The following is a 57,671-nucleotide window of genomic DNA, read 5'->3' on the forward strand; positions in this document are numbered from 1 at the left end:
GGCACATAGGCCCCGCCCGCCGTACATGAACCCATGACCACGGCTATTTGCGGGATGCCCGCGGCACTCATGTTGGCCTGATTGAAAAAGATTCGCCCAAAATGCTCACGGTCCGGGAATACTTCATCCTGACGCGGCAAGTTGGCTCCGCCCGAATCCACCAGGTAGATGCAGGGCAGGCGGTTTTGTTCAGCTATGGTCTGCGCCCGCAGGTGCTTTTTGACAGTTAAGGGATAGTAAGACCCACCTTTGACGGTGGCGTCATTGGCCACAATCATGCATTCGACGCCTTCGACCCGACCTATGCCTGCGATTATTCCGGCGGCGGGTACGTCTTCGTCGTACACCTGGTAAGCGGCCAACTGACTAAGTTCCAGAAAAGGCGAGCCGCTATCGAGCACACGATTGATGCGTTCACGGGCAAGCAATTTACCGCGTGAGGTGTGACGCTCCTGCGCTTTACTTCCGCCACCTTGCTGCACGTGGTCGAGCAGGGTGTGCAAATGCCCGACCTGTTCAAGCATGGCGCTGCGGTTATTGAGGAACTCAGCTGAACGCACGTTGATCAGCGTCTGCAAAATGGACATGCGCGCACTCCTTAGCGAGTTTCGTTAAACAGTTCGCGGCCAATTAGCATGCGTCGAATTTCGCTGGTGCCCGCGCCGATCTCATACAGCTTGGCGTCACGCAGCAGGCGCCCGGCTGGGAATTCATTGATATAGCCGTTACCGCCCAGAATCTGGATGGCATCAAGGGCCATTTGGGTGGCGCGTTCAGCGCTGTACAAAATCACTCCGGCAGCGTCCTTGCGGGTGGTTTCGCCACGCTCGCAGGCGGCAGCGACGGCATACAAGTAGGCCCGGCTGGCATTGAGCTGAGTGTACATATCGGCGACTTTGCCCTGGATCAATTGAAATTCGCCGATGCTTTGACCGAACTGTTTGCGGTCGTGAATATAGGGCACGACCAGGTCCATGCACGCCTGCATGATCCCGGTGGGGCCACCTGAAAGCACTACGCGCTCGTAATCCAGGCCGCTCATCAACACCTTCACGCCGGCGTTCAACGTGCCCAGCAGGTTCTCTTGGGGCACCTCAACGTCGTCAAAAAACAGTTCGCTGGTGTTGGAGCCGCGCATGCCGAGCTTGTCGAAATGCTTGCTGCGGGTGAAGCCTTTCCAGTCGCGCTCGACAATAAACGCACTGATGCCGTGTGCGTTTTTTTCACTGTCAGTCTTGGCGTAAATCACATAGGTAGAGGCATCGGGGCCATTGGTGATCCAGGTTTTGCTGCCGTTCAGTACAAAGTGGTCGCCGCGATTGTCTGCACGCAGCTTCATGGAGACCACGTCAGAACCCGCGTTGGGCTCGCTCATGGCCAATGCGCCAACGTGCTCGCCGCTGATCAGCTTAGGCAGGTACTTGAGCTTTTGCGCGTGTGTGCCGTTTCGGTTGATTTGATTAACACAGAGGTTGGAATGGGCTCCGTAGGAAAGAGCCACAGATGCTGAGCCGCGGCTGATTTCTTCCATCGCGACCACATGGGCCAAATAGCTGAGACCGGTACCTCCGTACTCTTCCGGGACCGTGATACCCAGCAGGCCCATCTCCCCGAATTTACGCCACATGTCGGCCGGAAAAAGATTGTCCTTGTCGATTTGCGCCGCCCGTGGCGTCAGTTCTGCGGCGACGAAGGCTTGCACCTGATCGCGCAGCATGTCGATGGTTTCGCCCAAGGCGAAGTTCAAAGTCGGGTAGCTCATAGGGGCACCTTGATCATTATTCTTGTGGGAAAAAGCTGTTTGCGATGCGGCACATAACCTTTACGTTAACGTAAGCCTCGCCCCCCAGTGATGTCAACGACCTTGACGCATACGTCAACTCTATTTCATGGAACCTGCTGTGCCCGCAAAGGGCGTGTGTGCAGCCCAAGTACTCTCGTAGTGAGGCTTTTGGGAGGTCCGCAATGAGAGGGAAGTGAGTAGTGAGTGCTGTAGTAAATTTCTGTTTCTACTGTCTTACTTGAGAGTACTGGTACTGACGTTTTAAGGATATTTTTTGACCTGACATATATTCATTAAACCCAAAGCAGGCCTTCAGTCAGGACTTATAAGATGTCAGATAATCAGTTTAACCAACAGTCAGTCGTGCATGTATCAGATGACCCCAAAGCGGATTACGCAATCAGGTTGCCCAATGGATTTGTTAATCGATGCATTGAAAATATTTTTCCGCACATTGAATCTGAATTCGGTGGCGCTCTCGTTGATGATGAACTTGGCATTACAGTCAATTGGCAGTTGACTGAGCCGCCTGTATTAATCAGTCCCTATTATGTTCCTGAGATGATATGTGATTTGAATATCACTGTCGAAGCGGTGAATAAGAAAACAGCGTTTATCTCCGTTTTTCTCAATGATGGTTTGGATTTTGTTGAAACCTCAAACGGGTATGCGCTGAAGTTGTCGGGTTGGCCCTATATGGAACTTACCCCTGAGGATCCTTTTGCGCAGGCTGTACTCGAAAATAAGATGGGGGAAATTGTAAGTGCGTTAAACAAAATTTTTGCTGTTGTCCTGATTCCTAGAAATGTACCTGATTTTTTTCCTGAAATGGCACCGTTGAGAATATTGTCCTTTCCGTTTGAGACAGCCCAGTCAACCGGTAGTGTTCTTCGAACAGGGTATGGCGCAGAAAAATTTGTCGAGCAAAAATTAAAAGACATCGAGCCTCGTGTCAAAGGGCGGCTGGAACAGGTAGCGTCTGAGCGAGGTGCTTATGATGATGTTTTTCGCGTGCAGATAAGCCACCGTATTTTGGAGGATGTCATCACCGAAAAGTTTTGGGACCCGATGCCCAAAGAGTTTACTGAAGAGGGTGGGCTTGTTCGCCTGCTGAGTTTTAACCTGGAAATGAAGGATGATTACCTGGCATTAGTCGTTGATCTGGGCGGTCGTGTAAGAGTCGATGTACCGGGTCTGCCTGATCCTGAATGGTCGATTGATTTCTTAGCCCCTCTTGATGTGCACCTTAGGGTGCACGTCGCTGCCGATAACACAATCAGGATCAAGTATGAAGACACGTATTTCCCCTCGTTTAACCTTGTAGAAAACAATGCGTGGGCGGCTATATATGAGTATATGCTGCCGGGCTTGGAAAACATGATCAGGAATAAAATCGGTTCGGCATTGGAGAGTCATATCACCGCTCTGGTCGGTGATATCGATGAGTTGCTCTTTGAGTTGTCAGACGAAACGTTCGACATTGGCGATAAGACAGTAACGGTCTCTCCACAGATTACCGATATCCGTTCTTATGGGACTGTGGAGGCCTATTATTTAAATTTTGCCGGGGTAATGAATAGCTCGGTAAAAGTACGCTAAGCGTGCATTAAGCTGGGTGGCTGCGGTTACATGATCATGAGCTCGCGTCCTCATGATCATGAATTTCACTGAACACGAAGGGGAGCCGAAGCTCCCCTTTAATGTGTCGATGCCTGCACTGTTTTTATTATTGAAGGGCGGCCTGTTGTTGTTTTTGGAACTCACCCTTTGCTGCGTTTTGTGCGACCCCATACGGGTCAAGAGCAAACGTATTTTTTTGAGCGCTGATCCACTTTTATCACGGGCTATCAAACCTGTGATCCAACCTGAACGGGTGCTACCTGGAGGGTAGTTTTATTGTTCTCTGCCCGGTTGCGAGGTGGCTCTTAAGCTCCCCGGAAAAGTAAACCTTCTCCAAAAAAATCTGTTAGCTGCGTCTCTGCCGTGTTGTTTTTGTTATGTCAGAGTCGTTTCGTATTGTTTTTATTAGGTTGCTGCATTTTTTTATTCTTGTTATGCCAAAGAGATAGCAGGAGGCGTGCCAACTTTTGAAAGCCTATACAAATCAATAGGTTGAATAAATTCTGAAAAAAAACCGGCCTTTGTGTGGGCCGATTTGTTTCCGTGTTACTCGCGTGTAAGCGCATGCGGTAACACTGCGCCACACTTTTCAGCCACGTCGCGCTTTGGCCACGCGCGATCCCGTTGCACGGCCCAAAACCTTGCAGATGTGTTCCCCGGCCAACAGCAGCTTGTTCATGTCCACGCCGGTGTCGATACCCATGCCGTTGAGCATGTACAGCACATCTTCGGTGGCCACGTTACCGCTGGCGCCTTTTGCGTAAGGGCAACCGCCCAGCCCCGCAATCGAACTGTCAAAGACGCTGATACCTTCCTGCAAGCTGGCATAAATGTTGACGAGCGCCTGGCCGTAGGTGTCATGGAAGTGACCGGCAAGTTTTTCATGTGGGACGTATGCGGTTACCGCTTCGAACATCGCCCTTGTAGCTGTTGGGGTTCCGGTGCCGAGGGTGTCTCCCAGGGAAACTTCGTAACAGCCCATGGCGTAGAGTTCTTTGGCAACAGCCGCCACCTGTTGCGCGCTGACCTGGCCTTCATAGGGGCAACCCAGCACGCAGGACACGTAGCCGCGCACGCTTACACCTTGCTGGCGGGCAGCCTCGATGATGGGCTCAAAGCGCGCCAGGCTTTCACTGATGGAGCAATTGATATTGCGCTGTGAAAAGGCCTCGGAGGCGGCAGCAAATACGGCTACTTCTTTCACGCCTGCGGTCACAGCATCCTCAAATCCGCGCATATTAGGCGCCAATGCACCGTAGACCACCCCCGGTTTGCGATGAATGCGCGCGAATACATCAGCCGAGCCCGCCATCTGCGGCACCCACTTGGGCGAGACAAAGCTGCCGACTTCGATATAACTCAAGCCCGCCTCCGTCAGTGCATCAACCAGTTGCACCTTGTCCGCCACGCTAACGGGCTGGGCTTCATTTTGCAGGCCGTCGCGTGGGCCAACTTCGACCAGACGCACATGGCTGGGTAGGTTCATGGGGTCACCGTATAGACAGAGAGAGATAGAGGTCAGCTTGCCTCTTGGCTTTTAAGGGTCTGTTCCAATGCCTGGAGGCAGCGCTCTTCGGCGGTGTCCAGTTCAAGCTGCATCTGCTGTATGTCCAGCAGCTGTTGCTCCAGTTGTTCACGGCGCTCGGCAATTTTGGCCAGCATGCTGTTCAGTTGTTTTTGATTGCCCTGGGCCGGGTCGTAAAGCTCGATGAGTTCGCGGCATTCGGCCAGTGAAAAACCGATGCGTTTACCGCGCAATATGAGCTTCAGACTGACTTTGTCGCGGGCTGAATAGACCCGTTCCTGGCCGCGTCGCTCGGGGGCAAGCAAGCCTTGCTCTTCATAAAAACGGATGGCCCGGGTGGTGATGTCCAGCTCGCGGGCCAGGTCGGAAATGCTGTACGTCTGGCTGCTCATGGGCGCGCTCTTGATTCATCTTGAGCTTAAGCTACTGGCTGCTTGACGTTTACGTCAAGCACGCTGGCACTGGCGTATTTATTTTCCAGCGCAATTTGCTGTTGGCATACCTCAATCAATTGTTCACGCATCCAGCGATTGGCCGGGTCTTGTTCAGTGCTTTCATGCCAGTACAAATGTGTTTCGACATTGGCCAGCTCAGTGAGCGGCAAGGCCACATAATGCAAGGCGTGACGCCGTGCAAAGCGCTCGGGGACGGTCATCACCATGTCGGTTTGCTGAAGGACATTGGTTGCCATCAGGTAGTGCTGCGAGCGCAAAGTGATTTTGCGTTGCCGACCGATTTTGCCGAGTGCCAGATCGACCTGGCCCAGACCGTTACGTCGCGTCGAGATGTGGATATGGGTCAATGCCAAGTACTCATCAAGGCTGATTTTGGGTTTGCTGGCCAAGGGATGCCCTTGGCGCATGGCGCACACAAAACGATCTTCCATCAACTTCACGTGACGCACTTGCGGGTCGGTATTGAGCGGTGCATCTACGGCAAAGTCCAGTCGCCCTGCAGCCAGATCGCTGGTGGTTTCGCGCCGGTGGGCGAGAAAGCTCTCAACCACGATGGCGGGCGCCTGGCGGCGCAAGCGCTGAAACAAGGGCGGCAAAATCACCGCTTCAGAGAGGTCAGTCATGCTGATCCGAAACGTTTTGCTGGCTTGCAATGGATTAAAAATCCGACTTTCTTGCACCGATACACGTAGCAGGGCCAATGCGCTGCGCACCGGGCTGATGATGTTCTGGGCCATAGGCGTAGGCACCATCCCTTGGGCGGTGCGCACAAACAACGGGTCGTTGAAGCTTTCGCGTAAGCGGGCCAGCGCGTTGGACACCGCAGGTTGGGTAATTCCCAGTATTTGGCCCGCGCGCGTCAAGTTGGCTTCGGTGTAAATCGCGTCAAAGACGACAAACAGATTCAGATCGACCTTGTTCAGATTCATGGCACTTTGCTCTTTTTATCGGGTAAGACGAGGTGGCAAAACTATATTGCTTATGAATGGTAATACACGCTGTAAATAGACAACGCAAATGAAGCACGGCTGATCTAGCATCGGGAATGACTTATTCCAGTTATCCCGGCAGCAGGTAACCCTCAATGGATTTCGCTTATTCCCCGAAAGTTCAAGCGTTGCGCGAGCGAGTGACTGCGTTCATGGACACCTATGTCTACCCGGCCGAAACCCTTTTCGAGCAGCAAGTGGCCGAGGGAGATCGCTGGCAACCGACGGCGATCATGGAGGAACTCAAAGGCAAGGCTAAAGCTGAAGGGTTATGGAACTTGTTTCTGCCCGAGTCGCAAGCAGGGGCGGGACTGAGTAATCTTGAATACGCGCCACTGGCCGAAATCATGGGGCGCTCGATGCTCGGCTCGGAGCCCTTTAATTGCTCGGCCCCTGATACCGGCAATATGGAAGTGCTGGTGCGTTACGCCACTGAATCGCAAAAGCAGCAGTGGCTTGAGCCTTTGCTGCGCGGGGAAATTCGTTCGGCATTTGCGATGACTGAGCCCGATGTCGCTTCATCCGATGCAACCAATATGGCCGCGCGGGCGGTGCGCGAGGGCGACCAGTGGGTGATTGACGGACGTAAATGGTGGACCTCGGGCGCCTGTGACCCGCGCTGCAAAATTTTGATTTTTATGGGCCTGAGCAATCCTGAAAACCCGCGTCATCAACAGCACTCAATGATTCTGGTGCCCGTTGACACTCCGGGCGTAAAAGTCGTGCGCCCATTGCCGGTGTTTGGTTATGACGATGCGCCCCATGGTCATGCTGAAGTTCTATTCGATAATGTCCGGGTGCCTTACGAAAACGTACTGCTGGGTGAGGGGCGAGGTTTTGAGATTGCTCAGGGTCGTCTCGGCCCGGGGCGCATCCATCACTGCATGCGCTCGATCGGCATGGCTGAGCGTGCGTTGCAATTAATGTGTAAACGTTCGCTGGCGCGCAGTGCGTTCGGCAAACCACTGGCACGCTTGGGGGGCAATATCGACACGATTGCCGACTCGCGAATGGAAATCGACATGGCACGGCTGTTGACGCTCAAGGCGGCGTACATGATGGACACGGTGGGGAACAAAGTCGCCCGAAGTGAAATTGCGCAGATCAAAGTGGTTGCGCCAAACGTGGCTTTGAAGGTAATTGACAGAGCCATTCAGATGCATGGCGGAGCGGGGGTCTCGGGTGATTTTCCGCTGGCTTATATGTATGCCATGCAGCGCACGTTACGACTGGCCGATGGCCCGGACGAAGTCCACAGAGCCGCAGTGGGCAAGCTGGAGCTGGATAAGTACGCCTAGTCGTCAAGCGGGCTTAATACACCCACACCTCAACTCTACGGTTCTTGAGGCGGCCTTCATCCTCGGCGTTGTCAGCCACCGGCATCTGCGCGCCGTAGCCACGAATTTCACGTAATACGACGCCGCTTTTGACCAGCTCACGGCGTACGGTCATTGCCCGCAGCTTCGACAATAATTGCGCGCGCCCGGTGTCATTTTTGGCATCGCCAAAACCCACCAGGGTGATGTGTTGAGTGAGTTTGCCGTGCGTTCTCAAATAGTCGACCACACGCACTAAATCCTGGCGGGCCTTGTTGTCGAGTGTCGCGCTGCCTTCTTCAAATCGAAAATTGACAGACAGGCGCTGAGCTTCTTTGGTCAGTGCCTGATAGTCCTCGGGCATATGTTCCCCGGCCACTACGCGATTGGCTTGCACGCTCTGCGCAATAAAACCGTTCTTCGCGACAATTGCTTGCCCTTGAGGGCTTTGGGTGAAGTTGATCAGTGACTGGGCCAGCGAATTCGGAGAGTTGGGCGGCAGATAGAAAAACAGGCGCCGTGACAGCGGGTAATCTTCGCTGGCGATCAGGCTGTCGAGCGGTAACATCGGCTGCGAAGGGCCATCGGCAATCGCTACGGCTTTGGCCGCACGGATGTAGGGCAGGCCAATGAAACCGATCGCTTGCGGGTCCTGACTGACCGCATCGGATAACTGCTCACTGGACTCGAAGCGCTGCGCCGTTGGGCTTAACGTCAGGTTTGCGCGGTTAAGCACCACCTCTTTAAACGTGTCCCATGTACCGGACTGATCATCGCGGGCATAGAGATGAATGGTCCCGCCGACGCCGCCCAGTGCTTCCCAGGTGCTGACCCGGCCGCTGAAGATGTCGGCCAGTTGTTCGGTCGTGAGTTGCTTCAGCGGGTTGCCGGGATGAAGAATGATTGCCAGGCCGTCGATGGCGATGACGTGTTCGGATGCCGGGCTTTTCAGGTCTCCCAGCGCTTCAAGCTCGACCAGTTCAGCGTCTTTGATGGGGCGTGAGGAAGCAACCATGTCCGCCTGCCCAGTATTGAGTGCCGCGAAGCCGGTGCCTGAGCCGTGGGCTGAAACATCCACGCGAACCTGCTGACCCAAAGCGTTGGTGCCGACAATGCTGTGCTCGTTAGGGGGCGAGGCGGGTACGCTGTGAATGTTGCGCAGGCCCTGTTCGGCCAGCATGGCGCTCACCAGTGCCGGGCCGAGATTGGCGCCAATGGTGTTGGAGCCTTGAATGCGCAAGTCGCTCGCAAAGGCCATGCCGGTTATTGAACACACCACCATCCACACGATTAAACGCAGCATGAGCGGGCACCTTCCTGGAGCCAGAAATGAGCCAGCAATTTAAGTCAGGTGTGTTACCGGCGCATGACGGTGGAGGTTAATGCCCCTGCAACTCAGCTCAATTCAAGCCAGACAGGTGCATGGTCGGACGGCTTTTCCATGGCGCGCAGGTCGTAGTCGACACCGGCGTCTTTGATCCGGTGTACCAGCCCTTTGGAGGCCAGAATCACGTCGATGCGCAGGCCACGTTTAGGCTCGTCTTCAAAGCCCCGGCTGCGATAATCGAACCAGCTGAAACGGTCTGTGACGTCCGGGTTCAGGTAGCGAAAACTGTCCACCAGGCCCCAGCCCTTGAGGCGCTCCATCCACTCGCGCTCTTCAGGCAAAAAGCTGCATTTGCCAGTTTTCAGCCAACGCTTGGCGTTGTCCGGCCCGATTCCGATATCGCAGTCTTGCGGGGAAATATTAATGTCGCCCATCACCACCAGCGGTTGTTCATTACTGAACTGGCTTTCGAGCAGCTGTTGCAGGTCACTGTAAAAGCGCTGTTTGGCCGGGAATTTGGTGGGGTGGTCGCGGCTTTCGCCTTGTGGGAAGTAACCATTCATGATGGTGACCGGCTGGCCATTTTCGTCGGCGAAAGTGCCCCAGATAAAACGGCGTTGGGCGTCTTCGTCGTCAGTGGCAAAACCTTTGTGCAGTTCAAGAGGTTCTTTTCGCGACAGCAGGGCTACACCGTAATGGCCTTTTTGACCATGGTAATAGACGTGATAGCCCAGCGCCTGAATGTCGGCGAGGGGGAATTGATCGTCGTGGACTTTGGTTTCTTGCAGGCCGATGACGTCGGGCTGGTGTTTTTCGATCAGCGCTGCCAGCTGATGTGGCCGAGCACGCAGGCCGTTAATGTTGAATGAAACGATTTTCATGGGCAGGCAGTCCTGAATAAAACTGCGATGTTAGCGGTCAGCGTGCAGTGGGGCAAATGCACTGCTAACGTTGGAAACTCGAAGCCCCGATTGAACTGTTGTGCGTCTCGGGGGCTCGTACTCATTAAGAAGTGTCGCTATCCAAGCGTCACCGAGGGGACCGTCATGACTCAAGCGTCTAACGCCACATGCCAGATTCAGTTGCTGGACAGCGGCTATTCAAAGGAAGCACGTGCGCTGCTGTATCAGGCGTATCGTCAGGAGCCGACGTTTCAGTATCTGTTCGAAGCGAGTCGCCCGGGCTATGAACGACGGATGCGGGCTACCATTCGGGCATTGGTCAAACAGCATTTCTTTCAGGATTTACCGGCCTTGGGGCTTTTGGTCGATGATCGCTTGGTGGGTATTGCCTTGATTGCACCCCCCCTGAGGCGTCTGGGCATCACTGAAAGTTGGGCATGGCAACTGCGCATGTTGCTCACGGCCGGTCTGCGTGGCACGCGCCGTTATCTGAACTACCATAACGCCGTGCTGGCGTGCATTCCCGGTGATGCCGTGCATATGTTACCGCTGCTCGGAATTCACCCGCAGTTTCAGGGTTTGCACTATGGCGAGCAATTACTGGAAGCCGTTCATAACTGGTGCGCTGCCGATGAACATTCCGAAGGTGTAGTGCTCGACACCGGCAATGAACACTATCTGGAATTTTATAAGCGTCAGGGTTATGTCCAGATTGGAGAGGTGGCCATAGGCCCGGTTGTGGAGCATGTATTTTTCCATGCCAACCCTCAGGTGTTACACACTGCAACAGCATAAGTCCGCGTTTGTGCTTCGTGGCGCGCTCTAAGTCCAGCCTTGTACGTGATAGCATCCGCGCCTATGAAGTTTCCAGGAAGATTCACCAGTGCGTTTGTCCTGTTAATCAGCAGTTGCGCGGCATTTGCCCAAAGCGAACTGGTGGTCAAGGTCAAACCGGCAAACAACGCCCTCAAGGCCAATGTGGAAGGCTATATCGGCAGCCTCGGCGATCGCGACGAGGAGGCCTTGTTGCGCTTCAAGCGTGGCGCCATAGAGCAGGCCCTGAAAGCCTCCCAGGCCTTGGGTTATTATCAACCCACCATTGATGCCGAGGTCAAAGTCGGCAACCCGCCGCGTCTTGAGTTGAATATTGATCCCGGTGAACCGGTGCATCTGCGCAACGTCAATGTGCGGGTCGAAGGTCCGGCTTCATCGCTCAAGGCGTTTCAGATCCCGGCCAGTGATGATCTGAAACCGGGTGCCGTGCTCAATCAGGGCAACTACGAAGACGCTAAGCGCATGATCCTTAACCGTGCTCTGCGCTACGGTTTTTTCGAGGGTAAATTCCTCAAACACGAATTGCTGGTCGACCCCAAAGGCGGGTTTGCCGATATCAATCTTGTGTATGACAGCGGCCCCCGTTACACACTTGGCAAGGTCACATTTGCGGGCAATGCGCCCTTCGATCAGACCTTGCTCGATCGGCTAGTGCCTTTCAAACCCGATACACCCTATGACTCCCAGCTGATTGCCGAGCTCAATCAAAACCTGCAAAGCAGTGGTTATTTTGAAACAGTGCAAGTGGGTGCCGCGCCGAGTACGGCCGTCGGTACTGTGATCCCGGTAAACGTCGATTTGTATACCCGTAAACCGCGCACCATGACCTTGGGTCTGGGCTATTCGACCGATATGGGGCCGCGAGGCAAAGCCAGCTGGACGCGACACTGGGACAACCCCCGTGGCGACAGTTACGGTTTTGAGTCCGAAATTTCGCAGCCCAAGCAGAACGTCGGGGCTTGGTATGACATCCCGCTTGACCCGCCCCTGACCGATAAATTGCGTTTTGCAGCGGGCTATCAATACGAAGAAATCGCCAATACCGACACGCTGAGCAAGTTGCTCACCCTCGGCCCTGAATGGCACAGCAAACTGGACAACGGCTGGACGCGGGTCGTTTTTCTGCGCTGGCAACATGAGCAGTACCGCCTGGGGGATGACTCTGGGTTGAGCACTTTGCTAATGCCAGGGGTGAGTTTTTCGGTGGTGCGCAGTGATAACCGTATTGACCCGAGCCACGGATACAGCGTGACTTCTAGTATAGAAGTGGCAAAAGAAGGGCTGATGTCGGACACCAACTTGTTACACGGTGACGTGCAATTCAAGGCATTGACCACCCTGTGGGAAAAACACCGTTTTCTGGGGCGGGTTCAATTCGGCGGCAGCGCCACCAACGGCTATAAGCAAGTACCGCCATCCTTGCGGTTTTTTGCGGGCGGTGATCAAAGCGTGCGGGGCTATGCCTATCAGAGTCTGTCACCTAAGAACTCAGATGGGGATCGCATCGGCGGACGCTATATGTTGACGGGCAGCCTCGAGTATCAATACCAGTTCGCGGAGAAATGGCGCTGGGCCACGTTCGTTGATCAAGGCAATGCATTCAATAATCTGGAACTGCCCAGCTTGAAGACGGGCGTTGGCGTGGGCATTCGTTATATCTCGCCGATAGGCCCGATACGGCTCGATCTGGCTCATGCGCTGGACGATGACGGTGGTATTCAACTGCACTTCTCGATGGGGCCTGAACTGTGATTCGTGGTTTGAAAATAGCCGGCTTTGTCGTCTTGGTGCTGGTGTTGCTGGTCGTTGTCACCCTCGGCGTTATTTTGGGTACGCAAACGGGTAGCCGTTGGGTGTTGGCTCAAGTGCCGGGTTTGCAGGTGGATAACTTCAACGGCCGCCTGGGTGCACAGTGGAGCGCCGATCACCTGTTGTGGGAGCAAGGCACCAGCCGCGTAGAACTCACCCGGCCGATTTTCGCATGGTCGCCTGGTTGCCTGACCCGTATGACCTTATGCATCGACCAGCTACAGGCGGATCAAGTCAGCCTGCAATTTCCCCCGAGCGAAGACAGCAGCAGCGGCCCGATCAGCTTGCCAGAGTTGAAGTTACCCCTGGCCATTGAAGTCGGCGTGATCAAAGTCGGCAACGTGCTGTTTAATGGTATCGAGCAGCTTAAAGGCTTGCAGATGGCGGCGCAGTGGACGGCCAAAGGCTTGCAGATCGATTCCGTAAAGGTAGAGCGTGAAGACCTGAGCGTGAACCTGTCGGGGTTGTTGCAACCCAATGGTGACTGGCCGTTGACGTTGAATGGGACGATCAATCTGCCATCTCCAGACAAACAACCCTGGGCGCTGGCGCTGAACGTCGAGGGTCATTTACGCACAACCTTGAACCTGACGGCTGACAGCAGTGGTTATCTCAACGCCCACCTGAAGGGCGATGTTCAGCCCTTGGCGGAAAACTTGCCCGCGCAGTTGAGCATTACCTCCGAGGCATTTAAGGCCAGCCCGGATCTGCCTGATACCTTGCAACTCAACCAATTGCTGCTCACCGCCAAAGGTGATCTCAAGACCGGCTATGCCTTGAAGGGCACGGCCAGCTTACCTGCTGAAAACAACCCGGTGAGTTTGTTGCTTGAAGGTCGAGTAGACAGCAAAGGCGCACAGGTTTCAGCGCTTGACCTGACCTCCAGTGCTCAGCAGCGTTTAAAGCTAGCCGGGAAGGTGGATTGGCAAAAAGGGCTGAGCGCCGAAGCCATGGTCGACTGGCTCGATTTTCCTTGGCATGACCTGTACCCCGTGATCGCCAAACCGGACGTTGACCTGCGCACATTCAATGGTGAAGTGTCTTACACCGACGGCAAGTACCTGGGCAACTTCAAGGCGGATCTGGATGGCCCGGCAGGCGCTTTCAGCGTTGCCAGTCCCTTCAGTGGTGACCTGGGCCAAATCTTCCTGCCAGAGCTAAAACTGGTGGCAGGGCAGGGCAAGGCTGAGGGGCACGTTAACGTCAAGTTCACCGATGGTGTGGCGTGGGATACGGCGCTGGATTTGAGTGCGCTCAACCCGGCATATTGGGTGGCTGAATTGCCGGGGACATTGGCAGGCCCATTGCGCAGCACAGGCTCCTTTAAAAATGAGCGGCTGGAACTGGACGCCAACCTTGATCTCAAAGGGCGTTTACGTGGGTTGCCGGCACTGCTGCAAGCCAAGGCGCAAGGCGCTGGCGAGGCATGGACGGTCAGCACGCTGGATATTCGTCTGGGTGATAACCGCATCAATGGCACGGCCAGTTTGCAGCAGCAACTCAAAGCGCAGCTGGAATTGAACCTGCCGCGTTTGGGCCAGTTATGGCCCGACCTGCGCGGTCAGCTTAAGGGCCGTGTGGACATGGCCGGCACGCTCAAGGCCCCTGAGGGCAAAGTGGCGTTGCAAGGTCAGCAGTTGGCGTTTGCGGACAATCGCCTGCAAAGCCTGACGCTGGACGCCACACTGGATCGCAATCAGCGTGGCCGGCTTGACCTCAAGGGCAGCGGTATTCAGGCGGGTGACACCCAGCTGGGTGTATTGACGGTGGGTGCTAGCGGTGACATCAAACGCCAGCAACTGCAATTGGCGCTGCAAGGGCCGATGCTTCAACTTGGGCTGGCGCTGGAAGGCGCACTGGATAGCGACAATTGGCGGGGCCGACTGACCCGCGGCGACGTGAAGGCGGGCGGACAAGATTGGGTGCTGCAAAACCCGGCGCGGCTGGAGCGACTGGCCGATGGCAAAATCAATTTGGGCGCGCAGTGCTGGACCTCTGGCCCTGCCAGTTTGTGCAGTGAAGATCAGCGGCTGATGCCGGATCCCAAGCTGCGCTTCCACCTCAAGCAGTTCCCTCTCGACAGCTTGGCGCAATGGTTCCCCAAAGACTTCCAATGGCAAGGGCAACTTAACGCCGACCTTCTGCTGGACGTGCCAGCCAGTGGCCCGAAAGGTCAGGTCGTGGTCGATGCCAGCGGTGGCACCTTGCGGATTAAAGATAAAGGCCAGTGGCTGGATTTTCCGTACCAGACCTTGAAACTCACCAGCTATTTAACCCCGAGCCGCGTCGATACTCAGTTCAACTTCAATGGCGGCAAACTTGGCCAACTGGTGCTCAATGCACGGCTCAATCCGTTGCCCCAAAGCAAGCCCGTGACGGGTGATTTCCGACTGAGCGGTCTGGATATTTCTGTGATTCGTCCTTTTGTGCCGATGGTCGAGAAACTCACCGGCCAGTTGAACGGTTCAGGGACTATTTCTGGTGGACTGCTCGCGCCCCATATCAACGGCAATATCGCGTTGAGCGGTGGTGAGATTTCCGGGCCACAGTTACCGACCAACTTTGAAAACTTGCAATTGAGCGCCGTGATCAACGGTGAAACAGCGCTGCTCAATGGCGGCTGGACCAGCGGCAAACAAGGGCAGGGCAGCATCAGCGGCGACGTTGCGTGGGGCAAAGCGATGTCCGTTAACGTGCTGGTCAAGGGTAATAACCTGCCTGTAACGGTTGAACCTTACGCCAAACTGGACGTAGCCCCTGACCTGAGAATCACGCTAAAACCTGATAACACGCTCTTGGTTGCGGGTAAGGTAAATATCCCGAAAGGTGAAATCACCGTACGAGAATTACCGCCATCGACCGTCAAGGTGTCAGATGACACCGTCATCGTTGGCCAGCAGGCGACAGAGAGCGAGCCGCCCATGGTGGTCGACATGGACATCGACGTCGTGGTGGGGCAGGAACTACTGACCTTCAGCGGCTTTGGCCTGAATGCGGACATCGCCGGGCAAGTACACATCGGCGACAACATGGACACGCGTGGTGAGCTACGGCTGAACAACGGTCGCTACCGGGCTTATGGCCAGCGGTTAACCATTCGCCGTGCGCGGCTGTTGTTTACTGGGCCGATAGCCCAGCCTTACCTGGACATTGAAGCGGTTCGCCAGACCGATGACGTGATTGCCGGAATCAGGCTCACCGGCAGCCCGGAGCAACCGACGACGCAAATCTTCTCGGAACCGGCCATGAGCCAGGAACAGGCCTTGTCGTACCTGATTCTGGGTCGTCCCCTGACAGGCAATGGTGAAGACGACAACTTGCTGGCACAAGCTGCGTTGGGGTTAGGCCTGATGGGCAGTTCGGGTGTGACCACCAGCCTGGCCAACCATTTGGGACTCAAGGATTTTGAACTGGACACCGAAGGCAGCGGAGACAGCACGTCGGTAGTGGCCAGTGGCAAGATCAACGATCGCTTGAGTGTGCGTTACGGCGTGGGTGTGTTTGAGCCGGCCAGCACCATTGCCTTGCGTTATAAATTGAGCAAGCGGGTGTATGTGGAAGTGGCGAGCGGGATAGCCAGTTCGCTGGATATTTTTTACAAGCGTGATTTTTAACCCGAAAGGGTGAAGTTGCAGTTGCAGTTGCAGTTGCAGTTGCAGTTGCAGTTGCAGTAGATCTTGATCTGGTTTTTGATCTTGATCTGCCGCCCCTTTCGGGAGGCCGAGTGGAGGTTCTGCGTAGTGGGTCGACCGGCATGGATGCCGGGAGAGCTGCGATCGGGGCAAGGATGGCCCGTCGCAGCGTGCCCACGGAGCGGGACCGGAGCGAGGGAACTTGAGCGCAGCGAAAGCCGTACGCAGGGGCAAGGACCTTTTGCTTACTTTTGGGGCTGTTTGCCAAAAGTGAGCCGCCGTAAGGGCGGAACCCGTAGAAAGCCGTGATACATGAAATGGATATGTACACAGGCTAATTAAAAGCATCGAGTACATATCCATTATTAGCGTCTAGTTGAAGTTATGGTTTCGCCCTTACGGCGAGGTACTTTTGGCAAACGCCGAGTGTCGGACCATCCCAAAAATACCCAAAAGGTCTGCGCCCTACTATACGGCCGAGCTCGCCTAGGCTGGCTCGGCGTCCTGCCTCGCCCCCCATAACAGCACCTGCGTTCAGCCTCCTGTGAGGGGCCTCAGTGTTGTGCCGACTATTTCGGTAGCAGCAGTGACACCGTTCGGGACTCAAGGTTTTTGAACTGCATACAGAAGACAGCGCAGACAGCTGCAGTTGCAGTAGATCTTGATCGACCGCGCCATCGGGAGAGCCGTCACGGCGTGCCCACGGAGCGGGGCGTGAGCGAGGGAACTACTGAGAGCCCTGACACTGCGAACCTTGAAAAAGCCAGTCAATTTTCTCGCTGGATGGGAATCAAAACCACAGTCTGAGAATCATGCCCTATAGTGCGGCCATGACCGACCCAGAAAACAAAAGCATCGTAGATCGCGTATTGCATGTCTTGGTGTGTATCGCCAAGGCCGGCCATCCGATCGGCGCCAAACGTATCGCCGCCCAGGTTGGTATGCCGTTGAGCACCGTCTATCGGCACCTTGGCGCGCTGAAAAAGTGGGGCCTGGTTCAGGAACACATGGCCACGGGGCTGTACGAACCCGGCGCTACGGGGGTGCTACTGGCCAGGGGGTTTGACCAGAACTCCTACCTGATCAACCAAAGCCGCGACGAAATCAGCGCGCTGGTAGAGCGCACCGGTGAAAGTGTCGGCTTGCTGGTGTACACCAACGAGCAAGTGGTGTGCATCGCCATGGAAGAAAGTACGTTGTCATTGCGCTGCTCGTTTACCAAGGGCCGTGCGCATTCACTGATGTACGGGGCGTCGGCCAAGGCCTTGCTGGCTTTTTTGCCCCGCCCGCTGCAAAAACGCCTGATCGAAGAACAACTGGGCCATGACCCGGTCGCCGTGGACGCCCTTGAAAAGCAGGTCGCCGAGATCCGCAAGAAGGGCTACGCCACCAGCGAAGGTGAAGTGGACCAAGGCGTGTGGGGGATCAGCGTGCCGCTGATTTCCGACAATGAACGTCTGGAAGGAACCATAACCCTGATGGCGCCATCGCTACGCGTAGGCGCCAGGGAAGAAGAGCTTATAAAAATGACAATAAAAGCGGCCAGCCGCATCTGCAACCGATTCTAACCTGCCGGTTACATCACGATTTGGCCCACTCAGAATCTCGAGGAACACCTTATGAAGTTTTCCAGGCTGCTCGCGGCCGTTACAACCGCATTCACCCTGCTGTCCATCATCCCGATGGCTGCCACCGCGGCGGGTGACGTGATGCGGGTTGGCACCGATGCCACCTTCCCGCCCATGGAGTTCATCAAGGACGGCAAACGCACCGGCTTCGATGTAGAGCTGATCGAAGCGCTGGGCGCACAGATGAACAAGAAGGTCGAATGGATCGATATCGGCTTCAAGGGGCTGATCCCCGGTCTGATTGCCAACCGTTTCGATGTGGCAGCGTCGGCCATTTACATGACTGACGAGCGCCGCAAGGTCGTCAACTTTACTGACCCGTATTTCCGTGGCGGCCTGGCGGTAGTGGTACTCAAGGATGACCAGAGCATCAATAGCCCGGCGGACCTGAGCGGCGACAAAAAAGTCTCTGCTCAAGTCGGTACCAAATCCATCTCGTTTCTGAAGGACAACTACCCCACTGCCAGCGTGGTGGAGGTGGAGAAAAACCAGGCAATGTTCGACCTGCTGACCATCGGCCGGGTAAACGCCGCAGTGACCGGCCGCCCGGCCGCCATTGAGTTCGCCAAGTCTGAGCCGCGCGTGCGCGTGCTGGATGAAGGCCTGACCACCGAGCTGTACGGTTTCGCCCTGCGCAAGAACGACGCCGAACTGGCGCAACAGATGAATACCGCGTTGCAAACCCTTCGCAGCAACGGCGAATACGCCGCGCTGACCCAGAAATGGTTTGGTACCCAGGAATAACCACGGCAGCGGGCGATTACGCCCGGTGTTTCCCTGAAGCACTACCTGCGGAGTAAACCATGGATCTCGATTTTTCCCCGGTGTGGGATGGCTGGCGCGCGCTCGCTTCCGGCGCCGCCGTTACCATTGAAATCACCCTGGCGGCGCTGATACTCGGCTGCGTGCTCGGGCTGTTGATCGGCCTTGGCCGCCTCAACCCCAAGCGCCGCATCATCTATGGCGTGTGCACCACGTACCTGACGCTGATACGCGGCACCCCACTGCTGGTGCAACTGTTTATTCTGTTCTTCGGCCTGCCGCACTTCGGCATCCAGCTGCCGGCTTATGTCTGCGGCATTTTCGGCCTGGGCATCTATAGCGCGGCCTATGTCTCGGAGATTGTTCGCGGCTCTATTCAGTCGGTAGAAAAAGGCCAGATGGAAGCAGCCCGCTCCCTCGGTCTGCCGTACAAGATGGCGATGCGCAAGGTAATCCTGCCGCAAGCATTTGTGCGCATGATCCCGGCGCTGGGCAACGAATTTATCGCACTGATCAAGAACTCCGCGCTGGTGTCGCTGCTGACCATCGCCGACGTGATGCATGAGGGCGAAAAGATCATCAGCGTGTCGTACCGCTCCCTCGAAGTGTACCTGGCCATTGCGGCGGTTTACCTGGTGCTCACCGGCACCACCACGCTGATTCTGCGCCACACCGAAAAACTGCTTCGTGCTGAAGGGAGAGTCTGATGAGCGCGCCCATTATTGATATCAGCAACCTGAGCAAGTCATTCGGCACTCACCATGTATTGCGCGGCATCGACTTCAGTGTCCAGCCCAGCCAGGTGGTGGTGATCATCGGCCCCAGCGGCTCTGGCAAAAGCACCTTCCTGCGCTGTATGAACGGCCTGGAAACCGCCGAGGGCGGAACAATGGTTGCCTGCGGTCACACTGTGGTCGAGCAGGGCCGCATGATGAGCGAAGAAAAACTCGATGCCCTGCGCAGCGAAGTCGGCATGGTGTTCCAGTCCTTCAACCTGTTCCCGCACCTCACCGTACTGGAAAACATCACCCTGGCACCCATGTCGCTGCGCGCCACGCCACGCAAGCAGGCGCATGCCCAGGCCATGCAGCTGCTGGAAAAAGTCGGGCTGGGGCACAAGGCCGACGTGTACCCGGGCACGTTGTCTGGCGGGCAGAAACAGCGCGTGGCGATTGCCCGGGCGCTGGCAATGGAGCCCAAGGTGATGCTGTTCGACGAACCCACCTCGGCGCTCGACCCGGAACTGGTCGGCGAAGTATTGCAAGTGATGCAAAACCTGGCCGCCGAGGGCATGACGATGATCATCGTGACCCACGAAATGGGCTTTGCCCGTGAAGTGGCGGACATTGTGGTGGTAATGGACCAGGGCGTTATCGTCGAGGCCGCACCGCCAGCGCAGTTGTTCAGTGCCCCGAAGCAGGAGCGCACGCGCAGTTTCCTGCAGGGCATCCTGGCCCGCGAGGCGTCCCATGCCATTTGAAGTGCTGGCCCTTGCCGACATCCCGGCTGTGCCCTGGAAGAACCACGCCGGCATTACCCGCGAGCTGTGTATCGAGCCGCCGGGCAGTGACCTGGACACATTCATCTGGCGCGTCAGCGTTGCCGAAGTGGCGGCCGACTCTGCGTTTTCGACCTTCGACGGCATTGATCGCACCATCGTCCTGCTCAACGGCAGCGGTCTGCATCTACAACTGCCCGGTGGGCTGCTGCACCCGCTTACCTGCGCCTATCAGCCGTTTACCTTCGCCGGTGAGTTGCAGGTGCAGGCAACGGTGCAAGGCGGGGCCACTCGGGATTTCAACCTGATGGTACGGCGCTGCGCCGCTACCGGCAGCATCGCCGTGTACAGCTGCCCGCAGCAATTGCTGCTGGCAGCCAATGCCAGCCTGCTGTTCGTTGCCCAGGGCGAGGCGTTGTTGACCGATGCAGAAGGCCGTATGCAACGCCTGCGCGCGGGTGACCGGGTGTGCTTCGGCGAAGGCCAGGCAAGGCCGCAGTTGCAGTGCGGCACCGACGCCGTGGTGCTCGCGGTGCATATCGACAAGAAGTGAATCGCTCATTGCCAGAGGTTATCGTGAACACCCACGCCCCCCACAACACCACAACCGCGCGCAGCCTGTTCGCAGAAGTCGCCCTGCTGCCCGGAGGCTGGCAAGAGAACGTCATGCTGCGCTGGGACGATGCTGGCGACCTGTGTGAAGTCTGCTCGGGGGCTACAGCCCCGGTAGGCACGCCAAGAGCCGCCGGCCCAGTGGTCAGCGGCATGCCCAACCTGCACTCGCACGCCTTCCAGCGCGCCATGGCCGGGCTGACCGAAACCCTGGGTGACCCGGCCGACTCGTTCTGGAGCTGGCGCACCTTGATGTACCGCTTTGCCCAGCGCCTGCTGCCGCACCACCTGCACGCCATTGGCCGGCATCTGTACATCGAGATGTTGAAGGCCGGCTACACCTCGGTGTGTGAATTCCACTACGTGCATCACGGCGCCAATGGCCAGCCCTACGACAACCCGGCAGAGCTGGCCGAACAGATCGTGCGCGCCGGCGAGGAAGTCGGCATGGGTATGACCCTACTGCCGGTGCTTTACCAGTACAGCGGTTTCGGCCAAAGCGCACCGCTGGCACATCAACAGCGTTTTATTTCCTCGCCCGAGTGGATATTGGGCCTGCGCGAACGCATGAAACAGGCCTTGCCGGAAAACGGCAATCGCCGGTATGGCGTAGCTCCGCATTCGTTGCGTGCGGTATCACAGGCCTCCCTGCAAGCACTGGTCGAAGGGCTGCAGCATTCTGATCCGCAGGCACCGATTCACATCCATATCGCCGAACAGACCCGCGAGGTAGATGATTGCCTCGCCAACCTGGGCCAACGGCCGGTGCAGTGGCTGCTGGAACACCAGGCGATAGACAGCTGCTGGTGCCTGGTGCACGCCACCCATATGGACGACAGTGAATACGCCGCGGTAGCCCGCAGCGGTGCCACCGTGGGGCTGTGCCTGACCACTGAAGCCAACCTGGGCGACGGCCTGTTCGACGCCCGCCAGTACCTCGCGGCCGGCGGCCAATGGGGCGTCGGCTCGGACAGCAATACCTGCGTCAACCCGTTTGCCGAGTTCCGCCTGCTGGAATATGGCCAGCGCCTGAACCAGCGCCGGCGCAATGTGCTGGCCGACCAGGCCACCCCAGTGGTAGCCGACCGCCTGTTCAGTCAGGCACTGGCGGGCGGCGCCCGGGCGACCGGCCGAAACGTGGCAGGGCTGGTCGCCGGCCAGCGGGCAGACTTTGTAGTGCTCGACCGCGACGCCCCGAATATCGGCGACCGGCCACACGGCCTGCTGCTGTCGGCGCTGGTGTTCTGCGAGCACGGTGGCAACCCGGTACGCGATGTGTTCGTGGGTGGTCAGCAGGTAATTGATAACGGCCAGCACGCCCTGCAAGAGCAGGCCCGCGCAGGGTATCGCGCAACCTTGGCCGACCTACTGAATGAAACCGCATAACCCGGAGGCCCCATGAACGACGAAACAGTTTTCAGCCTGCAGCAAGGCACAGGCCCGCTGCTGATTTCCATGCCCCACGTGGGCACTCATCTGCCCGCCGACATCCGCCCGCAACTGAGCGAGACCGGGCTGGCAGTCGACGACACCGACTGGCACATCGAGGCACTCTACGACTTCTCTATCGGCCTGGGCGCCTCGTACCTGCAGCCGACCTGCTCGCGCTACGTGGTCGACCTGAACCGCCCCGCCGACGGTGCCAACCTGTACCCCGGGCAGAACACCACCGGCCTGTGCCCGCTGACCACCTTCGACGGCGTACCCCTATACCGCGAAGCCTGCGAGCCGGATGAAGCCGAAATCCAGCGCCGCCTGGCGCTCTACTGGCACCCTTACCATAACGCCCTGCAGGCAGAGCTGGCCCGCATCAAGGCGCGTCACGGCTATGCGCTGCTGTGGGAAGCGCACTCGATACGCTCGGTGATACCGCGGCTGTTCGAAGGTACGTTGCCAGTGTTCAACTTCGGCACCGCAGACGGCGCCTCCTGTGACCCAGCCGTTGCTCAAGGCTTGCTGGCCACGGCCCAGGCACGCATGCCCGACCTGCCCGCCGTACTCAACGATCGCTTCAAGGGCGGCTACATCACTCGCACGTACGGTAACCCTGCGCAGGGCGTGCACGCCGTGCAGCTGGAGCTGGCGCAGCGTGGCTACATGGAGGAAGTGCCGCCGTATGCGTTGGATGATCAGCGGGTGGCGCGGTTGAAGCCGGTGCTGCAGGCGTTGATCGAGGCGTTTATGGGATTAGATCGGCCTCAATGACCGCCCCGTGGACTTGATCCGCGAAGGTATTGATTGCGTCATTCGCGGCGGGTTAACGATGGATGATTCACTGGTGGCACGGCCATTGGTGCAGATGGATCAGGTGACCTGCGCCAGTCCGGCTTACCTGCGCGCTCACGGCATACCGCAATCCCCTGACGAGTTGAGCGGTCATCAAGTCGTGGAGTACTTTTCCAGCGCATCGGGAAAACGCTACGGGCTGGAATTTAAATTCGGCAATGAAGTGCGTTTGATCGATCTGCCCAAACAGGTCTCGGTCAATAGCGCGGAAGGCTATTTGGCGGCTTGCGTGGCGGGCTATGGGCTGGTGCAATCACCGCACTATCACGTGGCTCAACTGGTACGTGAAGGGCGTTTGCAAGAAGTCTTGAGCGAGCATGAGCCGCCGCCTCTGGCATTGACCGCCCTGTATCCAGCGCATCGGCAATTGTCACCGCGGGTTCGGGTGTTTGTAGACTGGTTGGTGGACCTCTGTTCACGTCCAGCCAGCGGCTTTCGTCGAGCTGAATCCAGCTAGGATCTGTTCCCCTTGCATTGCAAACCGCCCGGCGGCAATGAAACGGGAACAGACCCTGTAGCCTTTTTGCGGTGTAACATGGCCCCCGATTCAACGCGGGCCAACCCGCAGTCACGAAATGTTTGCTACATTTTTCAGCATATTTTCAGCCTTACTTTCAGGAACAGGTAATGACCCCTTCGCAGCGCTTGAAATACTCGATTCTGATCTCACTGGTGGTTCTGGGGATCATGTTTGGTCTTTCGTACATGCAAAACCACGGCATGATCTCCGAGAAAATGTTCCAGTACATCGCCATCGGTGTGGCGGTAGTGGTTGTTGTGATCAATGGCGTGATGCGCCGTAAAACCAAGATTTAAGCCTCGATTTTACCCATGAGCACAGCCTCGGCCTGCGGATGCAGGCTGTAGCTTTTATCGCTGTTGAGCACCACCACACCCTCGCTGCATAAGCGCTTCAACACTTCGCGCACACTCAGAAATGACAGCGGAATATCCAGCGCCTGCAAGTGGCTGTGCATCCCCCTGACCCCCAATCGTCGATCGTTTCCAGCGGCTGTCAGCAGTGCATCAATGACCTTGAGCCGCACCAGGCTGGTGCGTAGACCGAAATATTTCAGCAGGTGACGTATGCGTTCGTTGCCTTGCAAAGGCGTGAGCGTTTTCAGCAAACCGGAGTTCGGCTGAAACACGGTTTCGCACTGTGGTTGACTACCATCCGTTGGTATTTGCGAGTTGTGCATGCAAAAAACTCCTTTTCAGAGCCTGATCAGGAAAATAAAAAATGCTCTCAGTTAACTAGACGTATGAGCGGTGAAAATCATGAACCCTTACGTGTAGAAATTCTGTTGTGGCGAGTGCTGTATCCGTCAGCGGCCCTTTCTATACGGGCGTTTACACCGTGATTAAATTTTTTTCACCGGCTTCGTCTTAAGGGGGCCGGGGGGTGGGTTTCAATGCGATCACGCTGCCTGGCTTATCCCTCGATCTAGCAGGAGTACGCGTGATTAATTACCGGCCATTAAGCAAAGTGTGTCTTGGCGCCGTGTGCCTGGGGCTGAGTGTTTCAGCCCTGGCCCAGCCCGCCGTCAGTGATGTCAGTGCAGAGATTCGACGCACGACGTTTGGCGTGCCTCATATTCGCGCCGCCGATGAGCGCGGTCTGGGTTACGGCATTGGGTATGCCTATGCTCAGGACAACCTGTGTTTGCTGGCCAACGAAGTGGTCACGGTCAATGGCGAACGTTCGAAATACTTTGGGCCTCAGGCGTTGACCCTTGAACAGCGAGACAATCTGGCCAGTGATGTGTTTTTCAACTGGCTGAACACGCCCGAGGCGGTCGCGGCTTTTTGGCAGGCACAAACCCCTGAGATCCGAGACCTGATCGAAGGTTATGTGGCCGGGTATAACCGCCAGCTCCGTGAGCGTAAAAACCTGCCCGCAGCGTGCGACAACGCTTCCGTGCGGCCTGTCACGCCTCAGGATCTGGTCAAGTTGACCCGTCGTCTGCTGGTCGAAGGTGGCGTCGGTCAGTTTGCCGAAGCGTTGGTTGCTGCTGCGCCACCCCAGGCCACAGCGCAGGTCGAGACTCGGGCTGGGCAATTCGAAATCGCAGCTGAGCGCATGCAGCGCTTTGCGCTGGACCGGGGGAGTAACGCGGTGGCCATTGGCAGCGAGCGTTCGCAAACGGGACGCGCAATGCTGCTGGCCAACCCGCATTTTCCGTGGGTGGGCGGTATGCGTTTCTACGAAATGCAACTGACCATACCCGGCAAGCTGGATGTGATGGGTGCAGCGCTGCCTGGGTTGCCATTGATCAATATTGGCTTCAACCAGCACATGGCCTGGACTCACACGGTCGATACGTCGAAGCATTTCACCCTGTATCGCCTGGAACTCGACCCCAAGGACCCGACACGTTACCTGCTGGATGGCCAGTCAAAACCCCTGACGAAGCAGACGGTCACGGTGAATGTGAAACAGGCAGATGGCAGCATTCAGCCTGTGTCGCGGGTGATTTACAGCTCTGCATTCGGGCCGGTTGTGCAGTGGCCGGGCAAGCTCGACTGGAATGACCACACAGCCTTCAGTCTGCGTGATGCCAATCTGCAAAACGACCGTGTGCTGCAGCAGTGGTATGCGATGAATCAGGCGAACAGCCTCGATGCTTTGCAAGCCTCGGTGAGCAAGATTCAAGGTATTCCATGGGTCAATACATTGGCGGTGGATGACAAGGGGCAAGCGCTGTATATGAATGCGTCGGTGGTGCCGTATGTGGATGCTGCCAAGCTGACGGCGTGCAGCGATCCGCGTGCAGGCCTTGAGATGATTGTGCTGGATGGCAGTCGCAGTGCCTGCGCGTGGACGATTGACCCGAGCGCGGCACAAAAGGGGATCTACCCGGCAAGCAAACTGCCGCAAATGCGCCGCAATGATTACGTACAGCATGCCAATGACTCGGCTTGGATGGCCAACCCCAATGCACCGCAGACCGGCTTTTCGCCGTTGATCAGCCAAGACAGTCAGCCATTGGGGCTGCGTGCCCGTTTTGCCCTGCAACGGCTCGGACAACCGGGGCGGCTCAGTATTAACGACTTGCAAGGCATGGTGATGGATAACCGGGTGTATCTGGCCGGGCAAGTCATGCCAGACCTGCTCAAGGTCTGCGAGGGAGCCTCTGCGGCGGATAAGCCCACACTGACGCAGGTGTGCGCGAGCCTCAAGAATTGGGATCAACAGGCCAATCTGAACAGTGGCATTGGTCTGGTGCATTTCCAGAACATCATGGTGCCGTTGCTTGAGGTAGAGAATGTGTGGCGTGTGCCGTTTGACCCGTCCGACCCGCAGCACACGCCGCGTGGGTTGGATCTGGAGCAACCGGCCGTGCGTGATGCGGTGCGTACAGCATTGCTGGCTTCGGCAGCGGCGGTGACTGAAGCAGGCTTGAGCGCGGATGTCACGTGGGGTGATATTCAGCAAGTCAGCAGGGGTACACAGCGCACGCCAATACATGGCGGCCCGGCGGCGTTGGGTGTGTACAACGCGATGCAAAGTGTTGCGGGTGAGGGCGCAAAGCGCGAAGTGGTCAGCGGCACCAGCTATTTGCAAACCGTCACATTCGATGAGCACGGGCCGCACGCGCAGGGCGTGTTGGCGTTCTCGATTTCCAGTGATCCGGCCTCCCCACATTCACAGGATCAAACGCGGGCCTTTTCGAATAAGCAGTGGCAAACGTTGCCCTTTACTGAAGAACAGATCAAGGCAGATCCGAACTATCAGCGTGTGCAGATAAAGTCCCAACATCCGTAGCCGCTGGCGCAGGCTGAGTCCGGCGATGCAGCCTTACGATCGCTTCGCAATCGGACGTGGCCTGCGGCAACTGCTACGAAATAGGGGGGGCTTAACCCTGTGGCTGCCCGTTGATCACGGGATTGCCGTTCTGGCTGATGCTCAGGTAGACCGGCAAGACTTTGGGCAGTGAGGTCACCAGACGATCAATGTCCTGAGTGTTGAATACACCACCAATGCGCAACTTGCCGGTTGCGCTGTCGGCTAGAACCAGCGGCGTATCCAGGTAACGGTTGATCAACGGTAATGCATCACTCAGAGACAGATTGTCCAGCACCAACTTGCCGTTGCGCCAGGCAAGATCTTGGGCATTGGCGTAGGTCTGGTTGATCTGCGGGGCGTAATCGCCCGCTTTGTAACGCGCCTGCATGCCCGGTTCGAGCCGCAGGCCTTCGCCACTCAGGCGCTTGTTGCTGGTCACCAGCACCGAACCTTCCAACAGCGTCACTTTGACCTGATCTTCATACGTCCACACATTGAACTGGGTGCCGGTGACGCGTACCTGGCCTTCTCCCGCCCTGACGAAGAAGGGGTGCGTGACATCGTGGCTCACCTTGAAAAAGGCTTCACCCTTGTTCAGGGTGACTCGACGCTGGTCTTTATAGTTGGCAAATGTCAGCTGCGTACCGAGGTTGAGTTCCACTTCACTGCCGTCCGGCAAGGTCACCGTTTTCAATTGCGAGTCGGCTTGCAGGCGTTGATAGGAACTCGGTACCCACCCCAGTTGCCAGCCACTGTAGGCCGCAACAGGCGCTGCGATCAGGGTGATGGCCGCCGCCACGGCAAATGTTTGCCAGCGGCTGCGACGGGCTACGGGCGGCATTTGAACCACTTCAGCAGCCACAGGCATGGAGTGCGGCAAGTGTTCGCTGACGTCCCAGATCTCCAGCATGGCCTCATATTCAAACGCATGCAGCGGGTCGGCGGTCAACCATTCAGCGAACGCCTCACGTTCCCGGTCGGTGCAATCAGGCTCGTGCACGCGCATGCACCACTGGGCAGCGGCTTCAGTGATGGCATCGTACTGGGCTTCGGTGAGACGTGTTTCGCTCATTGGTTCTCCTGGGTGCGATGCATTCTAACCTTGCGCTTGGGGATACGAGAACATGAGCCATGTCAAAAGCATGTCATTTAGCCTTCTGAGGTGGTTTTTCTCTGCTAGGGTTATCTCGGCATTCAAGTACCAGACGCAACATCAATTAATGGAGTTAAGAACATGTTGAAGAAAACTTTTGCTGCTGTTGTGACCGCTGCCGTTGTGTTGGCTTCTGGGGTGGCGATGGCTGCTCCGGGGCCTAACTGGGCTTTCTCCAAGGAAGCGGTTGAAGTGCTTCAAGGTAAGAACGGCTACACCGTGATCAAGAAGATCGAACTGGAAAACCCGGCTGCGGGCATCTGGAAAGCCGAAGGCGTGAAGAAAATTGATGGTGTTGAAGTCGAAGTCGAAACCACGTTCGACCACAACGGCAAAGTAATTTCTGAAAAGAAAGATTGATGCTCGACACCTGAATCGTTCTAAGAGCGTTTCAAGCCCGACCTTGCCTGCGCAGCGTCGGGCTTTTTTCAGCGCATTTATCCTCGTTGCGCCAACCATTGTTCACGGTTGATTTCCCATATCTCGTTGGTGAACGAGCCGCTGACAAACTCAGCCTGTGAGCGGCTGATTAATGTCATCCCGCCCCGTTGCGATACCCTGCGCGAAGCCTCATTAGGTCCCGCCTTGGGCACCCGCCTGCAGTCACGCTGCAGTGTCTGAAACCAATACCTGTCTACCACCTCGCACGCTTCCCCCATCAAGCCCTGGCCTTGCCACGGGGGTGACAGCCAAAACCCGCAGTTGTTGTTGTCCTGGTCCATCAAGCTGATGCAACCGATCACGTCATCGGGCTCTGTGAGCAACCGGATCGTCCAGTGCCACTCTTTGCCAAGTGCCATGGCCGGCAATGCGTGATCTTGCAGGTAGCTCAGGGCTCCGTTGGCCGGGTACGGCCAAGGCACACACGCATTGAGATAGCGCACGACCTCCCAGTGGGGGAAGCGCTCCTGAATGGCCTGCGCGTCGCCAATGCACAGTGGTTCGAGCAAGAGCCGTGAGGTTTTGAGCGTGGGAGGTTGCTGCATGAACGGGCGCTACTTGCCGTGAATGGGGTTTGAGCATAACCCTTGGTAATCGTCTAACAAAAAGCCCCCGTAAAAACGGGGGCTTGGCATTACTGCAAGGCTTCTCGGCGATTAGCCGTTCGAGCAGCCGTTACCCATGACGCGGTACTCCAGGATATGACGTTGACCTTGATGGTCTTCGTAGGTCATCTGAGCCGGAACCACTTCACACACATCTTGGGTGGGTGACACGCTAATAACTTTAGCGATATCGAGGTCAGTGGAGTAAGTGTAATGTTCGACAACAGGTTGAACCTGTGCAACTTTAGCTTCTTCAGCCACTGCCAATGTAGAAAAGCCTAATAGAGCTACAGCAATCAAACGGTTCATTATTCACACCTCAAAACAATCACGTATCACTGACTTCAGTTGCCCGGTGGGCGGTCGAAGTTGCGGCATTGTCCTCGCAAGAGGATGCCGCACGAAGTACCGTGCCCTGTTTTAATGTTTCAATGTTTGGTAAGGGATGTACCTATCATACGGTTTTGAAACAGTGATTAAAGTCAAAAGACTGACAAAAAGTCTTTCCATATCGGTAACAATTCAGCGGTTTCAGCACCCCCACTAAAAAGCCCCCTCCGAAGAGAGGGCCTGGGGTCGCATCCTTGCGGGCAACCTGAAGCTCAACGCCATTAATCAGTGGGTGCTGCAACCGTCGCCCATCACTTGATATTCAACCGTGTGGCGCTGACCCTGATGGTCTTCATAGGTCATTTGCGCCGGCACTACTTTGCAAACTTTGGGGATGTCGGACAGGCTGATAACTTTAGCGATGTCCAGCGTCGACCCATAAGAATATTGTTCTACAGCCGGTTGTGAAGTGGCGGCAGTGGTTTCGCCAGCAAAGGCAATCGATGCACTACCAGCCAGGAGTAAAGCAATTAAGGTTTTCATTGTGGTGGCCTCTAAAGTAATCAAGAGTTCAAGCTGACTGACTTCATTTGCCAACGGCAGGAAGAAGTTACGGCACTTGTTTGAATGATCAAGTAACCGTACGAAGTTCCGTGTTAAGTGTTCCATAAAGCTGTTTACATGTTGCCAAGTATACGCCGATGCCTACATCGAAAAAGACCTAATGGCAAAATGCTCTATTACCGCCCGGGTAACAATGTGGTGGCTCCCGTGTGATTTTCAAGGGTGCTGGACGATTGCCTTGCTGGCATACTGCCAATCCCCTTCCGGAGTCAGTCAATAGCATGAATGTCGAGTCACCCCTCCATGCCTGGCAAGAGGCCATCGAGCAGCGCGGTTTTGTTCAGGATCCGGCTCAAGGGCGGGCTGTGCAGGCCTTGCAGCGTTGCCATGAACAGCTGCATGAAGGGCGCAAGACCCTTGAGGGCGTGTATTTGTGGGGACCGGTAGGGCGGGGCAAAACCTGGTTGATGGATCAGTTCTACCTGAGCCTGCGGGTGCCCGCGCGGCGTCAGCATTTTCATCATTTTATGCAATGGGTACACCAGCGACTGTTTCAACTGACCGGCACCTCTGACCCGCTTAAAACGGTCGCCAAGGAGTTGGCCAAAGAGGTGAGGGTGTTGTGTTTTGACGAGCTGTTCGTCAATGACATTGGTGACGCGATTATTCTCGGCCGATTGTTCAAGGTGATGTTTGACGAAGGCGTGGTGCTGGTGTGTACCTCTAATCAGCCGCCTGAGCAGTTATATAGCCAAGGCCACAACAAGGAGCGCTTTGCGCCTGCGATCACTGCCATTGTGGAGCATATGCACGTGGTGTCGGTGGATGGAGTCCAAGATCATCGATTGCACCCCGGCATTGCGCAGCAGCGTTTTTGGGTGACGCCGCCGGGGCAGCCCAGTGTGTTCGGGGGCGTGTTCGCGCAGATGGCCCAAGGGCAGAAGGTTTCTGATGCGCCCATTGCGGTCGCGCGCCGTTTACTGAGCGTGGTGCAGGTCAGTGAAACAGTGTTGTGGAGCACTTTTCACGAAGTGTGCGAACAGCCGCTGGCCGCCATCGAATTTATGGACCTGTGTGGTCGCTATCAGTCGATTTTACTGAGTGACGTGCCCTGTATGAGCGCCGAGCAGCGTGAAGGCAAGATTGCGCGGGGGACTGAAGATGGCCCGGTGAAAGTCGAGGCGGGGGATCGTGAATTACCGCAGCTGTCGCGTTTCGACGACAGCGTACGGCGGTTTATAGCCCTGATCGATGAGTGTTACGACCGCAAGGTGCCGGTCTTGATTGAAGCGCACGTTCCGTTGGAACAGCTCTATACCCAAGGCTATCTGGAATTTGCCTTTCGCCGCACCCTGAGCCGCCTGCAAGAAATGCAGTTGCAGCGGTTCGGGGTCTAATAGGCAACCTCCAATTTCGTAGCGGCTGACGAGTCATGCACGACGGCTTCGTTATTCGTCAGCGGCCATGCTCACAGCCACACGTAAACCTGTAGCCGTTGCCGAAGGCTGCGATCGAGCGCGAAGCGGTCGCAAAATGGGACGACTCGGTGTGCCAGGTTTTACGACGGCTGCGCCGCCGAACGCAGCCTTCGTTCCTCGTCAGCGGAATTTTGTACACCGGCAACAATCAATCCCACTGAGGTGCAAGGCCTTTGGGGCTGGTCAGGCGATGGCCACGATCCAGGGTTGCGATTTGCGCCATGTCGTCTTCGCTCAACGTCAGTTCGCACGCCTTAAGGTTGCTTTCAAGGTTGGCACGCTTGGTTGAGGACGGAATCACCGAATAACCCAATTGCATGGCCCACGCCAATGTCACTTGTGCCGCTGTGGCGTTATGGCGTTCGGCTATCTGATTGATCACCGGATCTTTCAATACTTCGCCGTAAGCTAACGTCATGTACGAAGTGATATGAATCCCTTGGCTCTTGGCGAATTCCACCACTTTGCGGTTTTGCAGGTAGGGATGCAGCTCAATCTGGTTGGTCGCGATATTCTCGGCACCGACCGCTGCGATCGCTTCTTTCATCAGTGCGATGGTGAAGTTGGACACGCCAATGGCGTGGGTCAGCCCCTGCTTTTTTGCCTCCAGCAGTTGCTTCATAAACACCGCAACCGGCACGGTGTTGTCGGGCGATGGCCAGTGAATCAGAGTCAGGTCCAGATGGTCAGTGCGCAGCTTGGCCAAGCTGTCTTTGAGGCTCGGGATCAATTGGCCTTCGGCAAAATGGTCGATCCAGATTTTGCTGGTGATATACAGCGCTTCACGGTCAACGCCGCTTTCGGCAATCGCCTGTCCGACGTCTGCTTCATTTTGATAAATCTGCGCGGTGTCGATCACCCGATAACCCACGTCCAGCGCATTTTTAACCGAGTCGATGACGACTTGGCCCTGTAAGCGAAATGTACCGAGACCGAATGCTGGAACTGTCATGGATAACTCCTGGAGTGCTGTAAGAATGAGGTCAAGTATCCTCGCCTTGAGCCGCACGAAACACCGTAGCTCACGCAAAGCAGTCTTGACTGCACGTCATGAATTCACCTGAGCCCGTCAGGCTAAATTTGAAACCGCATTAAACGTCCTAGCTTGGATAACGCCTGCATTCAGGCTGGGACAGGTAGGGCAATGACGATTTCTCGACGATGGTTCATCGCTGGTTTAGCGATTACCGGCGCAGCAGCGCCAGCAGCGTTCTATGGGCATCGCGAGTTGACGCGGGTGGCCGAGCCGATCACGCCGGGTGAGGCGACGGTCGAGCTGGCAGACACGGCGGGGCAGCAACTGGCCGATCAGCTGCGGGGGCTTTGGAGCATTTCTTTCAGTGGCGCCGATAGCGGGCTGGAGGGGGTGCCGCAAGAAGGTCTTGAGGTGTGGCTCGACATTGCCCCGCGTGGCCGAGGTGTTCGCGGTTATCTGGACAGTGCCGCGGTATTGAACAGCACGCAAACGCCGCGTTACCGCATTCTGGGGGATCTGGTCGAGCCAGACCCTAAAAGGATGCACTGGCGACTCACCCGCAGTGATTCTTCCAGCGGTCAGGCGGATTACGAGTTCAGTTTTAGCCTGGACGAAGTCTGGGGCCTGTACGGCAATGCTGGCAGTGGCACCCTCAGCGGTACTGTGCAACGTCTGGACCGGCCCTTGACGCTGCCTGAACAAGACAACCGATTTGTTGCGATTAAGCGCACTTTCCCGGAGGCGCGTGAGCGTATCGGTTTAAATTCAGACTTATTGGCCTGGCTGGTGGCACCGGAGCATCGTTTGTTCCATCAGTTGTGGCACGCTTCGCGCGACACTTGGCATGAACTCTCGGATGAAAAGCGCAACGCCTTGCGTGGACTCGGCTGGCAACCCGGCCAGAGAGACAGGGAGCGAGATGCGCGAGGGCCACGCAAGGACCGCAATGGTTCCGGGGTCGATTTTTTCTTTATGCATCGGCATATGTTGCGGGCCGCCCGTTCGATGCAGGACCTACCGTCGTGGACGGCGTTCCCCTTGCCTCAACCTGAACTTGAGCGCGACCGTGCAGGGTTTGCCCGCTACTTTGACAATCATGACGGCAGTGCTTTGCCGCCCACATGGCTGGCTGAAGGCGATGAGGTGTATACCCAATGGCTGAGTGATATCAAACAGCCTGAAACTTTTCATTCCAACTTCGAGGTGTGGGAATCGCGCTATCGCGACCCGCGTTATTTGTCGACGCTGACATTGGGCCAGTTCGGTTCCGAGGTTGAACTGGGCCTGCATGACTGGTTGCATATGCGCTGGGCCTCGGTGCCACGAGATCCCTCAAACGGCGCACCGGTGCCGATGGCCCGTGATCCAGCCGACTTCGCGGCGCGTTGGTACGAGGCCGAAAATGACTTTTTGGGCGATCCGTTCTCCTCTCATGTCAATCCGGTGTTCTGGAGCTTTCATGGCTGGATCGATGATCGTTTAGAGGATTGGTTTCGTGCCCATGAGCGTTTTCATCCCGGGCAGCTCCAACGCGAAGAGATCAATGGTGTGCCCTGGTTTGCGAAGGGCCGTTGGGTGGAAGTGGATGATCCGTGGCTGGGGCCCGTCACTCACGGTTGTAGTACCACGCCGGGACTGGCGACGGGAAAAACCGTTGAAATGGATCCCGAGACGATGAAGCTCGCGTTGCGTATCACCTTTGGCGATGAAAAAAAGATGGGCAATCTGTTTCAGCGCGTACCGCGTCGCCCGTGGTACGCGCGGCATCTGGTGGTCAAGCGCAACACACAAATCCTGTAGTCGCTGACGAGGCACGAAGGCTGCGAAGCAATGGTGAGAGGGGGCCACCTCGGTGTGTCAGGTTCAACCACCGCGAAGCCGCCGATCGCAGCCTGCGTACCTCGTCAGCGGCTACAAAGATTGCGTGTTCCAGCCCCCACCCAGGGCTTTGTACAACGCGATGCTGGCCTGCAGTCGCGCCATACGCAGTTGTACGTGCTGGTCTTGGGCCGCATACAACACTCTTTGAGTCTCAAGGACGGTCAGCAACATCTCGGCCCCGGCCTTGTAGCGGCTTTCGGCAATGTCGAAAGCCTGCTGCGCCTGCTTGAGTTCTTCGTCTTGCCACTGCCTTTGTTGATCCAGGCCTGTGGCGCTGTTCAGGGCTTTTTCGACGTCGGCAAAGGCACTGATGATGCTCGAACGGTAGGTTTGTAGCAGTTCCTGTTGCCGCGCCGTGGCTTTGTCACGCTCGGCACGGAGGCGACCGTTGTTGAAGATCGGCCCGGCCAGTCCTGCCGTCAGGTTGTAAAACGGGCTGCGCAACACATCGCTGAGCCGGTCGGCTCCCGAGCCCAGGCTGGCGCTTATTGTCAGGCTGGGCAACATGGCCGCGCGGGCGACACTGACGTCCGCACGGGCCGCCGCCAGTTTAGCTTCGGCACTGGCGATGTCAGGACGCCGGGTGAGTAGTTCGCTGGGTACGCCGCTGCCAATATCTGGCCAGCGCAGTCGGGAAAAGGGTGTGCCACTCGCAGCAAGGGTGTTGATCGGTTTGCCCAGTAATACCGCGAGGGTAATGCGTGCATCTTGTGCCTGCTGTGCCATCAGCGGCAATTGGCGTTGTTGTGCAGCCACCAGACTTTTTTGTTGAGCCAGTTCCAGCGCTGTAGCAGAGCCTGCGTCATGGCGAGTTTGCACGACATGTAACACCCGCTGTGCATTGTTCAGGTTAAGCCGGGCGATACGCAGTTGTTCGTTGAGAGCAAGGGTTTGGACATAGCTGTTGGCGACGCTGCTGAGTAAGGTCAGTTCGACCGTGTCGCGATCATACTGACTGGCTTTGAGCGCTTGTTCGGCGCTGTCCCGGGCGGCGGTTTTGCCTCCCCAAAAATCCACTTCATAGCTGGCGGTCAAGTTGGCCTCAAAGTAATCCACCGCCTTGTTCTCATCCGTCGCATCCAGTTGGCTATAGCCTTTGCCACGCAGTAATTTCTGACGATTGCCGCTAGCGTCCCATTTGACTTTGGGCATCAATGGCGCCCCGGCAATCACGGCGCTGGCGTGGGCTTGTTGCACCCGTGCAACAGCTGCCGCCAGGTCGTAACTGCCGTTTTTGGCTTGGGCGATCAGTTCATCCAGCTCGGGGCTGCCAAATTGCTGCCACCATTGTTGGCTACTTTGCTGGCGGCTTAGCGCGTGAGCCGAATGCCAGGCGGGAGGTACGATCACCGGGTTGTTGACATGGGGGATCCCGGTGCTGCAAGCGCCCAGCAGCATGCACAGGGACAACAGACTCAAAGACGGCTTCATCAATCGTTTATTCACTGGTAAGGGCCGTGACCGGATCAAGCCGGGCAGCTTTGCGGGCCGGCATAAAGCCGAAAATGACGCCGGTCACCAAAGCACAGGCAAATGCGCCCAACACGGCGACCAAGGAAAAGGCGACGGCTACATCACACAGATACAGCACTGCGCCGACTACAAAGGCCAAGGCGATGCCGGCTGCACCGCCGACCACCGAGAGCATCAGGGCTTCGGTCAGAAACTGGCGCAGGATGTCGCGCTGGCGGGCGCCGGTGGCCATGCGAATACCAATTTCGCGGGTGCGCTCGCGTACGGTCATCAACATGATGTTCATGACACCGATACCGCCGACCAACAACGAGATCGCTGCAATTGAGCCGAGCATCAACGACAGGGTGTTGCGGGTCTTGGCCTCGGCCTGAATCATCGCGGCGTTATTAGTGATTTCAAAGTCGCGCGTGCCGTGGTGCAGTTTAAGCATCAGTTGTTCGATGGCCTTTTCAGTCTGATTGACCTTGCTGGCATCTGCCGCCGCGATCACTACATATTCCGGGTTGTGTGTGCCAAACAGGCGCACGCTGGCGGCGGAGTAGGGCACCACGATGCGCGTGTCGCTGTCAGAATCGCCGGAACTGGCGCCTTTCTCGGCCAGAACCCCGACGACGCGAAACGGCACATTTTCAAGCAGGATGTATTGCCCTATCGGATTGGGCACATCCTTGAGCACCTTATCGCGCACCTTCTTTCCGATAACCGCTACAGCAGCGGCAGCATCCTCGTCGGCCTGAGTAAAGAAACTGCCCTGTACCACGGGCCAATTGAAAATGGCCGAAAAATCGATGCCGTTTCCACCGGTGTACATCGTGTGATCGACATTGCCGTAACGCACGCCAATCTCGGCGCCATTGATCGGCATGATCATTTTTACTTGAGGCAACGTCGACAGGGCGGCCACATCGTTCAGGGTGACGATCCCCAGCGGCGCCCGCGGTCGGGGCGACATGCCGCTGAGGTAAATGATATTGGAACCGAAAGCCCCCATTTCGGCCATGACCTGCCGCTTGCTGCCTTCACCCACGGCCAGCATCACCACCACCGAAGCAACGCCAATGACAATACCGAGCAGGGTCAGGGCGGTGCGAAAGCGGTTGATCCACATGACTCGCCAGGCGGCCTGTACGGCGTCCACCAACTCACCTTTCCACGCGCCTCGGGCTTCGCTGCCTTCTTCAAGGCGCTTGCGCAGGTCGATGGCTTGCAACGCCTGCGGGTTGTCATTAGAGGCTGGGTCACCCTGGGCGCTGTCACTGATGACCTCGCCGTCGCGTACTTCGATGATGCGTTTGGCCCGCGCTGCGACTTCGCGGTCATGGGTAATCAGAATCACCACATGGCCTTGGCTGGCCAGCTCATCAAGCAAGGTCATGACCTCGGCGCCGCTGTGGCTGTCGAGGGCGCCGGTGGGTTCGTCGGCGAGAATGATATGCCCGCCGTTCATTAAAGCGCGGGCGATGGACACCCGTTGTTGTTGGCCACCTGACAGTTGATGCGGACGGTTGGCTGTGCGTTCGGCCAGACCGAGCCGGTCAAGCAGTGCGGCGGCGCGGGCGTGACGCTCGGCGGCGGGCATGCCGGCATAGATAGCGGGCATTTCGACGTTTTCCTGAGCGGAGGCGGAGGGGATCAGGTGATAACCCTGAAACACAAAGCCAAAGGCTTCACGGCGCAACCAGGCCAACGCGTCGGAGTCGAGGTGGGCGACATCCTCGCCAGCAAATAAATAGCGGCCCGAGGTAGGCCGGTCGAGGCAGCCAAGAATATTCATCAACGTCGATTTGCCCGACCCTGAGGCGCCGACAATGGCCACAAACTCACCGGCATGGATCGACAGACTGACGCCTTTGAGCACATGAACTTCAGGCGTGTCGATGCCGCCGTAAACCTTGCGAATGTCTTGCAGATCGATCAAGGGAATAGGCATTCAGCCTCCGTTGCCGGGGGCTGGGGCAATCAGCAGGTGATCGCCTTCATTCAACCCTTCAAGTATTTGCACGCGCAGGCGATCGCTGATGCCCGTGCGGATTTCCCGAGGTTCGATCTTGCCGTTTTTGGCGACGATATACGTGGTCTGGCGATCCCCTGTGGCCGTGCCTTGCAGCGCTACGATGGGGGCCAGCAGCACATCTTTTGCTCGTTCGGCAACAAAGAAGACTTGGGTCGTCATTTCGGCCATCAGTGCCTGATCGGTGTTGTCCACGTCCAGCAGAACGGTATACAGGACCACGCGGGCGCTGCCGCTTTTGCCTGAGCTGGCCGGGCTGCCGCCGCCCTGGCTGGCCTCGTTGAGAGGTTTGGGTGGCACGGGCAGGATTTGCCGTACGGTGCTGTTCCAGCGGCGGTTGCCGCCACTCAAGGTGGTGAAGTAGGCCGGCATTCCGGGTTTAACGTGGCCGATATCAGCTTCAGAAACTTCAGCCCAGACGGTCATGGGTGAGAGTTTGGCGATACGCAAAATGAGGGGCGTTTGTTGTTGTGCGTTGAGGGTTTGACCCTCGCGGGCATCAATGGCCACGACGGTGCCTGACATCGGGGCAAAAATGCGGGTGTAGCCCAGTTCGGCTTCATCGCTGCGCAAACTGGCCTGTGCTTGACGAATCTGCGCCTGGAACATGTCGGTTCTGGCCTGTGTGGTGCGTACTTCGGCCAAGGCTATTTGCACATCTTCATCGCGCGTGGCACCGCCTTTAACCAGGTTTTGCTGGCGCTGATATTTCTGTTTGGCTAAATCGTGCAGGGCGCGTTGTTCCTGCAACTGGGCCTTGAGGTTATCGATGGCATTGCGGCTGGCATCGAGTTTGGCCGTTTGCGTTGACGGGTCGATCTCTACCAGTAACTGGCCTTCCTTGACTTCGCTGCCGACCTCTACATGAATTTTATGAATTTGCCCCGAAGCCTGGGAACCTACGTCAACGTATTGCCGAGGTTGCAGAGTGCCTAGGGCCGTTACGCTGTTTTCAATGTCGCCACGGATCACGGGCACCGTGTCGTACGCTTCGCGGCCGGGGGCAAGTAAAAGCCAGGCCACCAGGCTGGCACCCAACAGTAAAAACAGGCAAATCAGCAACGCGCGGCGGGTCTGTCGGGGGCGTTTCATTCAGGGTTCCGGCCAAGAGGGATCGGCCCGTCGTTTAGCAGTTGGGCACTTAACGCCCAAGAGACAACGTTGTCGACGCAGCGACAGACACGGGGAGCTGCTGAGTAAACGAAGAGGTAAGCGGGGAATTTACTGGCAGTCAGGCAGGGGTGTTACTTAATAATTCGCAAGTTTTTTCCGATGTTTTACGCCAAGAAAGTTAAATCTATATGAGAATTACTATAAATTACATCGGCAAAAGTGCCATCATCATGCCGCTATGCCAATTGGCCACGTCACAGCGCTCATGGAAAGTTGCCGCAGTTATTGTGGCCAGGAGTCATGTTGGAAAACTACTATCGCGAACTGGTCAGCGTGTTAAGCGCCAGGATGGGCAATGCGCATGCGGCCGAAGATGTGGTGCATGACGCGTATGTACGCGTGCTAGAGCGTTGCGCCGATGATCCGATTGAGCAGCCTCGTGCTTTTTTGTATCGCACTGCATTGAATCTGGTGATCGACGGTCACCGGCGCAACACCTTGCGCCAAGTGGAACCTCTTGAGGTGCTGGACTCGGATGAGCGTTTTTTCAGCCCTTCGCCACACGCTTCGATGGATCATGGTCAGCGCCTTGAAATGGTTCAGCGGGCCCTGGCTGAACTGCCTGTGGCGTGTCGCGAGAGTTTTTTGCTGCGCAAGCTGGAGGGCTTGTCACATCCCGAAATCGCTGAACGCCTTGGGGTGTCGCGCAGTGTGGTTGAGAAGCATATCGTTAATGCCATGAAGCATTGCCGAAATCGTATTCGGCTGTGGGACAGCGCCTAAATTTCATTTCTGTAGCCTCGTTCCTACTCAACAGGTGATCGGCTGCCCTGCTATAGAGCAGTCGTGTCATGGGCTTTTTCTTCCCTCTGTTGAGGGGCAATCCAGAGGACACTGAAAATGACACAGGCAATCGCTTCGGCCGTCGTCCATGATCTGATCGGCATCGGTTTTGGGCCTTCCAATCTGGCCTTGGCCATCGCCCTGGAAGAGCGCGGGCAAATCGAAGGGCCGTTGGACGTGCTGTTTTTAGACAAGCAGGCTGACTACCGCTGGCACGGTAATACACTGGTCACGCAAAGTGAGTTACAGATTTCCTTCCTCAAGGATCTGGTCACGCTGCGCAATCCGACCAGTCCGTATTCCTTCGTTAATTACCTGAAAGCTCATGGGCGTCTGGTTGATTTCATCAACCTGGGGACCTTTTATCCGTGTCGCATGGAGTTCAATGATTACCTGCGTTGGGTGGCATCGCACTTTGAGGCGCAAAGCCGCTACGGCGAAGAAGTCGTGGCCATCGAGCCGGTGTTGCATCAGCAGCAGGTTGAAGCTCTGCGGGTCATTTCCCGTGATACCCACGGGTTGCAACATGTTCGTACCACGCGCTCCGTGGTTGTCAGTGCCGGTGGCACGCCGCGTATTCCTGCGCCGTTCAAATCGTTCAAAGATGACAGTCGAGTGTTCCATCACTCGCACTACCTGGAGCGCATGGCCAAGCAGCCGTGTGTGAGCGGCAAGCCCATGCGCATCGCGATCATTGGCGGCGGGCAGAGCGCTGCCGAAGCGTTTATCGATTTGAATGACAGCTTTCCGTCGGCTCAAGTGGATCTGATCCTGCGTGGCTCGGCGCTTAAACCTGCTGATGACAGTCCGTTCGTTAATGAAGTGTTTTCACCGGAGTTCACTGACCTGGTCTTCGCACAGGACACGCTAGAGCGTGAGCGTCTGATCAACGAGTATCAGAGCACCAACTATTCGGTGGTCGACATTGATCTGATTGAACGTATCTACGGCATCCTCTACCGTCAGAAAGTGTCGGGCATAGCCCGTCATACGTTCCGTAGCCTGACCCGCATTGACAGTGCAGTGGCGGACGGGCAAAGCATCAAGCTGATGTTGCGTAACACCGCCAATGGCGAGTTGGCCGAGCAGCACTACGACGCGGTGATTCTGGCGACAGGCTACGAACGGCAAATGCATCGCCATCTGCTGGCCCCGTTGGCTGAATACCTGGGTGACTTTGAAGTGGATCGCGATTACCGCATTGTCACCGATCCGCGCTGCAAGGCCGGTATTTACATGCAAGGTTTCAGTCAGGAAAGCCATGGTCTGAGTGACACATTGCTGTCCGTGTTGCCGATTCGTGCCGAGGAAATTTCGGCATCGCTGTATGCCTGTGACAAGCGCCGGACCCCGCTTCTGGAAATGGCTGAGCGCTCACTGGCCAATGTTGGCTGAGCCTGCCAACACGCCCATGAGTGCCGCGTTTTTCGGCATTCATGGGGTAAAGCTGAACCTTTCCTGAAGCCATTTCTGAATCCTTTAACCGGCGGCATTCTGCGGTTTACTCCCTGGAATCTCGGGCGTAAGCTGCCCACGTTTTCATCAATAGCGGAGTCCCTCAGTGGGTACCAGTTCGAGTGACAGTAGTGGGCCGGTTCTGACAACCGGCATCATCTCGGCAAGCTAACGTGCAGATTCCCCTGTCGTTTTCTTGCTAAACAGCGAGAAGCGGCATCCTGATCGGGCCACTTATGGCCCGACCTATGAAGTCCTCTCTTCGATACTCAGAGCTGTGTGATTGCACCTTTTACAAGGGCGTGATCGCAACAGAGTGCGGACCTGTGCCTTGCCTTAATGGCATTCGGGCAGTGCTCGACTGTACCTGCTGTGGAACATCGCTGACGCAAATCGTCAGGGGAATGACTATGGCCCACACTTTTCAACTGATTCGCCGCCGCCAACATCGGCCAGCCTTGCCGGGTTGCGTGCGATTGCCCCATTAAACGCGGCCTGCCGGTTCGCACTCGAGACTGATCATCATGAATGACGGCACAAGATTAAGGCCGCCTGCGTAACGCCCTGAAGGGTGAGCGCAGGCGGCGCAGGAGAAGCATCATGAAACTCACCCTGAAAGAATTTTTCGCAGGCTTTCTGCGTAACCGCCACATCGCCCGGCACTTCCGACGCCTCACATTGCTGGACAGCCTGACGAATACCACCGTCAGCCGAGAAGTGCCTCCGACGCTGGCCCAAACACTGGTGGCCGCCGCCAACAGCGACAGTGCGGTGTTGATCGACACGTTGGACACTCATACCGATGGTTTGAGTGAGGCCGAAGCTGACGCATTGCGCCAGCAGCATGGGTTTAACGAGGTCGAGCACGAACAACCCCTCAGTCGCTGGGTTCATCTGTGGCACTGCTACAAAAACCCCTTCAACTTGTTGCTGACGTTGCTGGCCGCCGTTTCACTGGCCACTGATGACGTTCAGGCGGCAGTCGTCATCGGCACGATGGTGGTGTTGTCCACTGTGTTGCGGTTCTGGCAAGAGGCCAAGTCAAACAAGGCTGCCGATGCCCTCAAGGCCATGGTGAGTAACACCGCGACGGTGATGCGGCGGGATTTCAGTGCCGATGCGGCACCGATTTTTGGCAAGTTTTATGGGGCTTCGCTGCGCATCAAGGGGGCGCAGCGCATTGAATTGCCGATCAAGCAATTGGTGCCGGGCGATCTGATCGTGCTGTCGGCGGGGGATATGATTCCAGCCGATTGCAGAGTGCTCAGCGCAAAAGATCTGTTCGTCAGTCAGGCCGCCATGACGGGTGAGTCGATGCCGGTTGAGAAATTTGCGCACCAGAGCAATCTTGAAGCCACCAGCCCACTGGAGTTGGACAATATTCTCTTTATGGGTACCAACGTGGTGTCCGGGGCTGCAACGGCGGTGGTGCTGACCACCGGTAACAGCACCTATTTCGGCGCGCTGGCACAGCGGGTGGGGGCGACTGATCGCGGGCCTACATCGTTCCAGACGGGGGTCAATAAAGTCAGCTGGCTGCTGATTCGCTTCATGTTTGTCATGGCGCCGCTGGTGTTGTTTATCAATGGTTTTACTAAGGGCGACTGGACTGAAGCTCTGCTGTTCGCCTTGTCGGTAGCGGTGGGGCTGACCCCGGAAATGCTACCGATGATTGTGACCTCGACGCTGGCCAAAGGGGCGGTGTTTCTGTCGCGCAAAAAGGTCATTGTCAAACGCCTGGACGCCATTCAAAACTTCGGTGCGATGGATGTGCTGTGCACTGACAAGACCGGCACGTTGACGCAGGACAAAATTTTTCTCGCCCGGCATGTGGACGTTTGGGGGCAAGAGTCTGACGACGTGCTGGAAATGGCCTATCTCAATAGTTACTACCAGACTGGCTTGAAGAATTTGCTGGACGTGGCGGTGCTGGAGCACGTTGAAGTCCATCGCCAATTGAATGTGGGGACGGCGTTCCAGAAGGTGGATGAAATCCCGTTTGACTTCACCCGTCGCCGCATGTCGGTGCTAGTAGCGCAGCACGATCAACCGCACCTGTTGATCTGCAAAGGCGCAGTCGAAGAAGTGTTGTCAGTGTGCACACACGTTCGTCATGGTGAGTCACAAGAAGTTCTGACCGACGAACTGCTGGCCCGTATTCGCCAAGTAACGGCGGCGTTCAATGAAGAAGGCTTGCGCGTTGTCGGCGTCGCTGCGCGGTCAATGGCGCCCGGGCGTGATACCTATAGCCTGGCGGATGAGCAAGAGTTGACGTTGATTGGTTATGTGGCGTTTCTGGATCCGCCAAAAGAAAGTACCGCGCCCGCGTTAAAGGCATTGGCCGAGCACGGTGTGGCGGTCAAGGTGTTGACGGGCGATAACGAGCTGGTGACTGCAAAAATCTGCCGCGAGGTGGGGTTGGAGCAGCAGGGTTTGTTAATGGGTAACGACATCGAGCGCATGAGTGATGCTGAGTTAGCGCGGGCTGTGGAAACCACCAACGTGTTCGCCAAACTGACGCCGACCCACAAGGAGCGCATTGTGCGGATGCTCAAAGCCAATGGCCATGTCGTCGGCTTTATGGGGGACGGGATCAACGATGCGCCGGCGTTACGTACGGCGGATATCGGGATTTCTGTCGACAGTGCGGTGGACATTGCCAAAGAGGCCGCGGATATCATCCTCCTGGAAAAAAGCCTGATGGTGCTGGAGGAGGGCGTGCTGGAAGGTCGCCGTACCTTTGCCAACATGCTCAAGTACATCAAAATGACCGCCAGTTCGAATTTCGGTAACGTCTTTTCGGTGTTAGTGGCCAGTGCATTTATTCCATTTTTGCCGATGCTGCCGATGCACCTGCTGGTTCAGAACTTGCTGTATGACGTGTCTCAAATCGCCATTCCGTTTGATAACGTCGATGAGGAAATGCTGAAAAAGCCGCAACGCTGGCAGCCGGCGGAGGTGGGGCGCTTTATGTTGTTCTTTGGACCGATCAGTTCGATCTTCGACATTTTGACGTTTGGCTTGATGTGGTATGTATTTCACGCCAATACACCGGAACACCAAACCTTGTTCCAGTCAGGCTGGTTTGTCGTGGGTTTGCTCACTCAGACGCTGATCGTGCATATGATCAGGACCCCTAAAGTTCCGTTTTTGCAAAGTCGTGCAGCCATGCCGTTGATGGTCATGACAGGCGTGATTATGGCTGTCGGTATCTTTCTGCCGATGGGGCCGCTGGCTTCTTACTTCAAATTGCAGGCATTGCCGCCGCTGTACTTTGTGTTTTTGCCCATGATTTTGTTGGCATACATGGCGCTGACCCAAGCCGTTAAAGGATTTTATATCCGCAAGTTTGGCTGGCAGTGACGAGTCTCTGCGTGTCGGCCGTAGAAGCCTGAGAAAGGCTCTTTGTTCCTGAATAAGCAGGTATTGCTCCCAATTCCTGCTTTTTTAGGAAATTCCCTACAGGTTCTGTAGACAATTCCCTTCTTGCGCGCAGCAGTCTAGTAGCGATTATTCGCGGCTAAATTTCACCGGGACTCCAGCAGGCTGCCATTGGTCGGTACGGGGTGTTAAAAGGTCGAATGTAGGAAATATCCTATAATTGCGTCGGCACTCCTGATAGATCTATTCACAGATTTTTGCTGGATTAACCTATTCAAAAAAACATGTCTACGCCTGGCGCGTTGTTGTTCAGGTTAATAGCAGGGGCTCAAATGTTTAATGTACTGATTGCTGACGACCATTCGCTTATTCGGTCTGCTGTGAAATTACTGCTGCAAAATCAAGGCTACAGGGTGGTGGCTGAAGCCGTTAACGGCATCGATACCATTCAATTGGCACGTCAGTTTGCACCTGACTTGATTGTGCTGGACATCACCATGCCGGGCCTGGATGGACTTGAGGTTATCGGGCGGCTCAAAGCGAGCGGAATCACCAGCCGAGTGTTGGTACTGACTTCTCAATCGCCGTTGTTTTATTCACAACGATGCATGAAAGCCGGCGCCGCAGGGTTTGTCACAAAGGGACAGGACCTGAGCGAGTTGATCAGATCCGTCAAATTGATCATGGATGGCTATACCTTCTTTCCCAATCTGGCCATCAGTTCAGTGCGTAACAGCGATATCACCTTGACTGACATGGAAATGATCGAGGGGTTGTCCGCGCGCGAGCTGAGTATTCTGCAACAGCTGGCCCGAGGCTCAAGTAATAAACAGATTGCGCAAGACATGACGTTGAGCAGCAAAACCATCAGCACCTATAAAGCCAGGTTGATCGAAAAGCTGAATATGAAGTCTGTGGTTTATTTGGCAGATTTTGCCAAACGTAACGACCTGATCTAATTGAACACCTTCGCACGGCAGGTGTTACTCGCGCTGTTGCTCTTGTTGGGGCAACAGAACGCATTCGCTGAATCAGGGGTGCAGCACCTGCAACTGTTGGGGCGCTCCACTGTTGAGGCCTATGGCGTGGTACTTGACCCGGCTGACAGGCAATGGCTAAGGCAAAAGGGGGCGTTGTATTTGGGTGTCTCCGCACCCGATTACGCACCGTTCGACATAACGGCCAACGAGCAGGATTTTGAAGGGTTGACCGCAGATTACGCGCGGCTCCTGTCAGAGATGTTACAGGTCAAAATAGAGGTCAGACGGTACGCTTCCAGACCCCTGGCAATGGATGCACTTAAGCGAGGCGAACTTGATTTACTCAGTAGCGCCAACGCTTTTGAGGCGCACGACCCCAAGCTCATACTCTCACTGGCCTATGCCGATGATTCGCCCACGTTAGTGACCCGCAGCAACAATCAAGAGCGGTTGCCGAGCGATCTGGCCGGCAAGCGTTTGGCAATGCTGGATCACTATTTACCCCCCCAAACAGTCAGCGCTTTTTATCCGAAAGCCACCTTGAAACTGTATTCCTCAACATTAAGTGCCATTGGCGCGGTCGCTTTTGGTCAGGCCGATGCCTATTTGGGGGATTTCATTAGTGCCAGTTACCTGATCAATAAGAATTATCTCAACAATGTGCAATTGGCTGACTTCTCACGTATTGACGTCAGCCATTTCTCATTTGCCTTGACGCGCACCAATGAGCGATTGCTGAGAATCGTCAATGAGGCGCTGGCGGCAATACCTCCCAGTGAGCGGATGACGATTGTTCGCCGCTGGAGTTCTGAAGGGCCGCAAGTCAATACCCATGCCCAGTTGAACCTTACAGCCGATGAGCGCCGTTGGATCGAAGCGCACCCGCGGCTGAACGTGGTCATTAATGATCAATATTTGCCCTTGTCTTTTTTTGACGAGCAAGGTGTTTTCAAGGGCGTCAGTGCCGATGTGCTGAATAAAATCAGCGCCCTCACAGGCCTCTCGTTAGATGCGGTGAAAGCCGCCACGGTTGAAGACATGATTAAACAGGTCGGCAGTTCAGAAGCCGATCTGGTCGGTGCCTTTACCCCCAGCACTTATCGTGAAAGCCACCTGCACTTTACCCGGCCTTATCTCACCACGCCCTTTGTGCTGGTCACACGCAAACACCCGGCCAGCTCGGCGACTCTGGATGACATGGACGGTCAACGACTGGTAGTGGTCAAAGGAAATGTGTTGCAAGCGTATATCCGCGAGCGCTATCCGCGTATTCAACTGTTGGAAGCAGATAATGCAGCCCAGGCCATGAGCATGGTGGGGCAGGGCGAAGCGGATGCCGCCGTCAATGCGCTGATCAGTGCGCGCTACATGATTTCCCGACGTTTTAGTGAGCAACTGCAGATCACCAGTACGGTCGGTACCCAGCCTGCTCAAATTGGTTTTGCCACCTCGCCCCATGCGCCCCAGTTGAATTCGATTCTGAATAAGGCGCTGCTGAGCATCACCCCAGAAGAAATGAGTGTGTTGACCAGCCGCTGGCGCGATGACACGCAGGAGCAGAGCTACTGGTTGCGCAACCGTAGTGCCATTCTTCAGGGCTTCGCCATTGCCGCAGCTTTGCTGCTGTTCGCCTTGGGATGGATTGCCTACTTGCGGCGCACGATTGCAAAGCGCCAGCAGTTGCTGGATCAATTACAAGTCGCCAAGCAAAGTGCCGATGAGGCCAACAGGGCTAAAACAACTTTTCTGGCGACCATGAGTCACGAAATCCGCACACCGATGAACGCAGTGATTGGCATGCTTGAGTTGGCGATGAAAAAAGCCGAGGAGGGTGTGGTAGATCGCTTTGCAATTGAAGTGGCATCGGGCTCAGCCCGTGAGCTGCTGGATTTGATTGGCGATATTTTAGACATTGCGCGCATTGAGTCCGGGCATTTGTCATTAAGCCCCAAGCGCGCCAATGTTCAGACGCTGGTGGAGTCTGTGGTACGGATGTTTGATGGGCTGGCACGTGAGAAGCGTCTGAGTCTGGAATGTGATCTGTCCTCGACCTTGACCGCGCCAGATGTATTGCTGGATCCCATGCGCTTTAAACAAATAGTTTCCAATTTATTAAGCAACGCCATCAAGTTCACCGACACGGGCGAGGTTCGCCTGACAGTGGTCATGACGTGCGCCCACGATGAACCGAGTGTGTCGATCTGCTTGCGCGTTGAAGACACCGGTATGGGCATTTCACAAGATGATCAACAACGTTTGTTCAGCCCGTTTGTTCAGGCCAGCAATAATACCCAGTCAGCACGAAGTGGTTCGGGGTTGGGGCTGGTGATCAGTCGTACCCTCTGCGAAATGATGGGCGGCAGGTTGACGCTAATTAGCGATCTGGGGCGCGGTACTCAGGTCGAGATCATGTTGGAGGTGCCGCGGCTTGCGCCTGAAGCGTCCAGCGAAGTTGAGGAACATAACCCATGGGCAAGTTCCCGTGCGCTGAACATTTTGGTGGTGGACGATTATCCGGCCAATCGCCTGTTACTGGCTCAGCAGTTAACGTACCTGGGGCATCGCGTGACTGATGCTGAAAATGGTGCGATGGGCTTGAGGAAATGGCGCGCAGATCAATTCGATGTAGTGATCACCGACTGCAATATGCCGGTCATGAATGGCTATGAGCTGGCACGGACCGTGCGCGCCGAAGAGCGCACGTCCGGCCTGAAACCGTCGCTGATTTTTGGTTTTACAGCCAACGCCCAACCTGAAGAAGCCGAACGCTGTCGCGAGGCGGGGATGGATCAGTGCTTGTTCAAGCCCATCAGTCTCAAGGATTTAAGCGTTTCTCTGGCGGGTGCGATGCCCGAGCACTCAGGTGAACAAACTGATGAAGCGTCCCTGCCAGGCCCTGCCAGTGACATTGACCTCACTTACCTCAAGCAGCTAAGTCAGGGAAATGATGCCGTTGTGAAAAACCTGATAGCGGAACTGGCTGCCAGTAACCGTCAAGACTTGAAGCGACTGATCGAGCTGTTCGTGAATGACGACTTCGAGGGGTTGATGACGTTTGCTCACAATGTAAAAGGCATGGCCGGCATGATTAGATCAAAAGCGCTGTTTAGCTGTTGTGAGAAGCTTGAGGCCGCTTGCAGGTTAGGGGACTTACCCCTGATTACAGCGAGTGTCGACTCATTGCACCTTTTTTTGGAGCAACTGGGGGAAGTACTGGAACATTACAATGAGGGCAGCGGGCTGCATCAGTGATGCTCAAGAACCTGTTTTGAGACAGGCCCTTGTTTGTCTCGCTTTGCTCGCGCTAATGTCTGGCGTTGTCACTAATGACCTGTGTGGTTGAGGAATACGTGCAATGTCCGAAGTCGTGATAGTGCAAGCAGACTATAAAAACCCGATTCATGCCCAAGCCCTCAGAGATGTTCTGAATCACTACGCCCAAGACCCGATGGGGGGTGGGGAGGCCTTGTCGCAAGAGGTGCTTGAGCGTTTGCCGGGTGAGTTGGCCAAGCGCCCGCATGCATTCAGCGTGTTGGCATTTGTTGGCGACAAAGCTGCAGGTCTGGTGAATTGTTTTGAAGGTTTTTCAACCTTTGCTGGCAAACCTCTGGTCAATGTACACGACGTGTCGGTGGTTAATACGTTTCGCGGCCTGGGGCTGAGTCATAAGATGCTGCTCAAGGTCGAGGACATTGCTCGCGAACGCGGATGCTGCAAGATCACTCTTGAGGTGCTCGAGGGCAACCCGGTCGCTCAAGGCTCATATCGCAAATTCGGCTTCAGTGAGGGGCAGCTCGACCCGGCACACGGGCGCATGTTGTTCTGGAACAAGTATTTATAGGGGTATCTCTGCTTGCGGTGTACAGCCTCGATGGCCTGCCCATCAGGCTGTACACCGCAAGCAGACATGGTTTCACTCTGGGTTTACAGCGTCCACTCCACACCCAGGCTCAGGCTTCGGGGATCGCCCCAGAAAACCCCGTTATAAAAACCTACATTTTCGTAGTACTTCTGATCCAGCAGATTCTTCACGTTCAGCGTGGCAGACACGTGTTTATCAAACACATAGCGGGCCATCAGATCGACGATCGTGTAGGACTTTTGGGTGATGTTTTGCAATGACCCATCCGGGTGGTAGGCACCTCGATAGATATCACTCTGCCAATTGACGGCTGCTCCTACCGTCATGCCCTTCCAATCATCGGATAGGCGATAAGTGCTGGATAATTTGACCATGTTTAACGGCGCTGTGGAGTTCATGCGCTGACCCTCGCCATCCCGTGAATGGGTGTAGGTGTACCCGGCCACCATGTTCAAGTCGCGCATGACTTCACCGGCCAGTTCGATTTCAAACCCGTTGACCTTGTTTCCCTTGCCCGCTGACTTGTAATACTCCTCGCCATTGGGCCCTCGAGGCACTGAGTCATCGATCACCGGCACGTTATCTTGTTTACTCCAGAACACTGCCGTTGAGAGGTTAAGGCGTTCTTGCAAAAAGCTGCCTTTAAGCCCTACTTCATAATTGCTGCCCACTACTGGCTCAAGGTATGAACCGCTCACGTCCTTGCGGGTTGTCGGCCTGAAGATGTCGGTGTAGCTGACATAGGCGGTGAGGTTGTCGGTGAAGTCATACAGCAAGCCCGCATAAGGTGTGAGGATGTGGTTCTGTGTTTGGGAAACATTTTTGTATTGGATGAGCGTTTGTTCATCATCCTGCCAATCGTTGCCGACGCTGGAGCTTTTCCAACTGCCATAACGGGTGCCGAGTACAGCGTGCCATTCGTCGGTGACGTTAAAGCGCGTGGCCAGATACCCCGACTTCTGCTTAATGATGTTGCGAACGCCTGCAAGGCCGGTATCAATATCTTGAAATGCCGGGATGGCGCCCAGGTCATTCCAGTCGGGGACGATGTCATAGCCTTCCGGATTTGTGCTTTTGAGCAGTGGCGACACATTGTCGTTTTTAGCTTCGCCATAACCCACCATCAGATCATGTTCGCGGCCGAACAGCGGGTAGCTTCCTGAAAGGTTGGCGTCAACCGCGGTCATGGTTTCGTCGCCCGTGAAATGGCTGCTGTTGCCATACATGCCAGTGCCATCAGCATTGGGGAATCCACCCCCGGCGTAGTACACCTTACCGCCAGCATCACTGGTGCGATGGGTATAAGCCGCTTTGAGGTGCCAGTCATGGAACAGTTGCTGTTCGAGTGTGGCGAAGGCGGTTTTGTCTTTCATTGGCCAGGAGCTCCAAGGTGCAACCCAATTGGTAGAGCGACTGAGATGGGCTTTTTCACCGGCCCCGTTCCAGTAGGGGAGGGTGCCCCAGGAGGAGCCTTGTACCTGTTTGTCTTGATAGTCGTAACCGACCGTGACGGTAGTGCTGTCTGTCAGGTCAGCTTCCAGCACGCCGTAAGCCACGCTGCGCTGTAACGCATAGCTGTCCCTGAACGACTTGCGGTCTCTGTAGGCCAGTACAGTGCGGCCTCGTAAACGCCCGTCAAATGCCAATGGCCCGCCCACATCGACATAGCTGTAGTAGTCGTCATAGCTGCCTGCGGACACCCCGGCCTTGGCGTGTGGTTCGAAGGTCGGACGTTTGCGGATCATGTTGATGGTGCCAGAGGGATCACCTGCGCCAGTAGTCAGCCCGGTGGCGCCGCGAATGACTTCAATACGGTCGTAGATGATGGTGTCAGCATCAGACTTCATAAAACTGAAGGTATTGAGCATGCCATCAATCTGGAAGTTGTTGATGGAATAGCCGCGTGATGAATAACTCACCCGATCCGAGTCATTGTGTTGAACCACAATACCCGTTGTATGACGCATGGCTTCGGTCAGGGTATTAAGGTCAAAGTCATTCATTTGCTGTCGGGTGACGACGGATATCGACTGCGGTGTCTCTCGAACGCTCAGGTTGAGTTTTGTCGCAGTACTGGTCGACCCGGGGGTGTAAGCGCCGGTACCTTCGGTGATTGCCCCCAGTTCTTCTGAACTGACGCTGGTGCTGGCAAGCTCTAGCGTTCCGGGGGGTTCAGTCTGTGGTTGAAGCGGGGCTTGAGCCAGAAGCTGCGAGCTAAAGGCACCCCCCAAAAGACCTAGCGCTAACGTGATGCTGCGGGCAATGGGCGCTGACATCTCTACCGACTCCTTGGTCAAGGGTTTGAAGTTATTGATAACTTCAAACGAACGACCAATGAGCTCTTTAGCTAAACAAGAATAATTCCTATTTCTGGGTATTTCTCCCGCAGCATGATTACACTGACGCGGTAGTGCAGCCTTACTGCTTGGCCACTTCGGCCGCAGCCGGGTGCTTAGGTTTGATCAAACTGAAGTCAATCAAGGCCTTTTGCGGACGCTGGTAAGGGTTACCAATCAATTGTGGCCGAGCGATAAATTGTTCGCTGACCAGACTCTTCTTGTCGTCCAGCTCATCTGCGCTCAGACCCGCCAGGTCAGTCCAGGTGTGAATGAATTGCGAGCTGCTGTAAGGGCGGCTCAGATCTTGGGCGAAGTTCCAGGCATGGTCTTCACGCCATTTGGGTGAAGCCCAGACCATAAACGGAATGGTATACATCGGCGCTGTGGGTTTTGATTCGTTACGACCCAACGTTTTATGACCCACCGAGTCAAAGACGTCTTCGCCGTGGTCGGACAGATACAGCAGAAAGCCATTCGGGTCGGTTTTTGCAAAGTCCTTGATCAGGCTTGATACAACAAAGTCGTTATACAAAACAGCGTTGTCGTAGCTGTTATAGGTAGGGACCTGATCATCGGTCAGCCCGGCGGGTACGCCTGTTCGATCGGTGAACCTGTCAAAGGTCGGCGGGTAGCGATACTGGTAGCTCATGTGAGTGCCGAGTAGGTGAATCACGATCAATTTACGTGGGGCGGAGTCGGCTAGAATCTTGTTAAACGGCTCAATCACGTCGCCATCGTACTGGCGTGCATTCTGGTTACGATTGTTGTTCAGGTAAACCTGTTCGTCTGCCTGTTCCGAGAACGTAGTGAGCATGGTGTTGCGCTTGGTCATGGTTTGCTGGTTGGTCACCCAGAAGGTTTTGTAGCCGGCCTGTTTCATGACACTGACCAGTGACGGGGTACTGAGGTAAAGGTCAGGATTGTCTTCGTCAGCAAAGGTGAGCACTTGCTGCAGCGCTTCGATGGTGTAGGGGCGCGGCGTTACAACGTTGTCGAAAATAGCCAGTTGGTCACGCAATTGGTCGAGATTGGGCGTGGTTTTGCGTGGGTAACCATAGAGGCTCATGCGCTGGCGGTTAGTGGACTCGCCAATGACCAGCACTAAAGTCGCGGGTTTGCCGACTTCGCTGTCCTTGAGATGGGTCAAGGGGGGGATTTTGCTGGCGCTGGCGAGCATGCCTTGCATGTTGTCCAGTTGTTCCAGATAACGGCGATAAGCGACGACCATCTGCCACGGCACTGCGGGTTCTACACGACTTTCAAAGCTTTCCATAGCGGCGGCCATAGTGTCGTGTCTGATTGATTGTTTAATGATCGGGTAACCGACGATTGCGACCAGTAGGGTGGTAGCAACCGCCCAGGCTTGCGGACGGGGCATATAGACCGGGCGCAGGCGGGTCCACAAAAAGATTGCAAAAGCGGTGTGCGCAAGAAATGCCAGCACCATCCACCACGCGAAGTACTGCGTCATGTACTCGCCCGCTTCAGAGACGTTCGATTCGAACATGATGAAGATGACGCTCTGCGAGAACTCTTGCTGATAAATGAAGAAGTAACCGAGGCTGGCCATGGAGCATGCCCACAGCACGACGCCAATAACGGCGGCCATCAGGCGTGTGTACTTGGGGAAGATCAGCATCGGGGCCAGCCAGATAGCACTCATGATGAATGCTTGGCGAAAACCTGAAAACCCTGATGTGCCTGTCAGTTGGATAAGCAGTTGGGTGATGCCGGAAAAATACCAGAAGAACAGAAACAGCCAGCCTAACCCGGCCCAATCGAAACCTTTCGCAGAGGTGTGACTGCGTTTGAACATCCCCATACAGCGCTCCAGCTGATAACAACTTGAATTGTTAATGCCGAATAGCCCGGCACAACACATGAGGGCCGCTTCGATCTTGAGCAGCCGCAACGTGTTTCAGTATTGCCAAAGCCATGTGAAAACTTTGTAGAGAGATGACGCCAAAGAGGAGCGGGCCGCACCTGGGCGCAGTCGATAAGGTCTTTAACGCAAAGGCGTAAAACCTGGCTGAGCGATGAGTAACTGCTGGCGCAGTTGTTCGACCTGAAGTTGCAGTTGCGCTCGCTCGTCTTTGAGCTGGCGCAGTTCGTCGCGGCGGATCGTGACATAAAGCGTTTGTGCAGGTCGTGCAGACAATACGGTGTTCATGATTCTCTAAGCCCTTGGTGTCTTCATCGAGTACCCGAACGACCCATTCAGGGTCGTGGATCACTGTCAGCGCTAATTCTGATTTCTTTTTCCTCAGAAGGGAACTTTTAAATTTTTTGCTGTCTCTGCACGTTCGTTCGTCTTTTGGACGCATTGAATCGCGAATCTGAGTGGCTGCTTGTGCGAAACTACGCACCATGCGCTAGGACTAATCCAAGCCGGGCACCTTAAGCAATGCTGCAGTAAGGTGCTGCACACCTATTTATTTGTCGTTGGGAGCAACAGTACATGCAGTTGGGAATTATTGGATTGGGCCGTATGGGCGGTAACATCGCGCGGCGTCTGATGCTCAATGGGCATACAACCGTGGTTTTTGACCGCAATACCGACTTCGTCAACACGCTGGAAAAGGAAGGCGCAACCGCTGTTGCCGACCTGCAGGCGATGGTCGACGGCCTGTCCAAACCGCGTGCAGTGTGGGTGATGCTACCTTCAGGTGCACCGACCGAAGACACCATTGAGGCGTTGAGCCAGATGCTCGACGCGGATGACATCATCATCGATGGCGGTAACACGTTTTACAAAGACGACATTCGTCGTGCTCAGTCGTTGTCTGCAAAAGGCATTCAGTACGTCGATGTAGGCACCTCCGGTGGCGTATGGGGCCTGGAACGCGGTTACTGCATGATGATCGGCGGTGACACTGAGGTGGTTAAACACCTGGACCCATTGTTCGCTGCGCTGGCGCCGGGCATGGGCGATATTCCGCGTACCAAAGACCGGACATCTGACGATGACCGCGCCGAGCGTGGCTACATCCATGCAGGGCCGGCAGGCGCAGGTCATTTCGTGAAAATGGTGCACAACGGTATCGAGTACGGCTTGATGCAGGCGTATGCCGAAGGCTTCAACCTGATGAAAATGAAGGGCGGTGAAAACCTGCCTGAAGATCAGCGCTTTGACCTCAACCTGGGTGATATCGCCGAGGTATGGCGTCGTGGCAGTGTCGTGTCCTCCTGGCTGCTCGATCTGACCGCCGATGCTCTGGCCACTGACGAAGCATTGGATGGCTACTCGGGTGCTGTAGCAGACAGCGGTGAAGGCCGTTGGACGATTGAAGCTGCGATGGAGCAATCGACACCGGTGCCTGTGCTGTCGCAAGCCTTGTTTGCCCGCTACAGTTCACGTCAGCAAAGCCTCTATGGCGACAAAATGCTGTCAGCTATGCGCTTTGGTTTCGGTGGCCACGTGGAGACGTCTAAAAAATGATTGATCAGTCCAGCAAGTCCGATCCCCTCCCTGCGCCCCCCACGACACTGTTTCTGTTCGGTGCGCACGGCGATTTGGTAAAGCGCCTGCTAATGCCAGCGCTGTACAACTTGAGTCGGGACGGTTTGCTGGACGAAGGTCTGCGCATTGTGGGCGTTGACCACAATGCAATCAGTGATGAAGGCTTCGCCAAAAAGCTGGAGGACTTCATTCGCAATGAAGCCTCCAGTAAAGTGGATCACCCTGAAGGCCAAGGTTTAAACCCCGAGTTATGGGCTTCGCTGGCGAAAAACATCAGCTATGTTCAGGGCGATTTTCTGGATGACAGCACTTATAAAGCGCTGGAACAGAAAATAAACGCCAGTGGCACCGGCAATGCGGTGTTTTACCTGGCCACTGCTCCGCGCTTTTTCAGTGAGGTCGTGCAGCGGCTTGGCGCCAGCGGATTGCTCAACGAAAACCCGAACGGGTTTCGCCGGGTAGTCATTGAAAAACCTTTTGGCTCGGATCTAGAGTCGGCTCAAGCATTGAACGCTTGCTTGCTGACCGTGATGAGCGAGAAGCAGATCTATCGAATTGACCATTATCTGGGCAAGGAAACAGTCCAGAACATCTTGGTCAGTCGCTTCTCCAACGGGCTTTTCGAAGCTTTCTGGAACAATCATTACATTGACCATGTGCAGATTACGGCGGCAGAAACCGTCGGTGTCGAGACACGTGGCAGTTTTTACGAGCATACCGGCGCTTTGCGCGACATGCTGCCCAACCATCTGTTTCAGTTACTGGCGATGGTGGCGATGGAGCCGCCAGCCGCCTTTGGCGCGGATGCGGTGCGCGGTGAAAAGGCCAAGGTGATTGGCGCCATTCGACCGTGGTCAAAAGAAGACGCGCTTAAAAACTCGGTGCGTGGGCAGTACACCGCGGGTGAGTTGGGCGGCAAGCCGGTTGCGGGTTATCGCGAAGAAAATAACGTGGCTCCCGACAGTACGACCGAGACTTATGTTGCACTCAAGGTGATGATCGATAACTGGCGCTGGGTCGGTGTGCCGTTTTACCTGCGCACCGGCAAACGCATGAGTGCCCGCGATACCGAAATCGCCATTTGCTTCAAGCCCGCACCTTACGCGCAGTTTCGTGATACCGAAGTCGAACGAATAAAGCCCAACTACTTGCGTATCCAGATTCAACCCAACGAAGGGATGTGGTTTGACCTGCAAGCTAAACGCCCGGGTCCAGGTCTGAAGATGGCCGATATCGAACTGGGTTTTGCTTATAAGGACTTCTTTGAAGCGCAGCCGTCCACGGGTTACGAGACATTGATTTACGACTGCCTGACCGGTGATCAGACCTTGTTCCAGCGCGCTGACAACATCGAAAACGGTTGGCGCGGCGTTCAGCCTTTTCTGGATGCCTGGCGTGAACACACCGAAGTACACCCGTACAGGGCTGGCGAGGATGGCCCTCAGGCGGCCAAGGATCTGCTTGCCCGTGATGGCCGCGTGTGGCTGAAAATAGGATGAAAGACGTGAAGAAAGACGCTATCGAGTTGGTGTTGTGTGACATGGATGGCACGCTGCTTTTGCCTGACCACACGCTCAGCCCGCGAAATATTGAAGCAGTCAAATCACTTCAATCCGCCGGCATTTACTTCACGCTGGCGTCGGGACGACCTCCCAGGGCCATGCGCGAAATCATCAGTCAGTTAGACATTAAACTGCCCGTCGCGGGGTTCAATGGCGGATTGCTGGTCAACGCCCAAGGCGAGTATTTGCAATCCCATCATGTCCACCCGGATGCCGTACGTAAAACCCTGGATTTTCTGGCTGAGCACAAGGTAGAAGTCTGGCTGTTCGTGGATGACCAATGGCTGTTGCGTGACCCACACGGCGAAATGGTGGCACATGAGCAACAGGGGTTGGGCTATGCGCCGCAAGTAGTGGAGAGCTTCGAGCCCTATCTGCATCAGGTGCACAAGATTGTTGCAACCTGCAGTGATGCTCCGCTATTGATGGACCTTGATCAGCGTTTGCAGCCCTTGTTGGATGGGTTGGCAGTGGCCAGCCGCTCACAGGCGCGCTATCTCGATATCACTGCACTTGAAGCCAATAAGGGCAACGCACTGGTGACGCTTGCCAAGTTTTTGAACGTGCCGTTAGCGCACACGGCTGCGATTGGTGATGGTGGCAATGATCCTGCCATGTTTCAGCGTGCCGGACTTTCGATAGCTATGGGCCAGGCTCCTGCGGAGGTTCGGGCACAGGCGCATGTGGTGACCGGCAGTAACCTTGAGGATGGCGTTGCACAGGCCATCGCGCGTTTTATTCTCTAGTTTTGGCGTAATCGCGGCCTGCTTGAGCCCCGCAGTGCTTGTTATAGTCCGCGTTTAATTGACCGACTGCAGCACTCCCTAAAGGATTCAGGTTATGTCCGATTACCAGGCTTTCCAGGTTGAGTTGAAGGGCAATATTGCCCATGTACAGATCAATCGTCCTGAAAAGATCAATGCGATGAATGCGGCATTCTGGACCGAAATCGTTGAGATTTTTCAGTGGGTCGATGAGACTGACGCCGTGCGAGTG

Annotated in this window: 46 protein-coding genes and 1 pseudogene (2 of these 47 running past the window's edge); 28 read left to right on the top strand and 19 right to left on the bottom strand. The window is 55.9% G+C overall.

What is annotated here, in order from left to right; genetic code table 11:
- On the bottom strand, positions 1–587 hold the 5' end (the start) of the coding sequence (locus ACI7MX_RS13865; protein WP_405588961.1) for a carboxyl transferase domain-containing protein. Its footprint begins 1,021 nt before the window's first position; only the first 587 of its 1,608 coding nucleotides appear in the window; its start codon is at positions 585–587; its stop codon lies beyond the left edge, outside the window.
- An 11-nt stretch (positions 588–598) separates the two neighbouring features.
- Complete coding sequence (locus ACI7MX_RS13870; RefSeq protein WP_405588958.1) at positions 599–1,762, bottom strand: isovaleryl-CoA dehydrogenase; 1,164 nt, start codon at positions 1,760–1,762, stop codon at positions 599–601.
- 351 nt (positions 1,763–2,113) lie between these two features.
- On the opposite strand from ACI7MX_RS13870, the gene ACI7MX_RS13875 reads away from it, so the two are divergent.
- Positions 2,114–3,382: a hypothetical protein gene (locus ACI7MX_RS13875; protein ID WP_405588955.1), complete on the top strand. Its 1,269-nt coding sequence runs from the start codon at positions 2,114–2,116 to the stop codon at positions 3,380–3,382.
- Between the two features lie 610 nt (positions 3,383–3,992).
- On the opposite strand, the gene ACI7MX_RS13880 is transcribed toward ACI7MX_RS13875, so the two are convergent.
- The 3 genes from ACI7MX_RS13880 to ACI7MX_RS13890 are packed head-to-tail and all read right to left on the bottom strand — an operon-like array spanning position 3,993 to position 6,312.
- On the bottom strand, positions 3,993–4,889 hold the full coding sequence (locus ACI7MX_RS13880; RefSeq protein ID WP_314490056.1) for a hydroxymethylglutaryl-CoA lyase: 897 nt from the start codon (positions 4,887–4,889) through the stop codon (positions 3,993–3,995).
- Positions 4,890–4,921: 32 nt separating this feature from the next.
- Entirely contained in the window at positions 4,922–5,320 is a 399-nt protein-coding gene (locus ACI7MX_RS13885) for a MerR family DNA-binding transcriptional regulator (protein ID WP_314490054.1), read from the bottom strand.
- 26 nt (positions 5,321–5,346) lie between these two features.
- Positions 5,347–6,312 carry a LysR family transcriptional regulator gene (locus ACI7MX_RS13890; RefSeq protein ID WP_314490052.1) on the bottom strand — a complete coding sequence of 322 codons (966 nt, stop codon included), beginning with the start codon at positions 6,310–6,312 and terminating at the stop codon, positions 5,347–5,349.
- A gap of 155 nt (positions 6,313–6,467) precedes the next feature.
- Between ACI7MX_RS13890 and ACI7MX_RS13895 the strand changes: the two genes are divergently transcribed.
- The gene (locus tag ACI7MX_RS13895) at positions 6,468–7,670 is read left to right on the top strand and encodes an acyl-CoA dehydrogenase (RefSeq protein ID WP_405588950.1); all 1,203 of its coding nucleotides are present in this window, start codon (positions 6,468–6,470) and stop codon (positions 7,668–7,670) included.
- Positions 7,671–7,683: 13 nt separating this feature from the next.
- On the opposite strand, the gene ACI7MX_RS13900 is transcribed toward ACI7MX_RS13895, so the two are convergent.
- Positions 7,684–8,970, bottom strand: a complete 1,287-nt coding sequence (locus tag ACI7MX_RS13900; protein ID WP_314490059.1) for a phosphate ABC transporter substrate-binding/OmpA family protein — start codon at positions 8,968–8,970, stop codon at positions 7,684–7,686.
- A 113-nt stretch (positions 8,971–9,083) separates the two neighbouring features.
- Positions 9,084–9,896, bottom strand: a complete 813-nt coding sequence (xthA, locus tag ACI7MX_RS13905) for an exodeoxyribonuclease III (RefSeq protein ID WP_405588947.1) — start codon at positions 9,894–9,896, stop codon at positions 9,084–9,086.
- Between the two features lie 165 nt (positions 9,897–10,061).
- On the opposite strand from xthA, the gene ACI7MX_RS13910 reads away from it, so the two are divergent.
- From ACI7MX_RS13910 to ACI7MX_RS13965, 12 genes and pseudogenes are all read left to right on the top strand, one after another.
- On the top strand, positions 10,062–10,712 hold the full coding sequence (locus ACI7MX_RS13910) for a GNAT family N-acetyltransferase (RefSeq protein ID WP_314490045.1): 651 nt from the start codon (positions 10,062–10,064) through the stop codon (positions 10,710–10,712).
- Between the two features lie 63 nt (positions 10,713–10,775).
- A complete protein-coding gene (locus ACI7MX_RS13915) occupies positions 10,776–12,503 on the top strand; it encodes an autotransporter assembly complex family protein (protein WP_405588943.1) in 1,728 nt (575 codons plus the stop codon).
- On the top strand, positions 12,500–16,174 hold the full coding sequence (locus ACI7MX_RS13920; RefSeq protein WP_405588940.1) for a translocation/assembly module TamB domain-containing protein: 3,675 nt from the start codon (positions 12,500–12,502) through the stop codon (positions 16,172–16,174). The genes ACI7MX_RS13915 and ACI7MX_RS13920 overlap by 4 nt, the downstream gene beginning before the upstream one ends.
- A gap of 848 nt (positions 16,175–17,022) precedes the next feature.
- Entirely contained in the window at positions 17,023–17,760 is a 738-nt protein-coding gene (locus ACI7MX_RS13925; protein WP_314490040.1) for an IclR family transcriptional regulator, read from the top strand.
- Between the two features lie 51 nt (positions 17,761–17,811).
- Positions 17,812–18,564 carry a transporter substrate-binding domain-containing protein gene (locus ACI7MX_RS13930; protein ID WP_314490039.1) on the top strand — a complete coding sequence of 251 codons (753 nt, stop codon included), beginning with the start codon at positions 17,812–17,814 and terminating at the stop codon, positions 18,562–18,564.
- Between the two features lie 59 nt (positions 18,565–18,623).
- Complete coding sequence (locus ACI7MX_RS13935) at positions 18,624–19,289, top strand: amino acid ABC transporter permease (protein WP_146386861.1); 666 nt, start codon at positions 18,624–18,626, stop codon at positions 19,287–19,289.
- Positions 19,289–20,062, top strand: coding sequence for an amino acid ABC transporter ATP-binding protein (locus ACI7MX_RS13940; protein ID WP_314490038.1), 774 nt, complete (start codon positions 19,289–19,291; stop codon positions 20,060–20,062). Before ACI7MX_RS13935 ends, ACI7MX_RS13940 begins: the two co-directional genes overlap by 1 nt.
- Entirely contained in the window at positions 20,052–20,633 is a 582-nt protein-coding gene (locus ACI7MX_RS13945; RefSeq protein ID WP_405588933.1) for a HutD family protein, read from the top strand. The genes ACI7MX_RS13940 and ACI7MX_RS13945 overlap by 11 nt, the downstream gene beginning before the upstream one ends.
- A 23-nt stretch (positions 20,634–20,656) precedes the next feature.
- Positions 20,657–22,078: a formimidoylglutamate deiminase gene (locus tag ACI7MX_RS13950; protein WP_314490034.1), complete on the top strand. Its 1,422-nt coding sequence runs from the start codon at positions 20,657–20,659 to the stop codon at positions 22,076–22,078.
- A 12-nt stretch (positions 22,079–22,090) separates the two neighbouring features.
- Positions 22,091–22,897, top strand: coding sequence for an N-formylglutamate deformylase (gene hutG, locus ACI7MX_RS13955; RefSeq protein ID WP_314490032.1), 807 nt, complete (start codon positions 22,091–22,093; stop codon positions 22,895–22,897).
- A pseudogene (locus ACI7MX_RS13960) lies at positions 22,884–23,435 on the top strand (LysR substrate-binding domain-containing protein); the annotation flags it as partial. The gene hutG and the pseudogene ACI7MX_RS13960, both read left to right, overlap by 14 nt.
- Before the next feature lie 170 nt (positions 23,436–23,605).
- Positions 23,606–23,794 (top strand): hypothetical protein, encoded by a 189-nt coding sequence (locus ACI7MX_RS13965; RefSeq protein WP_122784910.1) that lies wholly within the window; start codon positions 23,606–23,608, stop codon positions 23,792–23,794.
- On the opposite strand, the gene ACI7MX_RS13970 is transcribed toward ACI7MX_RS13965, so the two are convergent.
- Positions 23,791–24,177 (bottom strand): fe2+ zn2+ uptake regulation protein, encoded by a 387-nt coding sequence (locus ACI7MX_RS13970; protein ID WP_314490029.1) that lies wholly within the window; start codon positions 24,175–24,177, stop codon positions 23,791–23,793. The genes ACI7MX_RS13965 and ACI7MX_RS13970 overlap by 4 nt on opposite strands.
- 260 nt (positions 24,178–24,437) lie before the next feature.
- On the opposite strand from ACI7MX_RS13970, the gene ACI7MX_RS13975 reads away from it, so the two are divergent.
- Positions 24,438–26,744, top strand: a complete 2,307-nt coding sequence (locus ACI7MX_RS13975; RefSeq protein ID WP_405588928.1) for an acylase — start codon at positions 24,438–24,440, stop codon at positions 26,742–26,744.
- Positions 26,745–26,835: 91 nt separating this feature from the next.
- Here ACI7MX_RS13975 and ACI7MX_RS13980 read toward each other — a convergent pair whose 3' ends face one another.
- Entirely contained in the window at positions 26,836–27,837 is a 1,002-nt protein-coding gene (locus ACI7MX_RS13980; protein WP_314490025.1) for a FecR family protein, read from the bottom strand.
- 162 nt (positions 27,838–27,999) lie between these two features.
- On the opposite strand from ACI7MX_RS13980, the gene ACI7MX_RS13985 reads away from it, so the two are divergent.
- Positions 28,000–28,278, top strand: coding sequence for a PepSY domain-containing protein (locus tag ACI7MX_RS13985; RefSeq protein WP_314490023.1), 279 nt, complete (start codon positions 28,000–28,002; stop codon positions 28,276–28,278).
- Positions 28,279–28,355: 77 nt separating this feature from the next.
- Here the strand turns inward: ACI7MX_RS13985 and ACI7MX_RS13990 are convergent, their stop codons facing one another.
- The 3 genes from ACI7MX_RS13990 to ACI7MX_RS14000 form a co-directional block, all read right to left on the bottom strand.
- Positions 28,356–28,904, bottom strand: coding sequence for a GNAT family N-acetyltransferase; N-acetyltransferase (locus tag ACI7MX_RS13990; protein WP_405588924.1), 549 nt, complete (start codon positions 28,902–28,904; stop codon positions 28,356–28,358).
- A gap of 111 nt (positions 28,905–29,015) precedes the next feature.
- Positions 29,016–29,273: a DUF2790 domain-containing protein gene (locus tag ACI7MX_RS13995; protein ID WP_405588921.1), complete on the bottom strand. Its 258-nt coding sequence runs from the start codon at positions 29,271–29,273 to the stop codon at positions 29,016–29,018.
- A 306-nt stretch (positions 29,274–29,579) separates the two neighbouring features.
- Positions 29,580–29,837, bottom strand: a complete 258-nt coding sequence (locus tag ACI7MX_RS14000; protein ID WP_314490057.1) for a DUF2790 domain-containing protein — start codon at positions 29,835–29,837, stop codon at positions 29,580–29,582.
- A gap of 302 nt (positions 29,838–30,139) precedes the next feature.
- Here ACI7MX_RS14000 and zapE point away from each other — a divergent pair, with 302 nt between their 5' ends.
- Positions 30,140–31,255: a cell division protein ZapE gene (gene zapE, locus ACI7MX_RS14005; protein ID WP_405588918.1), complete on the top strand. Its 1,116-nt coding sequence runs from the start codon at positions 30,140–30,142 to the stop codon at positions 31,253–31,255.
- A 229-nt stretch (positions 31,256–31,484) separates the two neighbouring features.
- Here zapE and dkgB read toward each other — a convergent pair whose 3' ends face one another.
- On the bottom strand, positions 31,485–32,288 hold the full coding sequence (gene dkgB / locus ACI7MX_RS14010) for a 2,5-didehydrogluconate reductase DkgB (RefSeq protein ID WP_405588915.1): 804 nt from the start codon (positions 32,286–32,288) through the stop codon (positions 31,485–31,487).
- A 192-nt stretch (positions 32,289–32,480) separates the two neighbouring features.
- On the opposite strand from dkgB, the gene ACI7MX_RS14015 reads away from it, so the two are divergent.
- Positions 32,481–34,112 (top strand): PvdJ/PvdD/PvdP-like protein, encoded by a 1,632-nt coding sequence (locus ACI7MX_RS14015; protein WP_405588912.1) that lies wholly within the window; start codon positions 32,481–32,483, stop codon positions 34,110–34,112.
- A gap of 111 nt (positions 34,113–34,223) precedes the next feature.
- On the opposite strand, the gene ACI7MX_RS14020 is transcribed toward ACI7MX_RS14015, so the two are convergent.
- From ACI7MX_RS14020 to ACI7MX_RS14030, 3 genes are read right to left on the bottom strand one after another with little or no spacing between them, the layout of a single operon-like run.
- Positions 34,224–35,624, bottom strand: coding sequence for an efflux transporter outer membrane subunit (locus tag ACI7MX_RS14020; RefSeq protein WP_405588909.1), 1,401 nt, complete (start codon positions 35,622–35,624; stop codon positions 34,224–34,226).
- Positions 35,625–35,631: 7 nt separating this feature from the next.
- A complete protein-coding gene (locus tag ACI7MX_RS14025; RefSeq protein WP_405588906.1) occupies positions 35,632–37,599 on the bottom strand; it encodes a MacB family efflux pump subunit in 1,968 nt (655 codons plus the stop codon).
- Complete coding sequence (locus ACI7MX_RS14030; RefSeq protein ID WP_405588903.1) at positions 37,600–38,772, bottom strand: efflux RND transporter periplasmic adaptor subunit; 1,173 nt, start codon at positions 38,770–38,772, stop codon at positions 37,600–37,602.
- Between the two features lie 324 nt (positions 38,773–39,096).
- Here ACI7MX_RS14030 and ACI7MX_RS14035 point away from each other — a divergent pair, with 324 nt between their 5' ends.
- The 6 genes from ACI7MX_RS14035 (at position 39,097) to ACI7MX_RS14060 (ending at position 49,293) form a co-directional block, all read left to right on the top strand.
- On the top strand, positions 39,097–39,576 hold the full coding sequence (locus ACI7MX_RS14035; RefSeq protein WP_405588900.1) for a sigma-70 family RNA polymerase sigma factor: 480 nt from the start codon (positions 39,097–39,099) through the stop codon (positions 39,574–39,576).
- A 117-nt stretch (positions 39,577–39,693) separates the two neighbouring features.
- Positions 39,694–41,031 (top strand): lysine N(6)-hydroxylase/L-ornithine N(5)-oxygenase family protein, encoded by a 1,338-nt coding sequence (locus ACI7MX_RS14040; protein WP_405588897.1) that lies wholly within the window; start codon positions 39,694–39,696, stop codon positions 41,029–41,031.
- 660 nt (positions 41,032–41,691) lie between these two features.
- Positions 41,692–44,454 carry a magnesium-translocating P-type ATPase gene (gene mgtA, locus ACI7MX_RS14045; protein ID WP_405588894.1) on the top strand — a complete coding sequence of 921 codons (2,763 nt, stop codon included), beginning with the start codon at positions 41,692–41,694 and terminating at the stop codon, positions 44,452–44,454.
- 350 nt (positions 44,455–44,804) lie between these two features.
- The gene (locus tag ACI7MX_RS14050; RefSeq protein WP_314489248.1) at positions 44,805–45,431 is read left to right on the top strand and encodes a response regulator transcription factor; all 627 of its coding nucleotides are present in this window, start codon (positions 44,805–44,807) and stop codon (positions 45,429–45,431) included.
- Positions 45,432–48,704: a transporter substrate-binding domain-containing protein gene (locus ACI7MX_RS14055; RefSeq protein ID WP_405588891.1), complete on the top strand. Its 3,273-nt coding sequence runs from the start codon at positions 45,432–45,434 to the stop codon at positions 48,702–48,704.
- Positions 48,705–48,807: 103 nt separating this feature from the next.
- Complete coding sequence (locus ACI7MX_RS14060) at positions 48,808–49,293, top strand: GNAT family N-acetyltransferase (protein ID WP_405588888.1); 486 nt, start codon at positions 48,808–48,810, stop codon at positions 49,291–49,293.
- A gap of 83 nt (positions 49,294–49,376) precedes the next feature.
- Here ACI7MX_RS14060 and ACI7MX_RS14065 read toward each other — a convergent pair whose 3' ends face one another.
- From ACI7MX_RS14065 to ACI7MX_RS14075, 3 genes are all read right to left on the bottom strand, one after another.
- A complete protein-coding gene (locus ACI7MX_RS14065; RefSeq protein ID WP_405588885.1) occupies positions 49,377–51,590 on the bottom strand; it encodes a TonB-dependent siderophore receptor in 2,214 nt (737 codons plus the stop codon).
- Between the two features lie 142 nt (positions 51,591–51,732).
- Positions 51,733–53,475, bottom strand: a complete 1,743-nt coding sequence (locus ACI7MX_RS14070; protein ID WP_405588882.1) for a phosphoethanolamine transferase CptA — start codon at positions 53,473–53,475, stop codon at positions 51,733–51,735.
- A gap of 183 nt (positions 53,476–53,658) precedes the next feature.
- Positions 53,659–53,823 carry a DUF6026 family protein gene (locus ACI7MX_RS14075; RefSeq protein WP_314489264.1) on the bottom strand — a complete coding sequence of 55 codons (165 nt, stop codon included), beginning with the start codon at positions 53,821–53,823 and terminating at the stop codon, positions 53,659–53,661.
- A 288-nt stretch (positions 53,824–54,111) separates the two neighbouring features.
- Here ACI7MX_RS14075 and gnd point away from each other — a divergent pair, with 288 nt between their 5' ends.
- From gnd to ACI7MX_RS14095, 4 genes are all read left to right on the top strand, one after another.
- Positions 54,112–55,092 (top strand): phosphogluconate dehydrogenase (NAD(+)-dependent, decarboxylating), encoded by a 981-nt coding sequence (gene gnd / locus ACI7MX_RS14080; protein ID WP_405588879.1) that lies wholly within the window; start codon positions 54,112–54,114, stop codon positions 55,090–55,092.
- Complete coding sequence (zwf, locus tag ACI7MX_RS14085; protein ID WP_405588876.1) at positions 55,089–56,612, top strand: glucose-6-phosphate dehydrogenase; 1,524 nt, start codon at positions 55,089–55,091, stop codon at positions 56,610–56,612. Before gnd ends, zwf begins: the two co-directional genes overlap by 4 nt.
- On the top strand, positions 56,609–57,421 hold the full coding sequence (locus tag ACI7MX_RS14090) for an HAD family hydrolase (RefSeq protein WP_405588874.1): 813 nt from the start codon (positions 56,609–56,611) through the stop codon (positions 57,419–57,421). The genes zwf and ACI7MX_RS14090 overlap by 4 nt, the downstream gene beginning before the upstream one ends.
- Before the next feature lie 94 nt (positions 57,422–57,515).
- Positions 57,516–57,671, top strand: partial view of a crotonase/enoyl-CoA hydratase family protein gene (locus ACI7MX_RS14095; protein ID WP_405588871.1) — the beginning only. Its footprint extends 657 nt past the window's final position; 156 of the gene's 813 nt are visible here — the first part of the coding sequence; it begins with the start codon at positions 57,516–57,518; its stop codon lies off the right edge, out of view.

It is taken from the genome of Pseudomonas sp. 2024-210, from assembly GCF_045062345.1.
Lineage (GTDB): Bacteria > Pseudomonadota > Gammaproteobacteria > Pseudomonadales > Pseudomonadaceae > Aquipseudomonas.

What these genes read in the sequence shown, in the direction of transcription:
- ACI7MX_RS13870 (WP_405588958.1), bottom strand. Translation starts at nt 1,762, where the DNA reads ATGAGCTACCCGACTTTGAACTTCGCCTTGGGCGAAACCATCGACATG.
- ACI7MX_RS13875 (WP_405588955.1), top strand. Translation starts at nt 2,114, where the DNA reads ATGTCAGATAATCAGTTTAACCAACAGTCAGTCGTGCATGTATCAGAT.
- ACI7MX_RS13880 (WP_314490056.1), bottom strand. Translation starts at nt 4,889, where the DNA reads ATGAACCTACCCAGCCATGTGCGTCTGGTCGAAGTTGGCCCACGCGAC.
- ACI7MX_RS13885 (WP_314490054.1), bottom strand. Translation starts at nt 5,320, where the DNA reads ATGAGCAGCCAGACGTACAGCATTTCCGACCTGGCCCGCGAGCTGGAC.
- ACI7MX_RS13890 (WP_314490052.1), bottom strand. Translation starts at nt 6,312, where the DNA reads ATGAATCTGAACAAGGTCGATCTGAATCTGTTTGTCGTCTTTGACGCG.
- ACI7MX_RS13895 (WP_405588950.1), top strand. Translation starts at nt 6,468, where the DNA reads ATGGATTTCGCTTATTCCCCGAAAGTTCAAGCGTTGCGCGAGCGAGTG.
- ACI7MX_RS13900 (WP_314490059.1), bottom strand. Translation starts at nt 8,970, where the DNA reads ATGGTGGTGTGTTCAATAACCGGCATGGCCTTTGCGAGCGACTTGCGC.
- xthA (WP_405588947.1), bottom strand. Translation starts at nt 9,896, where the DNA reads ATGAAAATCGTTTCATTCAACATTAACGGCCTGCGTGCTCGGCCACAT.
- ACI7MX_RS13910 (WP_314490045.1), top strand. Translation starts at nt 10,062, where the DNA reads ATGACTCAAGCGTCTAACGCCACATGCCAGATTCAGTTGCTGGACAGC.
- ACI7MX_RS13915 (WP_405588943.1), top strand. Translation starts at nt 10,776, where the DNA reads ATGAAGTTTCCAGGAAGATTCACCAGTGCGTTTGTCCTGTTAATCAGC.
- ACI7MX_RS13925 (WP_314490040.1), top strand. Translation starts at nt 17,023, where the DNA reads ATGACCGACCCAGAAAACAAAAGCATCGTAGATCGCGTATTGCATGTC.
- ACI7MX_RS13930 (WP_314490039.1), top strand. Translation starts at nt 17,812, where the DNA reads ATGAAGTTTTCCAGGCTGCTCGCGGCCGTTACAACCGCATTCACCCTG.
- ACI7MX_RS13935 (WP_146386861.1), top strand. Translation starts at nt 18,624, where the DNA reads ATGGATCTCGATTTTTCCCCGGTGTGGGATGGCTGGCGCGCGCTCGCT.
- ACI7MX_RS13940 (WP_314490038.1), top strand. Translation starts at nt 19,289, where the DNA reads ATGAGCGCGCCCATTATTGATATCAGCAACCTGAGCAAGTCATTCGGC.
- ACI7MX_RS13945 (WP_405588933.1), top strand. Translation starts at nt 20,052, where the DNA reads ATGCCATTTGAAGTGCTGGCCCTTGCCGACATCCCGGCTGTGCCCTGG.
- hutG (WP_314490032.1), top strand. Translation starts at nt 22,091, where the DNA reads ATGAACGACGAAACAGTTTTCAGCCTGCAGCAAGGCACAGGCCCGCTG.
- ACI7MX_RS13965 (WP_122784910.1), top strand. Translation starts at nt 23,606, where the DNA reads ATGACCCCTTCGCAGCGCTTGAAATACTCGATTCTGATCTCACTGGTG.
- ACI7MX_RS13970 (WP_314490029.1), bottom strand. Translation starts at nt 24,177, where the DNA reads ATGCACAACTCGCAAATACCAACGGATGGTAGTCAACCACAGTGCGAA.
- ACI7MX_RS13980 (WP_314490025.1), bottom strand. Translation starts at nt 27,837, where the DNA reads ATGAGCGAAACACGTCTCACCGAAGCCCAGTACGATGCCATCACTGAA.
- ACI7MX_RS13985 (WP_314490023.1), top strand. Translation starts at nt 28,000, where the DNA reads ATGTTGAAGAAAACTTTTGCTGCTGTTGTGACCGCTGCCGTTGTGTTG.
- ACI7MX_RS13990 (WP_405588924.1), bottom strand. Translation starts at nt 28,904, where the DNA reads ATGCAGCAACCTCCCACGCTCAAAACCTCACGGCTCTTGCTCGAACCA.
- ACI7MX_RS13995 (WP_405588921.1), bottom strand. Translation starts at nt 29,273, where the DNA reads ATGAACCGTTTGATTGCTGTAGCTCTATTAGGCTTTTCTACATTGGCA.
- ACI7MX_RS14000 (WP_314490057.1), bottom strand. Translation starts at nt 29,837, where the DNA reads ATGAAAACCTTAATTGCTTTACTCCTGGCTGGTAGTGCATCGATTGCC.
- zapE (WP_405588918.1), top strand. Translation starts at nt 30,140, where the DNA reads ATGAATGTCGAGTCACCCCTCCATGCCTGGCAAGAGGCCATCGAGCAG.
- dkgB (WP_405588915.1), bottom strand. Translation starts at nt 32,288, where the DNA reads ATGACAGTTCCAGCATTCGGTCTCGGTACATTTCGCTTACAGGGCCAA.
- ACI7MX_RS14015 (WP_405588912.1), top strand. Translation starts at nt 32,481, where the DNA reads ATGACGATTTCTCGACGATGGTTCATCGCTGGTTTAGCGATTACCGGC.
- ACI7MX_RS14020 (WP_405588909.1), bottom strand. Translation starts at nt 35,624, where the DNA reads ATGAAGCCGTCTTTGAGTCTGTTGTCCCTGTGCATGCTGCTGGGCGCT.
- ACI7MX_RS14025 (WP_405588906.1), bottom strand. Translation starts at nt 37,599, where the DNA reads ATGCCTATTCCCTTGATCGATCTGCAAGACATTCGCAAGGTTTACGGC.
- ACI7MX_RS14030 (WP_405588903.1), bottom strand. Translation starts at nt 38,772, where the DNA reads ATGAAACGCCCCCGACAGACCCGCCGCGCGTTGCTGATTTGCCTGTTT.
- ACI7MX_RS14040 (WP_405588897.1), top strand. Translation starts at nt 39,694, where the DNA reads ATGACACAGGCAATCGCTTCGGCCGTCGTCCATGATCTGATCGGCATC.
- mgtA (WP_405588894.1), top strand. Translation starts at nt 41,692, where the DNA reads ATGAAACTCACCCTGAAAGAATTTTTCGCAGGCTTTCTGCGTAACCGC.
- ACI7MX_RS14050 (WP_314489248.1), top strand. Translation starts at nt 44,805, where the DNA reads ATGTTTAATGTACTGATTGCTGACGACCATTCGCTTATTCGGTCTGCT.
- ACI7MX_RS14060 (WP_405588888.1), top strand. Translation starts at nt 48,808, where the DNA reads ATGTCCGAAGTCGTGATAGTGCAAGCAGACTATAAAAACCCGATTCAT.
- ACI7MX_RS14065 (WP_405588885.1), bottom strand. Translation starts at nt 51,590, where the DNA reads ATGTCAGCGCCCATTGCCCGCAGCATCACGTTAGCGCTAGGTCTTTTG.
- ACI7MX_RS14070 (WP_405588882.1), bottom strand. Translation starts at nt 53,475, where the DNA reads ATGGGGATGTTCAAACGCAGTCACACCTCTGCGAAAGGTTTCGATTGG.
- ACI7MX_RS14075 (WP_314489264.1), bottom strand. Translation starts at nt 53,823, where the DNA reads ATGAACACCGTATTGTCTGCACGACCTGCACAAACGCTTTATGTCACG.
- gnd (WP_405588879.1), top strand. Translation starts at nt 54,112, where the DNA reads ATGCAGTTGGGAATTATTGGATTGGGCCGTATGGGCGGTAACATCGCG.
- zwf (WP_405588876.1), top strand. Translation starts at nt 55,089, where the DNA reads ATGATTGATCAGTCCAGCAAGTCCGATCCCCTCCCTGCGCCCCCCACG.
- ACI7MX_RS14090 (WP_405588874.1), top strand. Translation starts at nt 56,609, where the DNA reads ATGAAAGACGTGAAGAAAGACGCTATCGAGTTGGTGTTGTGTGACATG.